Source organism: Pseudomonas cichorii, from assembly GCF_003700275.1.
GTDB lineage: Bacteria > Pseudomonadota > Gammaproteobacteria > Pseudomonadales > Pseudomonadaceae > Aquipseudomonas > Aquipseudomonas cichorii_B.
Genome location: NZ_RBRE01000085.1, coordinates 115,344 through 164,251 on the forward strand (window position 1 = coordinate 115,344; position 48,908 = coordinate 164,251).

Sequence of the window (48,908 nt, forward strand, 5' to 3'; positions counted from 1 at the left end):
CGCTCGGTATCGACACCGGGGCTGAGCAGGCGCAGGTCGCCTTGCTGGAAACCGGCCAGATCGAGCCCGGCAAAATCATCCACCAGCACCGCTTGCAGATCGGCACCGAGCACGGTTTCCACCGCCAGCTCCCAACCGGCCTCGACACTCAGCCCTTCGGCCAGACGCGGGCGCTCGGCCAGTTGCTGGTCACGCAGCCATTCGGCGGTGCCGGTGTCCGGGTCGAGGGCCGCCTGTTGCAGGGCTTCCAGCGAGGCCAGTCGGCCATTGAGACGTTGCAGTTCGCCCTGGGCCTGCTGTTGGGCCTGATTGGCCTGCTGCAATTGCTCGCGCAGTTGTTCCAGATGCTCGACCACCTGCCCTTCGTTGAGGTGCAGATCGTCGATGGTCATTTCCCGGGTGGCGAGGTCTTCGCTCAGCTCAAGAATCGCTGCGTCTTCCGGGTCGGCGGCCAGCAACTGGCGCTCTTCGCCCAAACGCCGCTGACGCTCGGCCAGGCGTTCGATGCTTTGTTCCAGTTGCTGAATGCGCGACTGCTGCACCTGAGCCTGACGCTGCGGCTCGGCCGATTGCTGGTTGAAGGCGTCCCACTTTTCCTGCCAGCCGTGCATGGCGGCTTCGGCGTCTTCCAGGGCAATCGCCGATTCCTCGGCGGCGGCGCTGGTCATTTCCTGTTCCGGTTCGAGCATTTCCAGCTCTTCGCCCAGAGTCGCCAGCAAGGTGGTGTCGTGGCCAAGGTGCGATTCGGTTTCCTGGCGGGCGCGCTCGGCTTCGCGCAGGTCGTCCTGCAACTGACGCAGGCGTTGCTGGCCATGCTGGATGCTCTGCTCGACCCGCGCAATGTCGCCGCCCACCGAATAGAAACGACCCTGCACCAGGTTGAAGCGTTCGGACAGGTCGTGATGGCCGTCGCGCAGCCGCTCGATACTCGCATCGGCACTGCGCTGATCGGCTACCAGTGCCTCGAAACCGGTTTCCTGATTGCCGATCACCGCCTCGCGCTGGCCGACCTGCTCGTTCAGCGCCTGCCAGCGCAGGGCCGACAGCTGGGCCTTGAGCTGACGTTCCTCGGCCTTGTATTCCTGATATTTCTCGGCGGCCTGAGCCTGCCGGTGCAGGCGTTCGAGCTGGCGTTCCAGCTCTTCGCGCAGGTCGGTCAGACGCGCCAGGTTTTCATGGGTGCGGCGGATGCGGTTCTCGGTTTCCCGGCGACGCTCCTTGTACTTGGAAATGCCCGCCGCCTCTTCGATGAAGTTGCGCAGGTCTTCGGGCTTGGCTTCGATCAGTTTGGAGATCATGCCCTGTTCGATGATCGAGTAGCTGCGCGGCCCAAGCCCGGTGCCGAGGAAGATGTCGGTGATGTCGCGGCGCCGGCATTTGGTGCCGTTCAGGTAATAACTGTTCTGGCTGTCGCGGGTCACCTTGCGGCGAATGGAAATCTCCGCGTAGCTGGCGTATTCGCCTACCAGCGTGCCGTCGGAGTTGTCGAACACCAGCTCGATGCTCGCCTGGCTCACCGGTTTGCGGCTGGTCGAACCGTTGAAGATGACATCGGTCATCGACTCGCCGCGCAGGTTCTTGGCCGAGCTTTCGCCCATCACCCAACGCACGGCGTCGATGATGTTGGACTTGCCGCAACCATTGGGGCCGACAACGGCCGCCATGTTACTGGGGAAGTTCACCGTGGTGGGGTCGACGAAGGATTTGAACCCCGCCAGCTTGATGCACTTCAGACGCATGAGGTCAGCCTGTAGCCAGAGCGGCCAGCACCAGCCTGCAGCTGCGTTGGCAATAATGGGTGAGAACCACGCGAATCTGTGCAATATCGCGTGCAACGACAGCTTCGAGCATCTGCGAGAACAGGGCCAGATAATCGTTCAGCTCGGCCTTGCGCTGTTCCAGGGCCAGGTAATAGCTGCGGCTCATGGACGGTTGCAGATTCTCGATGGTTTCCTGCAGATACGGGTTGTCGGCAAACGGGTAGGCCGCGCGCATGACATTGAAGCTTTCTTCAACGAACACCGTAACGTCCTCACGCTCGCAACTGGCCTGGAGGCGCTGCTGAATCTGCATGAAAGGCGCCAGGTCAGACTCGCGCTGCCAGCGCTCGGCAACCGCCGTAGCGAGCAGAATATACAGCTCGCCCATCAGCGAGCAAAGGCCGACCACGTTATGCGCATTGAGCACCGTTACCTGTGCACCACGACGGGGCAGAATGATCACCAGATGCCGACGCTCCAGAACCAGCAGCGCTTCGCGTACCGTTCCACGGCTGACTCCCAGTGCCAACGTGACCTTTTGCTCCTGGATTCGCTCTCCAGGTTTCAGCTCGCCACGGATGATCCGCTCGGCTAGGTGCTGAGCGATTTGCTCGGCGAGGCTGTCCGATGCCTTGAACGTCATGTCTTTCCTTTCTGAAGCCATTACTTAAACAAGAGAGGGAGTGTATAGCACCCAAGAGTATGGCGCAGGGCCACGATCATGAAACTGGCACGAATCAAGCTAATGATCATGTAAAACCTTGATAAGACTCACACTAAATGCTCAAAGACATGCCTGAACGACGCGCAAAGCATGCATTTCCTGACTCGATAGTCAGAAAAAAATTGACCCAATAGTCAAAGCTGATAGATTCATCGACATGTTCGATTACAAAAAAATCGAGGGCTCTGCACCGTGATCCAGTTTCTTTTAAACCAAGAGCTCAAGACCGAGCACGCGCTGGACCCGAACCTTACGGTGCTCAACTATCTGCGCGGCCATGCGCACAAGACCGGCACCAAGGAAGGCTGCGCCAGCGGTGACTGCGGCGCTTGCACGGTGGTGGTCGGCGAACTGGAAACCGACAGCCAGGGCCAGCAGCAGATTCGTTATCGCAGCCTCAATTCGTGCCTGACTTTCGTGGCCTCGCTGCACGGCAAGCAGTTGATCAGCGTCGAAGACCTGAAACATCAGGGGCAATTGCACAGCGTGCAAAAGGCCATGGTCGATTGCCATGGTTCGCAATGCGGCTTCTGCACGCCCGGGTTTGTCATGTCGCTGTTTGCCCTGCAAAAGAACAGCAGCCAGGCCGATGCCCATCAGGCCCACGAAGCACTGGCCGGCAATCTGTGTCGCTGCACAGGCTACCGACCGATTCTGGCCGCCGCCGAACAGGCGTGCAGCCAGCGCCAGCCTGACCAGTTCGATCAACGCCAGGCGCAGACCATTGCCCGCCTGAGCGCGATTACCCCCACGCAAACCGCTGAACTGTCTGACGGCGAAAAACGCAGCCTGCTGCCGCTGAGCATCGCTGACCTGGCCAATCTCTACGAAATGCATCCACAGGCCCGACTGCTGGCAGGCGGCACCGATCTGGCGCTGGAAGTCACTCAACAGCACAAGCAATTACAGGTGATGATCCATGTCGGGCACATCGCCGAGCTGAAGCGTATCGAGTCTTTCGACGACCGGCTGGAGATTGGCGCCGCCGCTTCGCTGACCGATTGCCACGCGGCGCTGAAGGCCGAATACCCGGATTTCGGCGAGCTTCTGCAACGCTTCGCCTCGCTGCAGATTCGCAATCAAGGCACGCTGGGCGGCAATATCGGCAATGCCTCGCCCATCGGCGACTCGCCGCCGCTGCTGATTGCCCTGGGCGCGCAACTGGTGCTGCGCAAGGGCGATACCCGGCGCAATCTGGCGCTGGAAGATTACTTCATCGATTACCGGGTAACGGCGCGCCAGCCCAGCGAGTTCATCGAGAAAATCGTTGTGCCCAAGGCCAGGGCGGGCCACGTGTTCCGCGCCTACAAGGTCTCGAAACGGCTGGATGACGATATTTCCGCAGTGTGCGCCGCCTTTAATCTGCTGATCGACGGCGGCCGGATTGTCGCGGCGCGCATCGCTTTCGGCGGCATGGCGGCGATTCCCAAGCGGGCCGCAGCCTGTGAGAGGGCCTTGATCGGCCAGCCGTGGACTTCAGCTTCAGTGGAACAGGCTTGCGCCGCACTGGCCGAAGACTTCACGCCGCTGTCGGACTTTCGCGCCAGCAAGGAATATCGCCTGCTCAGTGCACAGAACCTGCTGCGCAAATACTTTATCGAGTTGCAGACTCCTAACGTCCCGACTCGGGTGACTGACTATGTCTGATCACACTTCGCACAAGACTCAGGCCGAAATGGTCGAACTGTTTCAGCAGGATCTGACCACTGGCGTAGGCCGTAGCGTCAAGCATGACAGCGCCGACAAGCATGTCAGCGGCGAGGCGCTGTATATCGATGACCGCCTGGAGTTTCCCAACCAGTTGCATGTGTATGCGCGCCTGTCGGATCGCGCCCATGCGCGCATCGTCAGCATCGACACTGCGCCTTGCCTGGCTTTTGACGGGGTGCGGATCGTCATCACCCACGAAGACATTCCCGGCCTGAAGGACATCGGCCCGTTGCTGCCGGGCGATCCGCTGCTGGCCATCGACAAGGTGGAGTTCGTCGGCCAGCCGGTCCTGGCAGTCGCTGCACGCGACCTGGACACCGCACGCCAGGCGGCCATGGCGGCCGTCATTGAATACGAGGATCTGGAGCCGGTGCTGGATGTGGTCCAGGCCTTGCGCCAGAAGCATTTCGTGGTCGACAGCCACACCCATCAGCGCGGCGACTCGGCCAGCGCGCTGCAAAACGCCCCGCATCGCTTGCAGGGCAACCTGCATATCGGCGGCCAGGAACATTTCTATCTGGAAACCCAGATCTCCTCGGTGATGCCCACTGAAGATGGCGGGATGATTGTTTACTGCTCGACCCAGAACCCCACTGAAATCCAGAAGCTGGTGGCCGAGGTGCTGGGTGTGTCCATGAACCGGATCGTGGTCGACATGCGGCGCATGGGTGGCGGCTTTGGCGGCAAGGAAACCCAGGCTGCCAGCCCGGCGTGTCTGTGCGCGGTGATCGCGCACCTGACCGGGCAACCGACCAAGATGCGTTTGCCACGGGTCGAAGACATGCTGATGACAGGCAAACGCCACCCGTTCTATATCGAATACGACGTGGGCTTTGACGATGACGGGCGCCTGCACGGCATTCAGCTGGAACTGGCCGGCAACTGCGGCTATTCACCGGACCTGTCGGCATCGATTGTCGACCGCGCCATGTTCCATGCCGACAACGCGTATTACCTGGGCGATGCCACCATCAACGGCCATCGCTGCAAGACCAACACCGCTTCCAACACAGCCTATCGCGGCTTTGGCGGCCCGCAAGGCATGGTGGCCATCGAAGAAGTGATGGACTGCATCGCCCGCTATCTGGGTCAGGACCCGTTGGCGGTGCGCAAGGCCAACTATTACGGCAAGACCGAACGCAACGTCACGCACTATTACCAGACCGTCGAACATAACCTGCTGCAGGAAATGACCGCCGAGCTGGAGCAGAGCAGCCAGTATGCCGAACGGCGCGAGGCGATTCGTGCCTTCAATGCGCAGAGCCCGATCCTCAAGAAAGGCCTGGCGCTGACCCCGGTCAAGTTCGGGATTTCCTTCACCGCCAGCTTTCTCAATCAGGCTGGTGCGTTGATTCATATCTACACCGACGGCAGCATTCACCTGAACCACGGCGGCACCGAAATGGGCCAGGGTTTGAACGTCAAGGTCGCGCAGGTGGTGGCCGAGGTGTTTCAGGTCGATATCGAGCGGATTCAGATCACTGCGACCAACACCGACAAGGTGCCCAACACCTCGCCGACTGCGGCGTCCAGCGGCACCGACCTGAATGGCAAGGCTGCACAGAATGCAGCGGAAATTCTCAGGCAACGGCTGGTGGAATTCGCGGCACGGCACTATCAGGTCGCTGAATCCGAGGTGCAGTTCCGCAATGGCCATGTGCGCATCGGCGAGCGGATGCTGTCGTTTGCCGAACTGGCGCAACAGGCGTGGATGGGTCAGGTGTCGCTGTCCAGCACCGGTTATTACAAGACGCCGAAGATTTTCTACGATCGCAGCCAGGCCCGTGGCCGGCCCTTTTACTATTTTGCCTTTGGCGCAGCCTGTGCCGAGGTGATCGTCGATACGTTGACCGGTGAATACAAGATGCTGCGCACCGACATCCTGCATGATGTCGGCGCCTCGCTGAACCCGGCCATCGACATTGGTCAGGTGGAAGGCGGCTATATTCAGGGTGCGGGCTGGCTGACCACTGAAGAACTGGTGTGGAACGACAAGGGCAAACTGACGACCAGCGGACCAGCTTCCTACAAGGTTCCGGCGGTGGCAGACCTGCCACTGGACTTGCGGGTGACGCTGGTGGAAAACCGCAAGAACCCGGAAGACACGGTATTCCACTCCAAGGCCGTGGGCGAACCGCCCTTCATGCTGGGGATTGCCGCATGGTGCGCAATCAAGGATGCCGTGGCGAGCCTCGGGGATTATCGGCAACAACCAAAGATCGATGCGCCCGCAACGCCGGAGCGGGTGTTATGGGGTTGTGAACAAATGAGACAGTATTCCAGGCACCACATAATGGACGGATGTACCGCCCTCTTCGCAAATGAATTCGCTCCCACAGGCAAATAACGCAACACCCGGTAGGAGCGGATTCATCCGCGAAGACAGTGCTCCAGGCACCACATCATGAACGGATGTACCGCCCTCTTCGCGAATGAAGTTGCTCCCACAGGAAGAAACGACCATCAACCGGGAACACCTATGAACAACTGGATCAGCGCTCTGGCCGAGCTACAGGCCCAAGGTGAACCCGGCGTTCTGGTCACCATCATCGAAGAACTGGGCTCGACGCCACGCAATGCGGGCTCGAAGATGGTGGTCACGGCGCAGCGGATCCACGACACCATTGGCGGCGGACATCTGGAATACAAGGCCATGCAGATCGCCCGCGAAATGCTGGCCAGTGGCAGCCAGCAGACACGCCTGGAACGCTTCAATCTTGGTGCCAGCCTCGGCCAATGCTGCGGTGGAGTGAACGTGCTGTTGTTCGAGCCCATGGGCCAGCCGCAGGCACAGATCGCGGTGTTCGGTGCCGGTCATGTCGGGCGGGCGCTGGTGCCGTTACTGGCCAGCCTGCCCTGCCGGGTGCGCTGGGTCGATTCACGCGAACAGGAATTCCCCGAACACCTGCCCGCAGGCGTCCTGAAAATCGTCAACGACGAGCCGGTCGATGAAGTCGCACTGTTGCCCAAAGGCAGTTACTGCATCGTCATGACCCACAACCATCAACTGGATCTGGAGCTGACCGCCGCCATCCTCAAGCGCGAGGACTTTGGCTACTTCGGGTTGATCGGCTCGCGCACCAAGCGCGTCAAATTCGAGCATCGCCTGCGTGAACGCGGCTTTGCACCGGCCTTGCTCCAGCGCATGCGTTGCCCGATGGGCCTGGAACAGGTCAAAGGCAAGCTACCGGTGGAAATCGCCATTTCCATCGCCGCCGAAGTGATCGCCACCTACAACGCCAGTTTTGGCCAACATGGCGCCAGCGCCGAACCTGTCGCCAAACTGCTGCCCGCCTCGCGGCGCAGCCAGTCGCAATGAGAGATTCATGACTTCAGTTGCCCGCTACAAAAAAGCCTACCGTGCCAGCATCGTGCACAGCATCGCCGACCCCGCCACAGTGGCGGTCGAAGCGTCCTACGAATATTTCGCCGACGGCCTGTTGCTGGTCGAGAACGACAGGATAGTTGCCGTCGGCCATGCCGCCGATCTGCTGGGCACGCTCGGCAGCGATGTCGAGCTGATCGAATATCAGGATGCACTGATTACTCCCGGCTTTATCGACACTCATATCCATCTGCCCCAGACCGGCATGATCGGCGCCTATGGCGAGCAACTGCTGGACTGGCTCGACACTTACACCTTCCCTTGCGAAAGCCAGTTCGCCGACCCGGCGCATGCCGCGCAAGTGGCCGATATCTTTCTCAAGGAACTGCTGCGCAACGGCACCACGACCGCGCTGGTGTTCGGCAGCGTGCACAAGGAATCGGTGGAAGCTTTTTTCAGCGCCGCCCGGCAACTCAACCTGCGCATGATCGCCGGCAAGGTGCTGATGGACCGCAACGCGCCGGACTATCTGGTCGACACGCCGCAGTCCAGCTACGCCGACAGCAAGGCGCTGATCGAGCGCTGGCACGGCAATGGCCGCCTGAGCTATGCCGTGACCCCGCGCTTTGCGCCCACCAGCACGCCGGAGCAATTAAGCCTGGCCGGCAAGCTGCTGAGCGAATATCCCGGCCTCTATATGCAGACGCATATCAGCGAAAACCTGCAGGAAATCGAATGGGTCAAGGCGCTGTTTCCGGAGCGGAAAAACTATCTGGACGTCTACGACCATTTCAAGCTGCTGGGCGAACGCTCGGTGTTCGCCCATGGCGTGCATCTGTGCGACGAACAGTGCGCACGCCTGGCAGAAACCGGCTCGGCCATCGCCTTCTGCCCGACCTCCAACCTGTTTCTGGGCAGCGGCCTGTTCAACCTGCCGCAGGCGGAGAAGCATGGCATCCATGTCGGGCTGGGTACCGATGTCGGCGGCGGTACCAGTTTTTCGATCCTGCAGACGCTGAACGAAGCCTACAAGGTCATGCAGATGCAAGGTGCCCGGCTCAGCCCGTTCAAGTCGCTGTACCTGGCCACGCTGGGCGGCGCACGGGCACTGCGCCTGGACGACCGGATCGGCAGCCTGCAACCCGGCAACGAAGCCGACTTTGTGGTACTGGATTACAACGCCACGCCGCTGCTGGCCTATCGCTTGAAACAGGCCAGGGACATTGCCGAGATTCTGTTCGTGTTGATGACCCTCGGCGATGACCGCACGGTGCGCCAGACCTGGTCAGCCGGGCAACTGGTGCATGAGCGCGGCTGATCGGTGAAGGCTCAGGAGGCCTTGCCGGGCTTCTTCTTGCCCTGCATCAGATGGGAAAACACGGCATGCAAATCGTCGGACGCGCCGTCGTCGTCAAGGTTGAGTTTGCTGTCGATGTGGTCCATGTGATGCATCATCAGCTTCACCGCCCGTGCCGCATCGCGGGCTTCGATGGCGTCGATCAACTGGTTGTGCTCATCGTAGGAACAATGGGTGCGGTTGCCATTTTCGTATTGGGCGATGATCAGTGAAGTCTGCGATACCAGGCTGCGCTGAAAGCTGATCAGCGGAGCGTTTTTCGCCGCGACTGCCAGTTGCAGGTGAAACTCGCCGGACAGGCGAATCCCGGCGCCGCGGTCGCCTCTGGCAAAGCTGTCGCGCTCGTCACTGACCATCTGCCGCAATTGGGCCAGTTGTTCGGTCGTCGCGTGCTCGACCGCCAGTTCGGTAATGGCCTTTTCCACCATGCGGCGGGCGAAGAACACCTGGCGCGCTTCTTCGACACTGGGGCTGGCGACCACTGCACCGCGGTTGGGGCGCAGCAGCACCACGCCTTCATGGGCCAGCCGCGACAGCGCGCGACGAATGATGGTGCGACTTACGCCAAAGATCTCGCCCAGTGCTTCTTCGCTGAGTTTGGTGCCCGGCGCCAGTCGCTGCTCAAGAATGACCTCGAAGATATGCGCATAGACGATATCGTCCTGGGTCGCATTTCGGGCTGACTTGGCCGTACGCGGCTGTTTCTTGAGGGGCAGGGACTGTTCGTTCATGGGCACTCGTGCGCAAGGGGGTTACGGCCTGGGACCGGCGCATTGTACACAGTGCGCTACCACAAGGCGTGCTTCACAGCCCTGTGGCAGGCAGCTTGCTGGCGACGGATCAACTGCCACGGTAGGTCGAGTAACTGTAAGGCGAAACCAGCAGCGGCACGTGATAGTGCTCCTGAGCTGCATCAATCCCGAAGCGCAGCACCACCACATCGAGAAAGGCCGGTCCCGACAAGGTCACGCCACGCGCCCGGTAGTAATCGCCGGCCTGAAACTGCAACTGGTAGACACCCGAACGATACTCTTCGCCCTGCAACAAGGGCGCATCACAGCGGCCATCGCTGTTGGTCAGCGCTGTGGCGACCCGCTCCAGGCGCTCGCCCTCAACCCGATACAGCTCGATATGGATGCCGCTGCCGGGGCAACCGTGTGCGGCGTCCAGCACATGCGTGGTCAAGCGTCCCATGGATATCTGCGCCTTCTGGATGATGTGGATGACGGGCATGCTGCACCATCGAGGTGCCTGCCGCTGCCTGGAAGAACTCGATTAAGACACTTTTCAAAAAACTTGTACACAATAAAACCGGCAGCGATAAGGTCTGAAATATCCAGGTCGCTCCAGAACCCCATGAATGCTGAAGCAAAGGAAAGTATTGAGATTTTTCCTTTTAAGCTGACCGGTCAGGCAAGTTTATTGCATGACCCATCGCACCGAAGCACAAAATACACCAATGACAATGCACCTATTATTTTGTATACAATCCGTGCATCGCGGTTTCTGCCGAACAGGCATGCCCCGCTCCCGATTTCACGCACATAAGGAAGCTTGCTGTGAGCGCTGACTATCCACGCGACCTGATCGGTTACGGCAGCCATCCGCCCCATCCTCACTGGCCCGGCAATGCCCGCATCGCCCTGTCCTTCGTGCTCAATTACGAGGAAGGCGGCGAGCGTAACATTCTGCATGGCGACAAGGAGTCCGAAGCGTTCCTGTCCGAGATGGTCGCCGCGCAGCCGTTGCAAGGCCAGCGCAACATGAGCATGGAGTCGCTTTACGAATACGGCAGTCGCGCCGGTGTGTGGCGCATCCTCAAGCTGTTCAAGCAGTTCGATATCCCGCTGACCATCTTTGCCGTGGCCATGGCCGCCCAGCGGCATCCGGATGTGATCCGCGCCATGGTCGCCGATGGCCATGAAATCTGCAGCCACGGCTATCGCTGGATCGACTATCAGAACATGGACGAAGCCCAGGAGCGCGAACACATGCTCCAGGCGATCCGCATTCTCACCGAAATCAGCGGCGAACGTCCGCTGGGCTGGTACACCGGGCGCACCGGGCCCAACACCCGGCGTCTGGTGATGGAGGAAGGCGGCTTTCTCTATGATTGCGACACTTATGATGACGACCTGCCCTACTGGGAGCCGAACAATCCGACAGGCAAGCCGCACCTGGTGATTCCCTACACGCTGGACACCAATGACATGCGCTTCACCCAGGTGCAGGGTTTCAACAATGGCGAGCAGTTTTTCCAGTACCTCAAGGATGCCTTCGACGTGCTGTATGCCGAAGGTGCCGAGGCGCCGAAAATGCTTTCCATCGGCCTGCATTGCCGGTTGATCGGCCGCCCTGCCCGGCTGGCGGCGCTCAAGCGTTTCATCGAATACGCCAAAGGCCATGAGCAGGTCTGGTTCACGCGCCGGGTCGACATTGCCCGTCACTGGCATGCGCAACATCCATTCAGCGCCAGGGCCGAACAACAATGAGCCACTTTCAGACGCTGACGCCCTCGTCCCTGAGCCGTGATGCTTTTATTGCGGCCTTTGCCGACATCTACGAGCATTCGCCCTGGGTCGCAGAACAGGCTTATGACCAGGGTTTGAACCTTGAACTGGATCAGGTCGAAAACCTGCATGCGCGAATGAGCGAGATCCTGCTCAGCGCCAGTCATGAACGGCAACTGGCGCTGATCAATGCCCACCCGGACCTGGCTGGCAAGGCCGCGGTTGCCGGTGAGCTGACCGAAGCCAGTAGCAGCGAGCAGGCCGGCGCCGGCATTCATCAATGCAGCGCCGCAGAGTTTCAGCGTTTTACCGAGCTGAATCAGGCCTACAAGGCCAGGTTCGGCTTTCCGTTCATCATGGCGGTCAAGGGCAGCGACCGGCACAAGATCCTCGCGGCCTTCGAGCAGCGCATCCAGCATTCGGCAGAGGCCGAGTTCGCCTGCGCGCTGGCCGAAATCAACAAGATTGCCCTGTTTCGCCTGCAACCCCTGTAATCCCTCCCAAGCCCATTGAGAAAGGCAGACAAAAAGAATGAAAGTTTACGCCGCACCCTTTGAGAAGTTCGTCAATCTGGCCGATGCCCGCCTGGGAACCAAAATCCTTTGCGTTACTGATGACTGGTTCGCCGATGCCAATCGCCTGTTCCAGCCTACTCCAGCGGTGTGGAAGGAAGGCGTGTTCGATGACAACGGCAAATGGATGGACGGCTGGGAGTCGCGGCGCAAGCGTTTCGAGGGTTATGACAGCGCGGTAATCCGCCTGGGCGTGGCGGGCACCATCAAGGGCGTGGACATCGACACGTCGTTCTTTACCGGCAACTTCCCGCCTTCCGCCTCGCTGGAAGCCTGCTTCCTGGCTTCGGGCGATCCGGATGAAAACACCCAATGGGTCGAGGTGCTGCCTTCGGTCGAGCTGCAAGGCAACAGCCATCATTACCATGAAATAGGCAACGATCAGGCGTTCAGCCACCTGCGCTTCAATATCTATCCCGATGGCGGCGTGGCGCGTCTGCGCGTGCATGGCATCCCGTTTCGCGACTGGTCCGCAGTCAACGCCAGCGAGCAGATCGATCTGGCAGCGGCCCTCAATGGCGGCCGTTCGATTGCCTGTTCCGACGAGCACTACGGCAGCATGAGCAACATCCTCAATCCGGGCCGCGGCGTGAACATGGGCGACGGCTGGGAAACCGCACGCCGCCGCACGCCGGGCAATGACTGGGTGATCGTGGCGCTGGGGCATCCTGGCGAAGTGGAAAAAGTCATCGTCGATACCCTGCACTTCAAGGGCAACTACCCGGACAGTTGCTCGATCCAGGGCGCGTTCGTCAAAGGCGGCACCGACAGCCAGATCGAAACCCAGAGTTTGTTCTGGCGCGAACTGCTGCCAAGCCAGAAACTGAGCATGCACGCCGAACATGAGTTCGCCGAACAGATCAAGGCCATCGGCCCGATCACCCACATCCGCCTGAATGTTTTCCCGGATGGTGGCGTGAGCCGGTTGCGGGTCCTGGGCAAAATAACCAAATAAATACATAACCCGGTAGGAGCGGATTTATCCGCGAAGCAATGCAGCAGGCGACGCCGAGGCTGAATTTGCACCTCGTTCGCGAATGAATTCGCTGCTACTGGCCTAGAGATACTTTCATGCGCAAACTGATTATCGAGCCGTTGACCAAAGAAGCCTTTGCCCCGTTCGGTGATGTGATCGAAACCGATGGCAGCGCGCATTTCATGATCAACAACGGTTCGACACAGCGCTTTCATCGTCTGGCCGAGGTGCAAACCGCCACGCCAGACGACAAGGCAATCATCAGCATCTTCCGCGCCGAGGCGCTGGACATGCCGTTGACCATTGCCATGCTGGAGCGCCATCCGCTGGGCAGCCAGGCGTTCATACCGCTGCTCGGCAATCCTTTTCTGATCGTGGTCGCGCCACTTGGCGATGCACCGCAATCAGAGCTGACCCGCGCCTTCGTGTCCAACGGCAGGCAGGGTATCAATTACCATCGCGGCATCTGGCACCATCCGGTGCTGACGATCGAAAAGCGGGATGACTTCCTGGTGGTTGATCGCAGTGGCACAGGCAACAACTGCGATGAGCATTACTTTGAAGAGAGCCAGAAACTGGTTCTCGACCCCAACACACCAGAAAGGGCCTGAGCCCCCGTCAAGTGGTGGCCGGGAAAGGGAAATATCGTGCAGGCACATCTGATGGAATGGCTGAATCTGGGCATACGCTGGATTCACATGATTGTCGGCGTGGCGTGGATCGGTGCGTCGTTCTACTTCGTCTGGCTGGAAAACAACCTCAATCGCTCCAATCCGCGCGATGGCCTGTCGGGAGATCTGTGGGCCATTCACGGCGGCGGCATCTACCACCTGGAAAAATACAAGCTCGCGCCACCGACCATGCCCGAGAACCTGCACTGGTTCAAATGGGAAGCCTATTCAACCTGGTTGTCCGGGGTAGCGCTGCTGTGTGTGGTGTTCTACGCCAATCCGGTACTTTATCTGCTGGCGCCGGGCAGCAGCCTGTCGGGCGCTGAAGGTGTCCTGATCGGCCTCGGCTCATTGTTCGTGGGCTGGTTCGTGTACAGCTTTCTGTGCGACTCGGCACTGGGCAAACGCCCGGTGTTGCTGGGCGTCATTCTGTTCGTGCTGCTGGTGGCTGCAGCGTTTGCCTTCAGCAAGGTGTTCAGCGGTCGCGGGGCTTATCTGCATGTAGGCGCCATCATGGGCACCATCATGGTCGGCAACGTGTTCCGCATTATCATGCCGGCCCAGCGCGCACTGGTTGCGGCGATTGCCGAGAATCGCACCCCGGACCCGGCCCTGCCCGCCAAAGGCCTGCTGCGCTCGCGGCACAACAACTATTTCACCCTGCCGGTGCTGTTCATCATGATCAGCAACCATTTTCCGAGCACCTACGGCAGTCAATACAACTGGCTGATTCTGGCGGGCATCGCGTTGCTGGCGGTGCTGGTGCGGCATTACTTCAATACCCGGCATGACAACCACCGGTTCGCCTGGACCTTACCGGTCGCCGCACTGGGCATGTTGTGTCTGGCCTACGTCACTGGCCCGGCACAGCCGCACATGCCTGCGCAGGCCCAGAAAATCCAATACCAGCCGCTACCCGGCACGGCCGTGGGTGGTTACCGGGCCGATGAAAAGCGCCCCGAACCGGTTGCCGCGCCTGCACCGGCTGAACCCGCCAAGGTTGCCGGAATAGAGTTCGGCAAAGTCCATGAAGTCATCCAGCAACGCTGCACCGTTTGCCATTCGGCCAATCCCACCAGCACGCTGTTCAGTACAGCGCCTGCCGGCGTGATGTTCGACACGGCCGAGCAGATCCAGCTACTGGCCCCGCGCATCAAGGCCCAGGCCATCACCGCCCCGATCATGCCGCTGGGCAATATCACCCAGATGACCCAGCAGGAGCGGGATATGCTGGGTGCCTGGATCGACCAGGGCGCCAGTATTCGCTGATCCCGTTCGCGAATGAATTGGCTCTGTCCTCGGGGAGGCAGCTTGCTGGCGACAACGGTAAAGTCGCCAGCAAGTTGCCTCCCACAGTCCTGAACTGCCCTACTTTCGACTCTATCGCCCCGTCCTGGAGCACTTGAGCCCGTGCCCGACAGCCAGTATTCTCCGCCGCCGCTGTGAAGCAGCCGGCCTGAAAACGCTACGCCCCCGGAAAAACATCAGGAACCGATGACTCCTCATCGTTGAGGAATCACTTCGGCTTTATTTCCGTGGTTTGGCTCAGCTCTTGCTAACAACACAAAGCTGACCAGACAGACAATTTATTACAGACCGAGAAAAGGCGTCATCCACAGAACGCCTACCTCAAGAATAACGATCCAATCTCAAGGGAGCACCCACATGAACCGCACTTTCTCCAGCCTGTTACTGGCCGGCAGTCTGCTGACCGCAGGCCCGGCCATGGCCGCCGATCTGTTTCAATGGCAGACCAACAGCCTGACCTACCTCAATGGCCGGGACTTCACGGTCAACCCGGAAATCCAGCAGACCTTCACTTTTGAACATGCTGATGGCTGGAAGTACGGCGACAACTTCTTCTTCGTCGACAAGATTTTCTACAACGGCAAGAAAGATGCGAACAGCGGCCCGAACACCTATTACGGCGAGTTCTCGCCACGCCTGTCGATGGGCAAGATCTTCGGCCAGAAGTTTGAACTTGGCCCGATCTCGGACGTGCTGCTGGCCGCAACCTATGAGTTTGGCGAAGGTGATAACGAGTCGTACCTGATCGGTCCGGGCTTTGATCTGAACATTCCGGGCTTCGACTACTTCCAGCTCAACTTCTACCAGCGCCAGACCGAAGGCAATCGTCCGGGTGACGGTGTGTGGCAGATCACGCCGGTGTGGTCCTACACCATTGCTGCCGGCAAGTCCGATGTAGTGATCGACGGTTTCATCGACTGGGTCGTGGACAACGACAAGAACGCCCGCGGCACTTATCACGCCAACCTGCACATCAACCCGCAGATCAAATACGACCTGGGCAAGGCACTGGATTTCCCCGAGAAGCAGCTGTACGTCGGTATCGAGTACGACTACTGGAGCAACAAGTACGGGATCAAGGACACTTCATCCTTCGATACCGACCAGAACACTGCCAGCCTGTTGGTCAAAGTATTCTTCTGATCACACCCGCTATCGGTGAGGCAGGCAATAACGTTGCCCCTCACCCCTGCCGAACAGATGCTCTTCAACTGTTTTTTCACATAGCGCCGACAAGTCATTAACTTGTCGCGCCCTAAGCTGCGGTCCAGTTATCTCCTTTCCTCGTGAAGGCGACCCAGCGTTGAATAGCCAATCTCAATACAACTACTTGGACATTGCCAGCCACACTGGCCTTAAAAACCTCACCCGTTCCCCACGAGCGCTCTGGCTATTGCCATTTGCATTGGCTCTTTTCTGGCTGGGTACCTACCTGCTGATGCCTTCTGGCCCGCTCGACCTGTCACAAGGCAACAACCTGCGCAAAGCCCGTGTACTTGCCCACTGGGCCGAAGGTGATCTGGTGGTTCTGGTGCGCCATGCCGAACGTTGCGATCACTCGACCAATCCCTGCCTCGGGCCGCGCGACGGCATTACCCGTAAAGGCCAGCTTGTGGCACAGGGGCTGGGCGACTCCTTCCGCGCTCTTGGCCTGAACCACACCGATATCTTCAACAGCCCTCTGCAGCGCACGGCCCAGACCGCAAGCTTTGCCTTCAAGGGCGCAAGTATCGATCAGGCCTGGCTGGCCAACTGTCGCCACTCCCTGCTGGACGATGTACAGCAGCGCAAAGTCGATCAGAGAAACATGGTGCTGATCACTCACAGCGAGTGCTTCGACCAACTGGAGAAGTCACTGAAAGTATCGGCGCGCACCGTTCCCGACTATGGCAGCGCCCTGTTCGTGGCCATTGACCGCCAACACAACAGCGCTCGGGTTCTGGGCTTTCTCGATGCCCAGGACTGGAAATCCGTCATGCCGCAACACCCTTAAACCACCAGGAACCCGGTCGCGTGAATACTCCAGGAAACCGCTTCTATCTGATGAATGTCGGCATACCGTTATTGCTGGCTGCTCTGCTCTTTGTCGTCTTCGACCTTACCGAACTCGATGTCACCCTCAGCAATCTGCTGTATGACCCTGTCACTCAGGTCTTCCCGTTCCAGCACGACAGGCTTTTTGAAAACATTACCCATCGCTGGCCACGCATCATTCCGGACTGGACCGGCGAACTGGCGCTCATGGGGGCCGTGCTTTCATTTGTATGGCCCAGGCTCAGGGCCGACAGACATCGGCACTTGATTGCTCGGCTGGAAAAGCTTCGCATCGCCAAAGCACTTGAGTTTCTTGCCCGCCATCGCCGTGACTTTATCTTCGTGGTGGTCGCTTTCTCGATAACCACTGGCATGGTCCATTATTTCAAGAGCCATACCAGTGTCTATTGCCCTGTTGAAACCACCTTGTATGGCGGCACTCAGGAAAAGCGGGAATGGTTCGAGAACTTCAATCTTCTGCATGAAGCCGGCAAGGGCCGTTGCTGGCCGGGCGGGCATGCCTCAAGCGGTTTTACCCTGCTGGCGCTGTACTTCGTCGCCCGCCGCTACCGTTGGCGACATGCGCGCAAACTGCTGGCATGGACGCTGTTGCTGGGCATGGTCTATGGCACCACCCGAGTCCTGCAAGGCTGGCACTTCATGTCCCACACTTTCTGGTCTGGAATCCTGGTCTGGCTGACCATGTTGCTGACTGCCCTGGCCTTTTATGGGCGATCAGCCCTTCAGGCGTCACCTGCCAGGGTAGCGAAGCAGACCCTGGCATCGGCCAACTGATCACTCAGAAATAGCGGCCAGGGCCTGTTCAGCCCTTGGCCGACTTGAACACCTTGCCCGCCAGCGTCACCACGACCACCAGCGCTGCACCGGCGATGATGCCTGCAAGGGCATCGATGAGGGTTGGCAAGACTATCGAGAAACCACCCACAGCACTGGCCGCGCTTTCGGTTACGCCATCGACCCAGTGATGGGCAAACGGCAAGCCGTGAACCAGAATGCCGCCGCCGACCATGAACATCGCAGCGGTGCCAAGTATCGACAGCAGTTTCATCAATACCGGAGCCAGCCGCAGCAACCCGTTGCCCAGGCTTTGCATGGCTGAACTGGCGCTTTTTTTCAGGTGCAGCCCCAGGTCATCGAGTTTCACGATACCGGCCACCAGGCCATAGACGCCGACGGTAATCAGTACGGCGACAATCACCAGCACGCCGACCTGATCCAGAAACGGCCGACTTGAAACCACGCCCAGGGCCAGGACGATGATTTCCGCCGAAAGAATGAAGTCGGTACGAATCGCGCCTTTGATGCGTGCCTTCTCGAACGCCACCCTATCCGTCGTCGCGCTTGCGGCAGCCTGCTTGCGTTCTTCGTGCTCCTGCCCGGTTTCGGGGTGCAGCCATTTGTGGGCGATCTTCTCCGCGCCCTCGAAACACAGGTAGGCGCCACCAATCATCAACAACGGCAGGATTGCCCATGGCGCAAAGGCGCTGATCAGCAAGGCCGCCGGCACCAGAATCGCTTTATTGAGCAATGAGCCCTTGGCCACCGCCCACACCACCGGCAACTCGCGATCGGCCGAGACGCCGGTGACTTGTTGCGCATTGAGGGCCAGGTCATCGCCCAGAACCCCTGCGGTCTTTTTGGTGGCCAGCGCCACATCATCGAGCAGGGTTGCAATGTCATCGAGCAGAGTCAGCAAGCTTCCAGCAGCCACAATCAATATCCTTTAACAAATAGAAAAACAAAAAACGGCGCCTATTGAATCACAAGGCATGGCCCATGCACGCCGCTATCAGTCTCTGACCGACACAATTGGCGAACGTTTGAAACAGTCGCCGAAGTGCGCAATCAGCCAGGCTTGTGGCGTAAGTGTTGCATCGGAAAATCCGGTTATTGATCGCTGCACCCACCACAAGGGGCTGTTATGGACATTGATTCGCAACGAGCGCACTGGCTGAAACCCACCTCTCAGGAAACCGGCGTCATCATCATTTCCAACGCCAGCCTGCCCAGTTACCTCATCGAAACACTGCACAGCGAAATCAGCGACTGGGAACAGGTGGCTTATCTGGTCATCAAGCAGTCGAGCCAGCTGGAAGAGGAATGGCTGCATGCCGAGAGCCAGGCCTTCAGTGCGCAAAAGCCATCGAGTTGCGAAGCCGATGGCCTGTTGAGTTCAATCCCCAAGACCTGCCATTTGCTGGATGTGGAAGCCGGTGACCGGGCGCGTCTGTCGTGGCTGGGTTCGGTCTGCGGGCACAAGCTGCATTTCTTCGAGCTGGAGCAATTCGAGGAACAGGCTCCGTCCAAGGCATCGATGGACGTACAGGTAGAAGAAATCCTCGCAGCGACCCGGCATCTGGTGAAGCGCTACCTGCAGGATCACTTCATGTCGCCGTCCTGAGCCTTGCTCAAAGCGGAATCAGGGTGGTCGAAAGCACCTGGCGCAAGCCCATGAAAGAGCGGATCTGCCGCACACCCGGCAGGTACAGGAGCTGTTCGGCGTGCAGCCGGTTAAAGCTCTGGCTGTCCTTGGTGCGCAACAACATGAAGTAGTCGAACTCGCCGGTCACCACATGAAACTCCATGCAACCGGAGACCTTTTGCGCCGCTGCCTCGAACTGGGCGAATGAGTCCGGGGTGGAGCGGTCCAGCACCACGCCGATCAACACCACCATACCCGCGTCGAGCGCTTCGCCATTGAGCAGCGCAACCACACCCTTTATGACCCCGGCTTCCTTCAGGCGCTCGACACGTCGCAGGCAGGCCGGCGGGCTCAGTTTGACCTTTTCCGCCAGCGCCACGTTGGAAATCGAGGCATCCCGCTGCAGCGTCTTGAGAATTGCCCGGTCAATCCGGTCCAGCAGCAGCGTGCCGTCGGAATCCGGTTTCTTGTTGCGTTCATTTATTGCTTTCATAAGCACTTTCAAGAAATTAAATTAGTTTTAGATTGCCTGAGACTAACTTTCATTTCTTGAATAGACAATTCTTTGCAACCACGATTTTCGAGCATTTTTCTATGATAGGTCCATCGCCAGCACGCTGATAACGCGCTGGATATTCCTTCCCATGGAGACTCGATATGAACCTGAGCAAATTCAAGCGCTATCCCCTGACCTTCGGTCCCTCGCCGATTACCCCGCTCAAGCGCCTCAGCGAGCATCTGGGTGGCAAGGTCGAGTTGTATGCCAAGCGGGAAGACTGCAACAGCGGTCTGGCCTTTGGTGGCAACAAGACCCGCAAGCTTGAATACCTCGTTCCGGAAGCCATCGAAGGTGGTTACGACACGCTGGTGTCCATCGGCGGTATCCAGTCGAACCAGACCCGCCAGGTGGCCGCCGTCGCCGCTCACCTGGGCATGAAATGCGTGCTGGTTCAGGAGAACTGGGTCAACTACTCCGACGCGGTATATGACCGCGTGGGCAATATCGAGATGTCGCGGATCATGGGCGCTGACGTGCGCCTGGATTCGGCAGGCTTCGACATCGGGATCCGTCCAAGCTGGGAAAAAGCCATGGACGATGTGGTCGCCAGCGGCGGCAAGCCTTTCCCGATTCCAGCGGGTTGCTCCGAGCACCCTTACGGCGGCCTGGGTTTCGTGCGTTTTGCCGATGAAGTACGCCAGCAGGAAGAGGAACTGGGCTTCAAGTTCGATTACATCGTGGTCTGCTCGGTCACCGGCAGCACTCATGCCGGCATGCTGGTCGGCTTTGCCGCCGATGGCCGGGCGCAACGAGTGATCGGGATCGACGCTTCGGCAAAACCGGAACAGACCCGCGAACAAGTACTGCGTATCGCCAGGCACACGGCCGAACTGGTGGAGCTGGGTCGTGAAATCACTGCTGAGGATGTGGTCCTCGACACCCGTTACGCCTACCCCGAATACGGCCTGCCCAACGAAGGCACCCTTGAAGCGATTCGCATGTGCGCGCGCCTGGAAGGTGTGCTGACCGATCCGGTCTATGAAGGCAAATCCATGCACGGCATGATCGACATGGTGCGCAACGGCGAATTCCCCGAAGGCTCGAAAGTGCTCTACGCCCACCTCGGCGGCGTACCGGCCCTCAATGCCTACAGCTTCCTGTTCAAGGATGGCTGATCGCTGACCCGGGCATGATCCGCGCAAGGCCTGATTATTGAGCCTTGCGCGAGGCCGGTGCTACCATGCGCGCCCGCCGTGCAGGAATCTGGGTCATGAGCAGTATTCGCGAGCGCAACAAAGAACTGATCCTGCGCGCGGCCAGCGAAGAGTTTGCCGACAAGGGCTTCGCCGCGACCAAGACCAGCGATATCGCCGCCAAGGCCGGGCTGCCCAAGCCCAATGTCTATTACTACTTCAAGTCCAAGGACAACCTTTATCGCGAGGTGCTGGAAAGCATCATCGAGCCGATCCTGCGCGCCTCGACGCCTTTCAACCCGCAAGGGGTCCCGGCCGAAGTGCTGAGCAGCTACATCCGCTCGAAAATCCAGATTTCCCGCGACCTGCCCTTCGCCTCGAAAGTCTTCGCCAGCGAGATCATGCACGGCGCCCCGCACCTGACGCCCGAGCAGATCGAACAGCTCAATGGCCAGGCCAGGCACAATATCGAATGCATCCAGGCCTGGATCGACAGTGGCCAGATTGCGCCGCTGGACCCTCATCACCTGATGTTCACCATCTGGGCTGCAACCCAGACCTATGCCGACTTCGACTGGCAGATATCCATCGTTACCGGCAAGACCCGGCTTGAAGACGAGGATTATGAAGCGGCCACCCGGACCATACTGCGGCTGGTGCTCAAGGGCTGTGAGCTGGATTGACTTGCTGAACAAGCCAGGAGCGGATTCATCCGCGAAGGGGCCAGAACAGGCGCTACAACTGCTGCGGATCAAAGGCTTCGCGCTCGCGAATGAATTCGCTCCAACAGTTTGCGCTGAAAACAAAAAACCCGCCGAAGCGGGTCGTTTTGCACACAACACCATCCCGACATCCTGTCAGTAGCCTCCTGGCAATGGCCGATCTTCCCTTATCGCTGCATCGATCCTTCGCTGCAGTTGTTGAATTGGATCCTACATTTGTCATGATGGCGGAGCTAGAGCGGATGGCGTCTGTTCGTGTAAGCCTTTGGCTATATGCAGGCGACGTCTAAAAAAGCGTGACTGTTGTCTCAGATTTAGTCATGTTACGCCGACATCATGTAGAGAAAAGCTGAACGTCAGAGCACCGGATTGCCTGATGACTCATAAAAAAAGAAAAACAACGAATTAGGGTGAAGATCATGAATATGCGCAGTTTATCCATTAGTCGGCGGCTATGGCTGATTCTCATTGTGTCTGTGCTGATGCTCTTTGTTCTGGCAGCAGCCATGCTCAAGCAGATTCATGACGATCTTTATCTGGCCAAAGCCGAGAAAACCACTCACGTGGTGCAGGCCGCCGGCGGCGTGCTGACTTATTACCAGGGGCTGGAAGCCGCTGGCACCCTGACCCGCGAGGCCGCGCAGCAGCAGGCGCTCAATACCATCAAGGCCTTGCGTTACGGCCAGAACGACTATTTCTGGATCAACGATATGCGCCCGGTGATGATCATGCACCCGGCCAACCCCAAGCTCGATGGCCAGGATCTTTCGGGCGTGAAGGACCCGGACGGCTTTGCGCTGTTCAATGAAATGGTGGTCGTGGCCAAGAGCAAGGGCGCCGGGCTTGTTAACTACCGCTGGCCAAAACCGGGCGCCAGCGAACCGGTGAAAAAGACCTCTTATGTACAACTGTTCCAGCCTTGGGGCTGGATCATCGGTTCGGGCGTGTATGTCGATGACGTCGCCGCAGAATTCAAGCAGCAAATGTGGAATGCAGTGCTGTTCAGCGCAGGCATTGTCCTGGTTCTGGCGCTGCTGGTGACTTTGATTGTGCGCAGCATCGTCCTGCCGTTGCGCATGACCGTCAACGCCATGGCCAATATCGCCAGCGGCGAAAGCGACCTGACCCGCACCCTGGAAACCCAGGGCGACGACGAAATCACCCTGCTGGGCAAACACTTCAACGCCTTCACCGCCAAGCTGCGCAGCGTGGTCATCGAGTTGCAGTCTTCGGCCGTGGACCTGGGTCAGGCTTCCAGCGAACTGGGCAACAGCGCCGAGCAGGCACAAAGCCGCAGCCAGCAGCAATCCCAGCAGATGGACCTGGTAGCCACCGCGGTCAACGAAGTGACCTACGGCGTGCAGGACGTCGCCAAGAACGCCGAACACGCCGCCAGCGAAATGCGCGATGCCGAATCCCAGGCGCAACAGGGCCAGGTCAATATCGATAACAGCCTGCGCCAGATCGACCACTTGTCCGGCACCATCGGCCAGGCCGTCGAAGTGATGCAGACCCTGGCCAGCGAAAGCACGCAGATCGGTGGCGTTCTGGAAGTGATCAGCTCGATTGCCGAACAGACCAACCTGCTGGCACTCAACGCTGCCATCGAAGCCGCACGCGCCGGCGAGCAAGGCCGTGGCTTTGCCGTAGTGGCCGACGAAGTACGCCTGCTGGCCCAGCGGACCCAGAAGTCCACCGCCGAGATTCAGGGCATGATCGAGCGCCTGCAGCGGCACTCCGACGCGGCGGTCAAGGTGATCGGCGACAGCAGCCGTTCTTCGCAACTGACCATCGAGCAGGCCAATCAGGCCGGCCAGAGCCTGACCTCCATCAGCCAGGCCTTGCGCAACCTCAACAGCCTGAACGCCTCGATTGCCAGCGCGACTCTGCAGCAATCGCATGTGGTCGATGACATCAACCAGAACGTCACCCAGGCCGCGCAGCTGTCCCAGGGCACGGCACTGGCGGCCGAACAGTCCACCGCTGCCAGCCAGCACCTGCGGGGTTTGAGCGAGCAGTTGAATGGTTTGCTGAAACAATTCCGCGTTTAAGTCGTACCGCATGACAGGCTGCACGGAACCTCGTGCAGCCTTTGTTGCCTGAGGCCTGTCCATTTATTTGCAGGGGGTCGTATGCGCACACTGGAACTGGCAGGCAAAAGTGTCCCGGTGCTGGGTCAAGGCACCTGGCACATGGGCGAAAGCAGCGCTCAGCGCTCGGCGGAAATCGCCGCGTTGTGCATGGGCATCGAGCAAGGCATGACCTTGATCGACACGGCAGAAATGTATGCCGACGGCGGCGCCGAAGAGGTAGTCAGGCAAGCCATTGCCGGCCAGCGCGACAAGGTGTTTCTGGTCAGCAAGGTCTACCCGTTCAACGCCAGTCGCGAAGGCATCCCCAAGGCCTGCGAAGCCAGCCTGCGACGCATGAATACCGACTACATCGATCTTTACCTGCTGCACTGGCCGGGCAACTACCCGCTGGGCGAAACCGTGGAAGCGTTCGAGCGGTTGCGTGAAGCGGGCAAGATCGGCAGTTGGGGTGTCTCCAATTTCGATGTGTCGGACATGATGGAACTGGACGACCCGCGCTGTGCCACCAATCAGGTGCTGTACAACCCCGAACAGCGCGGCATCGAGTTCGACCTGCTGCCGTGGGCCAGTGACCGGCACTTGCCGATCATGGCGTACTGCCCGATCGGCCAGGCCGGCGACCTGCTCTATCACCCTGCCCTGCACGAAGTCGCCAATCGCCATAGCGCCACGCCGGCCCAGATCAGTCTGGCCTGGGTGCTGCGCCAGCCGAACATGCTGGCCATCCCCAAGGCGACCAATCCCGAGCACATCCGCCTCAATATCGAGGCCGAGAAAATCGTCCTGACTGCGCAGGACCTGAGCACTCTCGATCTGGCCTGGCCGGTGCCGACCCGTAAGCGTCCGCTGGCGATGGTCTAGCCCTTGCCGACCGGAAACAGGCAGTAACATCCAGTCACAAATATGTCATGACAGCTTGTCATGATGCGCGCTTCACCTCCCCGCTCCGGGCAGGATTGCACGTGGAAAGCCATGAACCACAGCATTGCGCAGCATCAGGATTCGGATCTGTTTGGCCTGCTGTATGGCTTTCGCTTTTGTCCGGGTGAGCGCGGTCAGGAAATCGGTTCCAGCGCGGTCATGGATTACCTGCAGAATCCCCCGGACAACGACGATTTCATCTGGCTGCACCTCAACCTCTCGCATGCAGCCTGCGAACGCTGGATGAAGACTCACCTGCAACTGCCGGAGGAGTTTTTCGAGGCGCTGAACGAAGGCTCGCGCTCGACCCGCATCGAGCACATCGACTCTGCATTGCTGGCGGTGGTCAACGATGTGGTGTTCGACTTCAACATGCTGTCGACCGACATCTCGACCTTGTGGGTCTGTACCCGCAGCCACCTGATGATCACCGCACGCCTGCAACCCTTGCGCTCGGTCGACAAGCTGCGTTCGGCGGTCAAGCGTGGCGAACAGTTCCACTCGCCTCTGGAACTGCTGGCTCACTTGCTCAGCGATCAGGGTGAAGTGCTGACCCAGTTCCTGCGCAAGACCAGTATCAGTGTCGACAGGATCGAAGACCAGTTGCTCTCCCAGCGCCTGAGCAACAACCGCTCGGAACTCGGTGCCATGCGCCGGGTGCTGGTGCGTCTGCAACGCCTGCTGGCGCTGGAGCCCGGTTCGCTGATGCGCCTGTTGCACCGTCCGCCGCACTGGCTGCGCGAAGAAGATGTGCAGGCGCTGCGCCAGTCCACCGAGGAGTCGGCGCTGGTCATCAGCGACCTGATGGCCCTGGGCGAGCGCATCAAGCTGTTGCAGGAAGAAATCGCCGCCAACCTCAACGAGCAAAGCAGCCGCACGCTGTTTACCCTGACCGTGGTCACGGTGCTGGCCTTGCCGATCAATATCGTCGCCGGTTTCTTCGGCATGAATGTCGGCGGTATTCCGCTGGCTTCAGACCCGGAAGGATTCTGGGTGCTGGTGGCACTGGTGGCGACCTTTACCCTGATTGCCGGGCGCTGGGCGTTTCGCAAGCGCGGGGATTATTGAGGGATTTCGCGGATCAATCTGCTCCCACAAGGTCTGCACACAGGCTTGATCTACGGCTCTGGCGGTACATCACCCCCTGATTGGGTATCGATGCGTACCACCACCGACATGCCGGGCCTCAGTCGCTCGACTTCTGGCTGGTCGGGATCGACGATGATGCGTACCGGAATCCGCTGGGAGATTTTCACGAAGTTGCCGGTGGCGTTGTCGGCGGGCAGCAGGCTGAACTCCGAGCCGGCAGCCGGCGAGATGCGCTGGACACGTCCGCTCAGGCGGCGGTTGTTCAAGGCGTCGACGGTAAAGCTCACCGACTGGCCAAGGCGTACATCGGCCATCTGGGTTTCCTTCAGGTTGGCGATGATCCACAAGCGGTTGGGCACCAGCGCCATGAGTTGCGCGCCCGAATTCACATAAGCGCCGAGGCGCACGCCAATCTGCCCCAGTTGCCCGTCGCGGGGCGCGAGGATGCGGGTATTGTCCAGGTCGATGCGGGCCAGTTCGATTGCCGCCTGCGCATTTTCCACCGACGCCTGCAACGAGTCGCGGTTAATGATCACGGTCTGCAAGTCTTCACGGGATATCTGCAACGCGGCCCGGGCTTCGGCCACCGCCGCAATGGCCTGGGCATCGGCAGCACGCGAGACGTCCAGTTCGCTGCGCGACACAGAGCCATCGGTGACCAGCGCCTGACTGCGACGCAGGTCGGCCGCGCTCTTGCTGCCCTGGGCGATGCTGCTCTGCAAGGCAGCCTGCCGCTGAACGATGGTGGCTTCGGCACTGCGCCGCTGTTGCAGGTTATTGGCCAGGGCGGCTTTCTGCACCGCCAGTTGCGCAACGGCCTGTTCCAGATTGCGCCGATAGATGCGGTCATCCAGGCGCACCAGCAGATCGCCGGTCTTGACGAACTGGAAGTCCTGCACTGGCACTTCATGCACATAGCCGTTCAACTGTGTACCAATGATGGTCGTCTGGCCGCGAATCTGGGCATTTTCAGTGCTCTGGATCGGGCTGGTGAACGGCGGCAACTCCCAGGCGTACAACACGATCAGCACGCCTGCCAGGGCAATCCCGGCAAAGATCGAGGTGGAGATGATGCGCTTGCGCCGGGAACGTGGCTCACTGGTGGGCGGCGTGGTCACCGGCGGTGGCGGCGGACTGTCGGGCGCCTGGATGCTATCGGCGTTGTCACGGGCATTGGAGCCTGGTTGAGTCGGTTCATTCATGAAGGGTTGGCGCCACGGCTGGGGACGGAAGGTGAAGTAACGGGCGAAGCAGGCGTCGATGCAATCGGTCGGGTGGTCATTTTCAGCCAGAGTACACGGGCCGAGATCCAGATCATCGTCAGTACGGCGATCACTGCAATCAACATGAATACATCGTTGTAGGCCAGGACGTTGGCCTCACGGGTCGCCAGGGTCGACAGCGAGCGAATGCCCTGGGTATTGCGCAACGCGGGGTCGGCAATCACCGAGGCGTAACTGCCTCCTGCGCTTTGCAAACGGGACTGCACCAACGGGTTGAGCAGGGTCAGGTGTTCGACGAGATGACTGGAGTGAAACTTCTCCCGCACGATCTGGAAAGTGCCCAGCGCCGCAGAGCCGATCAGCCCGCCAATGTTCTGGGTAATCCCGAACAGCACGGAAAAACTCACCATGTTGCGCGGGTTGGCGATCACGCCGCTGATCCCCAGTACCAGCGTCGGCCCGAGAAAGAAGGTGCCGCCGAATGCCAGCAGGAACTGGCTGAAGTACATGTTTGATTGCCGGGTCAGGCTGGTGGAACCGCTGTCCATCCAGGCACCGACGGCCATCATCGCCAGGGAAATCAGCAAGGGCTTGATCAGGTGCGCCGGATTGATGGTCAAGGCACTGACCGCCAACCCGGCAATGCTGCCCAAAAGCATGACCAGATACAGACTGTGAAGCTGCTCGCTGCCCATGTTCAGGGTCTGCAGAAAACCTACGGCGCCGACAGACTGTTCGGACAGCACGATACGAAACAGGATCACTGCCAGGCCAAGGCGCAGGATCGCCCCGCTGCCCAGCCAGCGGGTAATCAGCAAGGGGTTGCTGCGGTTGTGCTCAATGGCCAGCCCGGCGCAGATCAGGGCGATGGACGCGGCCGATGCAATACCGATCCAAGGCGCCTCCAGCCACCACTCAATGCGCCCCAGCGACAACACCGCACACAACAGGGCAAAGCCGGTGGCCAGCAGGCCAAAGGTCAGGAAATCGAGTTTCTCGAAAGCCTTGAAGCGGTCACCGGGTGGCAGCTTGAGCATCAGCACACAGCCCAGCGACAACAGCGCCATGCCCAGCTCGAACAGATACAGGCCACGCCACTCGGCGATCTGCAACAGGTCTTCGGACACCAGCCGTGCCAGTGGTGTGGCCAGCTGCGCCGTACCCAGCCCGAGCACCAGGGCCTTGAGTCGCCACTTCTGGGGGAAGGCCTGGATCATGTAATACAGCCCGAGGGTACTGAGCGCAGCCCCGACCATGCCGTGCGCGGCCCGCACCGCAACCGCCGACTCGATGTCATTGACGAACAGATGGGCCAGGGTCACCAGCGCATACAGCACCAGAAACAATTCGGTGAACGCACGCAAACCGAACTGCTGGCGAAACTTCACCAACAGCAGGTTCATCGACACGTTGGTCATGATGTAGGCCGCCGGCAACCAGGCGATGTCCGCCGAGGTCGCACCCAGTGCACCCTGCAAATATGGCAGGTTGGCCACTACCAGCGCGTTGCCCAGGCCACCGGTCAAGGCAACGATCACCCCCACCAGCGCGAAGGCCCAACGTCTGGCCGTCGGGTGCAACGGCGTGGACGGCGAGCCCGGCATTGTCGGTCGCTCGTGAGGCTCCCATTGGCGGGGGGCGTATTTGTCTTTCATGGATTCCTTTCTGCTTTCCCCGGTTTCAGGTGTAGGAGCCGATTTATTCGCGAAAAATCCACACCGTCGCTGGAAAATTGCAACGTCAGTCTATGCTTAAGCGCAATTTTGCTTTGCTCATCAGCGCTGCTAGGATCTGCCTCACGCTAAAAATAACAATTAAAAGAAGAGCAAACGAACAAGGAGTTCAGTATGAGTTCACAGGCTTCACCCGCTCCCTCGGCTCACAAGCCCAGCCAGAAACCGGTTCTGGTGGAGGTGCGCAACCATATCGGTCATCTCACTCTGAATCGCCCCGCCAGCCTGAACGCTATCGATCTGGACATGATCCGTACCCTGCAACGCCAGCTCGATGCATGGGCCGAAGATCCCATGATCTATGCCGTCGTCTTGCGCGGTGCTGGCAACAAGGCATTTTGTGCCGGTGGCGATATTCGTTCGCTGTATGACAGCTACAAGAGCGACAAGAGCCAGCACCAGACCTTCTTCGTCGAAGAGTATGCACTGGATCTGGCCATTCACCATTACCGCAAACCCGTGCTGGCCCTGATGGATGGCCTGGTGCTGGGCGGCGGCATGGGACTGGTGCAGGGCGCCGATCTGCGGGTGGTCACCGAGCGCAGCCGCTTGGGCATGCCGGAAGTGGCCATCGGTTATTTTCCGGATGTCGGCGGCAGTTATTTCCTGCCGCGCATACCTGGCGAACTGGGCACCTATCTGGGGGTCACCGGCGTCCAGATCGGCGCGGCCGATGCCTTGTACTGCGGCCTTGCCGACTGGTCGATGAACAGCACAATGCTGCCGCGACTGGACCACATGCTCGATCACCTGAAGTGGAAATCCACGCCCCTCAAGGATCTGCAGGGCGCCATGGCCAAGCTGGCCACCCAGCGCCTGCCGTCTCCGCCCCTGGAAGCTCTGCGGCCGGCCATCGACCACTTCTTCGGCTTGCCGGATTTACCGAGCATCATTGAACAGTTGCAGCAGGTTACGGTTGCCGATACCCATGACTGGGCATTGCAGACCGCCGGGCTGATGCTGGGCCACTCTCCGCTGGCAATGGCTGTAACCCTGGAAATGATGCGCCGCGGCCGGCACCTGTCGCTTCAGGATTGTTTCAGCATGGAACTGCATCTGGATCGTCAATGGTTCGAGCATGGCGACCTGATCGAAGGCGTACGCGCCCTGATCATCGACAAGGATAGAAACCCACAATGGAAGCCTTCCAGCGTGCAGGACTTGAATAGCGGGCATGTGGAGAGTTTCTTCAGCGGTCTGGAGGTGTGAGTCATGCACGATATCGAACTGAGCGAAGAACAGGTGATGATCCGCGACATGGCGCGCGACTTCGCCCGTAACGAGATCGCGCCCCACTCCCAGGCCTGGGAAAAGGCCGGCTGGATAGACGATGAGCTGGTCGACAAGCTCGGGGAACTGGGCCTGCTGGGCATGATCGTGCCCGAGCAATGGGGCGGCACTTATATCGATTACGTGGCCTACGCCCTGGCCGTCGAAGAAATCTCGGCGGCCGATGCAGCGACCGGCACCTTGATGAGTGTCCACAGTTCGGTAGGTTGCGGTCCGCTCCTCAATTACGGCAGTGAGGAGCAGAAGCAGACCTGGCTGGCGAAACTGGCCAGCGGCAAGGCCATAGGTTGTTTCTGCCTGACCGAACCGCATGCCGGTTCAGAAGCCCACAACCTGCGCACCCGGGCCGAGTTGCAGGGCGATCACTGGATCATCAACGGCGCCAAGCAGTTCGTCAGCAATGGCAAGCGTGCACAGTTGGCGATCGTGTTTGCCGTCACCGACCCCGAACTTGGCAAGAAAGGCCTGTCGGCCTTTCTGGTCCCTACCGACAATCCCGGTTTCGTGGTTGATCGCAGTGAACACAAGATGGGGATTCGCGCCTCCGACACTTGCGCCGTAACCCTCGATAACTGCCGGATTCCCGCCGCCAACCTGCTGGGCGAGCGCGGCAAGGGCCTGGCGATTGCCCTCTCCAATCTGGAAGGCGGACGTATCGGTATTGCCGCCCAGGCACTGGGCATCGCCCGCGCAGCATTCGAGGCCGCCCTGGCCTATGCACGCGAGCGGGTCCAGTTCGACAAGCCGATCATCGAGCATCAAAGCATTGCCAACATGCTCGCCGACATGCACACCCGCATCAATGCCGCACGCTTGCTGGTCCTGCATGCCGCACGCCTGCGCAGCGCCGGCCTGGCGTGTCTGTCCGAAGCCTCGCAGGCAAAACTGTTCGCCTCGGAAATGGCCGAGTGGGTCTGCTCCAAGGCAATACAGGTTCACGGCGGCTACGGCTATCTTGAAGACTACCCCGTCGAGCGCTATTACCGTGATGCGCGCATCACCCAGATCTACGAAGGCTCAAGTGAAATCCAGCGCCTGCTGATTGCCCGCGAGCTGAAAAATCACGCCCTTTAAGCCGATCACCGACTGTGTATGACGAAACGTTCCCCGAAGAGACAGGCTCTTCGGGGAACGTTAAAGAGGTCAGGCCTGAATCAAGGTACGGAAGCGAAATTCACCCGTCCCAGCAAGGTCGTCAGCAAGGCCACCGAATCGGCATTTTTCAGAATGATCTGACTGCGCACATGCGAGTTCGTATAAAAAACATCTCGCGCTTCCGGCAGGGTTCGTTTGCCGGTAATGCGCAATACAGCCGCCTTTGCCCCGCCATCGCTACGCTTCAGATCCCTGATCGCCCCATTCTCCATCTGCGAGAACAGTTTGCTGCGTTCGGTTCGCATGGAAAGGGATTCCTGCTGTGCGGCTATCACTTCATCCTTGATACGGTTTCTGTAGCCAATGGCTCCATCCAGAAGATCCACGAACGGCGCGTGGGAGTCGACATAGGCAATATCTTCCGTATCCAGGCACAGGTGAGAAAGCTCATGCAGCAGAATCGTGCCGCGGTAATGCGGACCAAGGTTGAACTCTCTGGTACGAAGCGCTGAAACCTTGAGTCGATAGTAAGGCAGGCGAAAGAACTTCTCGGTCAGAAACAGCCGCTTCAGGGGATCGTTGACGAATACGAATGCCGAAGAGTTCTGGTTGGCGAGCCGGTTGATGCCGACTACAAAACGGTTGGAATCATGGGGCGAAAGCGAAGGGTCCATGAGGCTACCGTACAACATGGCCAGGGTCTGTCGGACGAAAGCAATCAGGTTTCGATCCGGAGCAGGCTCTCCGAAAAACTCGGAGATGATGCGCTCGCTCCGTGGATCAATGCCTGCGACAGGATTCGCCTTGAGATTATCCAGGGCATTTTCCAGATATTTGCGAGCCTGATCATGCCCTTCCTTGATCAACTCGGCACGGTCGCGGAACACCTGGCGAATCTCGGAGATCCCCTTGGCCTCAACCACAATGTATCTGTCGATATCCAGATTGATAATCAAGCTTTGAAACCGGCTCAGCGCCACACCACCGCCCTTGAGGCCGGTAGAAAAATCCAGCTCCCATTGTTGCCGTTCATTGAGTTTGATTTTCGGGCCACGTCTATCACTGCCGACGATGACCCAACTGCCCTCACTCAACTCGACCTGATAAACCTTGCCGTCAATCGCCACATACTCCTTGAGGAGCTGTTCATCGCGGTAGGTATTGAGCAGGTTGTCCTTGTGCAAATCGCTCAAGGCCACATCCCGGACTTCAAGCTGGCGCAGACGCCCTTGCATCTCCGAGGAGAGCACATCGTTGCCCCAACGAAACGCCATCGGCGTCTCTACAAACTCCAGGATGTCTTCGGGCTCCTCGATCTGATCGGCGATATCCTCCTGAGAATTCTTGCGGGCGGCAATCGCCATGCTCAGCGCTGCCGTAAACTCCGAGGCAGCCTTGCCCCAGTGCTGATCTGCAACAGCGTGAAGCGAGGCCTGAAACAGGGTCCGGCTTTGCCAGACGCCCACCAGCGCGCCCAGCCGGCCCGGCATGAACGACAATATCTGCTCACTCAACAGGCCCAGCAGGTAATACCTGGCGGCCCGATCACTCTCGGCATTGCTCACGCTGTCTTCGAGAATGAGCATCTTGAAGGCCTCAAGCGTGCCCCGAAACAACAATTGCAGGGCGCTGCCCTGATAAGGCGTGATGCTGATCTGCACCGGTGCAGGCCGTGACCAGGGAACATCCATGGAAGACTCGGCGCTGAACGGCAGGTGCGGTTCCTGAAATCCGCCATTGTCGTAGACATGCCGTACATTTCGGTCAAGGCGACTGAGGATAAAGCTCTGCAGAGTGCTGGAGGTGTGGATATCGGCCAACAGGGCATCCCGGTCGGCATACTCCTTGATCGAAAACTCACTGTTGAGCATCGAATACAGCAGCCACGGACCTTGCTGGGGAACCTTGGGGGCGATGACATAGACACCAGTGACATTGTCCGGCGCCCACCCCGAATCGGCACGCAACAATTGCAAGGGGCTGATGATGATGTCCCGCCCCTTGAACGGTACGCGGGCGATACCGTCAGGCATGGTCATCACACTTTCGATGGCGTCATAACCCTCCAGAGTCAGGCGATTCATGAGTTTGAGCTGAAAAGCCCGTAACAGCTCATAAGAGGGTATCTGATCGATGTAATACTCTTGGCGCAGCGCATAATCATTCGCTTTTTCATCGAGCTTCTGCCCCACCATCAGGCGGTAGCTCGAGGCGACATCCAGCGAGCGAACCAGATTGCGGATGTACTTCTCCGTCAACGAAACATCGGGCACCTTCCCGCCTTCAAGCGAGACAGAAATGACACCATTCTGAGCGGCGAAGAGCCGGTCAATGGAAAAGTCGATCAGGTTTTCCCTGACCCGTGACGTGGCGGCAGGCAGCGCCTGCGGCACTTCGCCCGGCGCAGCCGGTACAGGTGTGTAATGGGTGAGGGTCACTATCACCTGTTCGGGCAGGAGTTTCTGTCCCGGAAAGTCAGCTTCCAGCCTCTCGGCCAACTGTTGCCGGGCATAGTCGCTAAGATCGGGAACATCAAACAGGAAATCCTTGCGCGGATCATGGATGGCATAGAAACGCTGCCATATTTCCAGCAGGGTTATCTGGTCATCAGTGGAGGCATCCTTGATCCACTTGGAAAGCAGCTCATCGCCCTGCATCATTTGCAATATGACGCCCAGCCGCCCCACGATCAGGCGTTTGTTGTCTTCACGCTCCGTCACGTCCAGAGCATTGCCAAACTGCTCGGGCTCAAGCGACCAGGTACGCGCTCGCTGGTACATGCCGATGCATTTCTGGCGCAGGCGTTCACTTTCGCCACTTTCCAGCACCTGGGTGAAGTGATAGTCGACGCGCTCCAGCTGCAGTACAACCCTGGGTGCCTCACGCGCTTCACAATAACGACGAACCCTGATTTGATCCGGCTCGCTCATCAGATCCAGCACATAGTTGCGATGGTCGATGCGCCCGAGCCAGTCATTGATCAGGACCTCCATATCCTGGCTGGAATCGAATACTCTCGCCCCGATATGCAGGGCCCACATAAGGTATTGAGGGCGGGGAGACGAATCACACAACGCAAACGTATTGGTCAGGGGAATACTCTGCAATTCGCCTTCAAGCCTGAGCGAAAGGGTATGAACGTCGACACAGCGATTTCCGAATACTTCCCGCAATCGACGCACAGGCCTGTCCAGCACCTGTTGCAACATGTCCAGAGCCTCCGAATCGAGATTGTTGCGACGGCGCTCCATGTTCAACTCAAGACGCAGCGCCCGCTCACGCACGAATTCCGACAGTAAGCCGGGGTAAATCCGGGTATCGAGCAACCTCACGGGGCGGTAGTAAAAGCGGGTGAGCTGCAAATCATACAAGGCAGCAAAATCGCGTAGCACCAGGGCGGTCACTTGTTCGAGCAGGTGAACCGGCAATAGACTGACCGTGCCTGAAACAGCTTCAACCGATGAATCATTCAGTACCCGGCCATCGGGCCAGGCACGTGAATCGGCCTTGACGAGCTTTTCAAGCACCAGGGAAAGCAGGTTTCTGGCCCCCTTGCCGGAAACATGTACCCATAATCTGCGGGCATCGAGGTCAGGATTGTCGGCAATGGCCAGATAGCGGTTCAGGGCATGACGTATGCAACTGGCCAGACCGCCGTGCAACTGTCCCAGAAAACGGACCAGATCATCCATTTCATGCAGTTGTTCGCCCCATGATGCCAGACCGTCACTGTCGAACATTCTGTCGACGAACAGGCCTTGTGGAATCCTGCTCAGGCCCAGGCTCTGCTCCTGGGCAGAAACAGCAGGACGCCAGCGTCCCGAGTCGTGAAGGTTGTACAGCCGATTATCCAGCAGACCACGAATATCCAGGGCATCGTCAATCTGGACGCTGGCCAGACGATGGGAAGCTGAAGGCAAGCCCAGGACATAAGCCAGGTTTCGCTTCTGCAGGGCAATGATCGAACCGACATGCTCGACAAACAGCGAGTGCTCGATGATATCCAGCTTTATCTGTAAACGGCCTGGCTCACTCAATAAGCCATGATCGTTCAAGGAGGAGCAATACAGAAGTTCGGCACGTCCCTCTGGCGTGGCGAAATGTTCGGCGACTGCTTGCTCACTGGCAAAGCGACGAAACCCTTTCATCACCGAAAACATGTAGAAGCCAGGCAATGAGCCGGCGATGAACCTGACCAGCAGAATCCCGACCAGCTTGACCGGACCAAGCCCATCGACACTGACCGCAATCCTGTGCACCCGCACCCACTGCCTGTCAGGAGGGGCGCTGGGCGATGGCAACAGGGTTCGCAACCGACGGCACTCGAACGCAGTCAAGGTCCCGTTCTCCTGGGCCAACACCAGTTTCTGACGATAGGCTTCGGCCAGCGCGTAGCCTGCGAACGCCTTCATCGTCCAGCCGTCTTCCTGCACGCGCTCCCAGTAATCGGCAAGCTGCTTTTCATAAGCCGCCGGTAGCGTTTGTATGCTTTGGGTCAGGGCCTGGACGTAAGGCAGAGCCTGCTGCGCAGAAAGCACCTGGCCATCGGGCGCCAGGAAACGCCGCTCCAGCGTCGAGGGCTTCTCCATAGCGTCGTACTCGCTCAACACCGCACCCGCAAGATACTGCACATCCAGAACAGGCGAATCTATCGGGCTGTTGGGCGACGGAGCAGAGACATCGATGGTCTGCACCATGTCCCTGAACACATTGACGGGGGAGTCAGGCAGTTGCGTGCGCAGGTTCTCCTGCAATGAGTGCACAAGCACACTCTGCAAGGCAGGTAATTGATACAGGCGATCGGACAAGACCGCCAGATGCTCCATCTGATGCTGAAGAATCGTCGTCATCTGCTGCTCGAACAAGGGACCTTCGATCAACTCGACATCCAGTTGCAGCGGCAGATGTTCGCTGCGGGCATAACGCTGATTCAACAGTTGCAGCAAGGTGATGCGGCTCTCGAAACGCTCAATGCCAAACAACAGCGTGCTTAGAAAGACCGGGCCATCGACATTCACCGGGTCACTGAACATCAATGCCGAGGCCAGCTCGGCGTGAAGCGAAGAGCCGTCGTCCATGACCAGCCTGTCGACCCTGGGCAACGGCTGGGTGTTCTCGATCTCGTTCGAGGTCTCGACCAGGCGTTTAAGCCATTGGCACTCATGAATACTGATCAGACTGTCGCTGACAGCTTCATTCAGGCTCTGGGCGAAGCGGCGCTTGAGCGACTCGCTGTAGAAATACGGGGCAGTTGATGCAGGCATAAGCCATTTTCCTCTTGTGATAATTCCCCACTGCAAGGGCTTGAAACAGGGAATGAAGGAAAACGAGCTTATCGATGAGCCGGTCGGCGACTGCCATATATATGGCAATGCTTTACCGCTGCGTCAGATTCATGACTATTTTTTCGCGAGCGGAAAACTCACTGTTTAATCAGCGGTCTACAGGGCTGCATTCACCAATGCAAAATCAGTGGTTTTTCAGAGGTTACAAAGCAAATGGCTTCAGTTCTCGTCGGACAGTTTCATGCAAGAGATGCGGATGGCCGTATCTATCCGGTGCATGAATTCCAGGAATCACAGCCAGATGAGGCTAACGGCAAGGAGCCAGTAATCACTTATCGCCTGGCAATCGGCGACCGGGTCAACCATTTGGGCGGGGATGATTTTGAGCTGGTGCAGACAGGCGTGAAGATGACCCGTATCCCGTAAATCAAAACCGTTTGTGGGAGGGGCTGCCCGCGACGGGAGCCAGATGATGATCTGGCTTATTCGGGAAAGATCAGATACCAGAAAATCGCTGTTTCACGGGTCTGCGGATCAATGCTGCGGTAACGCATGTGATCGAAACCGCCCACCACATAGCCGCATCGTTCATACAACCGGCAGGCTGCCAGGTTATTGTTCTGGGTTTCGAGCATGATCCCCGGCAGCTTGCGCTGTCGGCTCCAGAACTGCGCGACATCCAGCAATGAACGGGCAACCCCGCTACGCCGTGCCGACTCGTCTACCGCCAGTTCATCGATATGGGCAAAGCCGTTCCAGTGGGTACTGAGCACCACATGCCCGACTGCCTGCTCGCCCTGCCAGGCGACCAGCACCGTACTGTCGGCGGCGTCACGGTAGTCACAGAACTCCTGTGAATCGATGCCGTAGTTCTTGAGGTAAGGCTCTACGGCATCGACCTCCCAGGATTCGACACTCTGCCCCACGACAACCCGGGCATAGCCGCGCACCATGAAGGTGAATTCGCTGTTGAGGATATAGTCCTCGAAGCATTCGTCTGCGACACGAATGCTCAGGGATGGATTCGCTACAGTCATCTCAGCACTGCCTTTGGGGGGCAAACCGTTGCCCGATCAGGACGAGGCCTGAGCCTTGGCTTCCTGCAACTGAGTCCACAACGCAGGTGCTCCGGCTGCCTTGGCGATGATCGCCAGACGCGCTTCGTGCTCGGCCAGCTCGCTTTCGGTTGCGCGAATGATGCGCGATGGCTCGCGACCGGACAGGCGACGGATCTCACTGCCACGATTGGCGCTACCGCCTCCCGAGCCATCGCCATCGCTGGCATTGCCAGCCAGGGAAAGACTGGTCTGCCCACCGGTCATGGCCAGATAGACGTCGGCCAGAATCTCGGAGTCGAGCAACGCGCCGTGCAGCTCACGACCCGAGTTGTCCACGCCATAGCGCTTGCACAAGGCATCGAGGCTGTTGCGCTGGCCTGGATGACGCTCACGCGCCATCAACAGCGTATCGAGTACCGAACAATGCTGGGTGATATCGGTTTTGTCGTGCGCGCCCATCAAGGCGAATTCGTTGTTGATGAAACCAACGTCGAACGCCGCGTTATGGATGATCAGCCGCGCGCCCTTGATGAACTCGAAGAATTCATCGGCGACTTCGGCAAAGCGTGGCTTGCCGACCAGGAATTCGTTGGTGATACCGTGAACGCCAATCGCACCTTCATCACTCTCGCGATCCGGTTGCAGATAGACGTGAAAATGCCGCCCGGTCAGGCGGCGGCCGATCAACTCGACGCAACCGATCTCGATGATGCGGTGACCGTCGGTGACAGGCATACCGGTGGTTTCGGTATCGAGTACTACGGATCTGTTATCTGTGTTTTGCAATGACATTGACTGTTGCCTCTTGTCCAGGCGCAAATCTTAGCATGCTGGGCAGGATTACAACTGTGCTTGCCCTGCCGGGGCTCTGCGAACCAGCCTTCAAATGTGCTGAATACGTATTGACTACATGAGCAGCAGCTTATTTCCTCGGGGTGAAACCAACCAGGGCAGAGGACTAGCGTGGATCGCAGACAACACCATCCAGATGGCTCACATGGATCGCACCGGGAGTATATTGCTTGTAATGTTCGATCTTCCTTCCCCGGATACACGCAACAGCCTGCACCAATCTTGGATGTCCGATCTCGATATAGTTTCCCGGAAATCCCGTGGGATCATTTGGAATAGCCTTGAGCACATCGATGCCATGCTCAATATAAAGACGGCGTCCCTGACGGCACGTGGCATATTTCCTGATTCGGCGAATGTGTGGAGCTACGGCTCTATACCCTTCATGCCCCAGTATCTCCAAGAGATAATAATACGTGGCGCGAATCGCCGTTCTTACCCTCACCGCCTCGCGTTTGCGATCGGATTGCCAGTAGGCAAACAGGTTTGCCACACGCGACTTGATGCATGTGATCGGATCAATCACCGCAACTTCCACCCCGTCGACATCTACAACCGCGAGATACTTGAAGATCTCACGATTTGAAATTCCTGCTACGCCTTCCGCGCCGAGTATATCAACCACTACCTCTTTGTCGTCCGGCCCCCAATCGATATACGCAACAGCAAGGTTAGGCGTGTGATCATCAATGGAAGCCTTCTTGAACTCTATGCCCAACTGCTTTGCGCAATAATCAATCGAGGCCGGATTGCCAATGAAATCGAGATCATCACTGGCGACGAATGCCACATCCTCACCAGTCATTTCATCAATGAGGTATTGCCTTGCCCAAAGTGTGAGCGACTGTCCGCCAACAATGACCAGACCATAGTCGGTCACAGCTTTTTCCAAGGAGGGTCGATAGACGCGCCGGATCAAATCCAGCAGAAAGGCAAACAGCCTTGAACGCTCTAATACGTCGAAAGGGGGCGTGCCTTCAACTGGCACCAAGGTAGAGGACACTGATAATCAATTAGTGGCAGCAGTAAACCGTCGCGGGCGGGCAATATTTCCCGAGCCACGCAACACCGCTTTTATCATGTTGCCGGCGTTTTCAAGCGACTGCTCATCGGCTGCATAAACAGCGCTAACCTGCCGGTCACGAGCCTCGCTCTTGAGGCTCATGATTTCTGCATAGCTAAGGTTTTGTGCGCGCTGACCGTTCATAATGGCAAAAAGCTCAAAAATGAAATAGGAACTCACTGTTGCAGCTAGGCTATCACAACGAAAAAGCACTACCTAGCCATGACATTTAGCCATTAAAGACCTTTCGTCGACGCCTTTGTCCACATGGCACACTCCCCGATGAATCATTCAACTCATCGGCAGGCGTTAACCATGCTTGATCCCGCGGACCTCATCCACGCCCCGGTTGGCCAACTGGTCGGCCCGCTCGTTGCCAGGATGGCCGATATGGCCACGTACCCATTGCCACTTCACGGTATGGCGGCTGACCTGTTCGTCCAGCTGTTGCCAGAGGTCGGCATTCTTGACCGGCTCCTTGGCTGCTGTCTTCCAGCCGCGTTTCTTCCAGTTGGTCATCCACTCGGTGATGCCCTTCATGACGTATTGCGAGTCGGTCACCAGGGTCACTTCGCAGGGACGCTTGAGTTCTTCCAGGCCGCGAATGGCGCCGGTCAGTTCCATGCGGTTGTTGGTGGTATTGGCCTCGCCGCCCCACAATTCCTTTTCGACCCCCTTGTAAACGAGCAGTGCGCCCCAGCCGCCCGGGCCAGGATTGCCCTTGCAGGCACCATCAGTGAAGAGTTCAACGCTTTCGCTCATTACAACCGTTCCAGAATCAAGGGACTTGTTTGGGCGACAGGCCCGGCTCTCAGGGCTCCAGGGTGTTCCTGTTGACCTTGGCCATCGGCAGCGGGATCAGCTTGCCCATCGGCTCGCGACGAACCTGACGCAAAGGCCGCAGGCCCACCACCAGTTTGCGGGCAACCAATAGATAGAAGCCGCCACCGGGGCTTTGCCGACCCTCGCCAAGACTTTCCAGTCCTGCCAGGCGTGCCTGCCATGCCGTAGATGAAAGAGGTGGACGATAGCATCCGAAGCGTCGCTTCTCCAGCGCGAAGCCCAGCAGGTTCAGCCAGTCGGCGACCCGGGACGGTGAAATGCAGCGTGCCTTGCGCAAGGCATCGCGAGCGAAGAAATGCCGAAAACCCCAGGTACTCCAGGGGTTGATACCGATAATAAGGAGGTGCCCGCCCGGCCTGACGCTGCTGGCGGCCTCGCGCAGCAGACCATGGGGCGAGAGGCAGAAATCCAGACCATGCTGCAGGACCACCACATCGGCGGCGTGCTCGCTCAATGGCCAGGCTTCCTCTTCACAGACGATCTCAACGCCGGGCAAGGGTGCGCCGAGCCGGACATTGCGCTGCACCTGCGGCGCAACCGGCGGGTTTTCGGCAGACGGTCCGTAATGCACAAGATAGCCACCGAAGTAGCGCCCCAGTTCGTCTTCGAGAACCCGGCGTTCCTCTTCGAGCAGGAGTTGCCCCAACGGCCCGGACAGCCATGCGCGGGCGGCCTGGATCAAGGCCAGCCATTCAGGATCGGCCTGGGCGAACGCTTCATCGGTCATATACGGTCTCCTTCGAGTGTTCGCTTGCAACCAGATCACGGACTAAGATGACTCATTGTTTACTGCTATGCGAACTTCGAGATGATACAGGTCCACCCTCTTCCCGCTTTCAACGACAACTACATCTGGTTGTTACAAGACCTTTCCAGCCAGCGCTGTGCCGTGGTCGATCCGGGCGATGCCGCGCCGGTACTCGCCTGGCTGGAGCAGAACCCCGGCTGGCAACTGACCGACATCCTGATTACCCACCATCACCCCGACCATGTCGGTGGCGTGGTCCAGCTCAAGCAGGCCAGCGGTGCCAGAGTGCTCGGTCCGGCCACGGAAAACATCCCGGCCCGGGATATCGCGCTGGTGGACAACGACAGGGTATCCGTTCTGGGTCTGGATTTCGCGATCCATGCGGTACCGGGCCACACCCTGGGTCATATAGCCTTCTATCATCATGACTCCCGGGCTCCCCTGCTGTTCAGTGGTGACACTCTGTTCGCAGCGGGCTGCGGGCGTCTGTTTGAAGGTACGCCGCAACAGATGCACGAATCCCTGAGCCGTCTGGCCGCCATGCCCGACAGTACGCTGATCTACTGCGCCCATGAGTACACCCTGAGCAACCTGCGTTTCGCCCAGGCGGTGGAGCCCGATAACCGGGATATCGCCGAACGCCTTGCTCAAGTCAGTCAGTGGCGCAGCGAAAATCGCATCAGCCTGCCTTCAAATCTAGCTCTGGAAAGACGCACCAACCCCTTTCTAAGGGTCGAGGAAACATCTGTTAAAGAAAAAGCGGACGAACGGAGCGGCCGTGAAAACCGCTTGCCGAGCGAGGTTTTTGCTAGCTTGAGGGCTTGGAAAGATACGTTCTAAAGCCCGTAAAATCGGCACGAAAATTCTGAAAGGTTGACCGTTGGGGGGACGCTTTCTAGAATCGCCCGACATTTTCGCCTGGAAGTCCCCCCCAGCCAATGTCGTCATTTACACAAAAACACCTTAATTCGGACGCATTGACTCGGCTGGCTCAAGCCGTGGCCGTCGCTGTGAGCGCATTACTGGCAGGCTGCCAGACCACAAATCATGTGGAGCCCAGCAGCACTTACCGCTCGCCCAACCTGGCCACCGGTATCAAGCAGAAACCGATCTTCATCACCCAGAAGCCAAACGCGGCAGCTGCGCCCCAGGACATGTGGGAACGTATGCGCCAGGGCTTCCAGTTGCAACAGAACAACGATCAGAACCCGAGAATCGATCAGCAGCGCCTGTGGTTCGCCAACAACCCGTCCTTTCTGGAAAATGCGGGTGAGCGCGGCAGCCTGTACATGCACTACATCGTAGAGCGCCTCGAAGAGCGCAACATGCCGCTCGAACTGGCCCTGCTGCCGGTCATCGAAAGCGCCTACAACCCGATGGCCATCTCGCGCAGCCAGGCCGTCGGCCTGTGGCAGTTCATCCCGTCCACGGGGCGCTACTTCAACCTGCGCCAGACCAGCTTCTATGACGGGCGCCGCGATATCCAGGCGTCCACTGTGGCAGCCATGGATTACCTGACCCGCCTGCATGACATGTTCAACGGTGACTGGCTGCTGGCCCTGGCGGCCTACAATGCCGGCGAAGGCACGGTCAGCCGCGCCATCGAGCGCAACGAAAAGCTCGGCCTGCCCACCGATTACTGGAACCTGCCACTGCCTCAGGAAACCCGCGACTACGTGCCCAAGCTGCTGGCCCTGTCACAGGTCGTACTGTCGCCGGATGCCTATGGCGTCAACCTGAACCCGATTGCCAACGAGCCCTACTTTGAAGTCGTCGAACTCAACAAGCGCGTCGACCTGTCCAAGGTCGCGAGCCTGGCCAATATCGACGAAGACGAACTCATTCAGCTCAACCCGGCCTTCAAGAAGCGCCTGACCATCGACGGTCCCCAGCATCTGCTGGTGCCGACCTCCAAGGCGCAGCTGTTGACCGCCAGCCTGTCGGCCATGAAGCCGGAAGAGCTGACTGCCTGGCAGCCTTACCGCGTGCGCCGTGGCGATACGCTGGAAAGCATTGCCAGCCGCTATCAGGTGACGGTCAGCGCCCTCAAGAGCAACAACAATCTGGATGGCAACCGGCTCAGGGCGGGTCAATCCCTGAGCGTACCGCTGCAACCGGGCATGAAGTCTTCGCAACCGGTGTTCGAGGCGCTGGCCAGCAATGACAAGCCGGTTTCCGGTCGCAGCTACAAGGTCAGGAATGGCGACAACCTGACGACCATTGCCCAGGCGCACAAGGTTGATGTCGAAGAGTTGCAGCGCTGGAACAAGCTTTCCGGCAACAAGCTCAAGATCGGCCAGACGCTGATCGTGCAGGCTGCCAGGGCGGGCAAGACCGCCACGGCCAGTGCTGACGCTGATACCAGCGACAGAAAATCCATGCAGTACAAGATCCAGAAAGGCGACTCGATGTATCTGGTCGCCAAGCGCTTCAACGTCGAGATGAAGCACCTCAAGCGCTGGAATCCGCGCACCGGTCAGGCCCTCAAACCCGGCCAGACCCTGACTGTCTACCTGCCTCATTGATGGCGTCGGCCACTTGCCCTGTTCAATCTCGGGGCACGTGGCCAGCTCTTGCAGTGCCTGCGGTCTTTTTCCTGCCCGGACAAGCTGTTACTGTTAGCGACCCAAAAGCCCAAGCCGTCTGGATCGTGATACGTCCCTTCCTGCTGTTCATCTGTCTGGTCTTGAGCTTCTGTGCCAACGCCGCCATCAGCGAAAGCCATGGCTATGCGCAATTTGGTGTTCTCAAGTACCCGACCAGCTTCACTCATTTCGACTGGGTCAATCCCGAGGCGCCGAAGAGCGGCACCCTGCGAATGATGGCCTTCGGCACGTTCGATACCCTCAATCCTTACACGTTCAAGGGCACCAGCCCGGTTTCGACCGGCAACTTCCTGCAATACGGCGTCAACGAGCTGAACGAACCGCTGATGGTCGGCACCGGCCAGTACGACCCGTCCGGCGATGAGCCGACCTCCAGTTACGGCCTGATTGCACAGTCGGTGGAGTTCAGCGAAGACCGCAGCTGGGTGGTGTTCAACCTGCGACCGCAGGCGCGCTTTCATGATGGCAAGCCGATCACCGCCTATGACGTTGCCTTTTCCTACCGCACGCTGCTCAAGGATGGACATCCGCAATACCGCACCGCCCTGCAGGAAGTGCAGCGGGTCGACATTCTCAATCGCCACCGCATCCGCTTTGTCTTCAAGCGCTCCGGCAACCCTCTGCTGATCCTGCGCCTGGGTGAGCTGGCGGTGCTGCCACAGCATTACTGGAAAGACCGCGACTTCAAGGCCACGACCTTCGAGCCGCCACTGGGCAGCGGCCCTTATCGCATTACCCGCGTGCAACCGGGGCGCCAACTGGTCTTCGAGCGCGTCAAGGATTACTGGGGCAAGGACCTGCCGGTCAATCGCGGCAAATACAACTTCGATCGCGTCGAAGTGGAGTTCTACCGCGACAGCGACGTGGCTTTCGAGGCCTTCAAGGCCGGCGAATTCGACATCTATATAGAACACCAGGCCAAGAACTGGGCCAACGGCTACAACTTCCCGGCAGTTGCCAACGGCCAGGTCATCAAGGCGCAGATCCCGCACAAGATCCCGACCCAGACCCAGGGCCTGTTCATGAACACCCGGCGCGGCAATTTTGCCGATATCCGGGTGCGTGAGGCGCTGGGGCTGATGTTCAATTTCGAGTGGACCAACCGCACCCTGTTCAGTGATGCCTATGATCGGTCCACCAGTTACTACCCCAATAGCGAGTTTTCCGCGACGGGCCTGCCCAGCGACCGTGAGCTGGAGCTTCTGGAACCCTACCGCGACCTGTTGCCGGCCAGCCTGTTCGACGAGCCGTTCAGCCCGTCGAAGACCGATGCCCGCGGCATCCCCCGGGAAACCCTGCGCAAGGCGCTGGGCCTGCTGGCCAAGGCGGGCTGGAAGCTATCGGAACAAGGCCTGCTGAATGCCGACAAACAGCCGCTGCGGTTCGAGATCCTGCTGGTCAATCCCAACCTCGAACGGATCCTGCAGCCCTATATAGAAGACCTGCGGCGTATCGGCATCGAAGCCAGCCTGCGCACCGTGGATCGTGCCCAGTACAAACAGCGGCTGGATCATTTCGACTTCGACATGATCCTCATGACCCTGCAACAGACACTCAGCCCGGGCCTTGAGCAATGGCAGTATTTCCATTCCAGCCAGGCCGCGATCAATGGCAGCAAGAATTACGCCGGCGTCGCCAACCCGGTGGTCGACGGCCTGCTCAATAAACTGCTGGCCGCCCAGACCCATGACGAACAGGTCGCGACCGCCCGCGCCCTCGATCGCGTGCTGCTGTCACAGCATTACAGCATCCCGAACTGGTACCTGAACAATCATCGCCTGGCCTATCGCAATCGATTCGCCATGGTCACCACCCCGCCCTACACCATGGGGCTGCGTGCGTGGTGGCTCAAGACTCCGGAGAAGACCCGATGACCCCGTTGCGCTCCCTGTTCATGCAGGCTGGTGGCCTGTTGCTCGCCGGTATCGTGTGCACTGCCCAGGCGGCTCCCCAGCACGCCTTGACGCTGTATGACGAGGCCCCGAAATACCCGGCCAACTTCAAGCATTTCGATTACGTGAACCCCGACGCGCCCAAAGGCGGGATTTTCCGCCAGGCCGGCTTCGGCAGTTTCGACAGCCTCAACCCGTTCATCAACAAGGGCGTGGCCGCCGACGATATCAGTCTGATCTACGACACCCTGACCGGTCGTAGCCTGGATGAACCGTTCACCGAGTACGGGCTGATCGCCGGCAAGATCGAAAAATCCCCGGACAATGACTGGGTACGCTTCTACCTGCGACCCGAAGCGCGCTTCCACGATGGCCATCCGATACGCGCCGAAGATGTGGTGTTCAGTTTCGAGACCCTGATGAAACATGGCTCGCCCATGTACCGTGGTTACTACGCCGACGTCGATCAGGTGATTGCCGAAGATCCGCTGCGCGTGCTGTTCAAGTTCAAGCACAAGAACAACCGTGAAATGCCGTTGATCATTGGCCAGTTGCCAGTCCTGCCCAAGCATTTCTGGGCAACCCGGGACTTCAGCAAAAGCAATCTGGACGTGCCACTGGGCAGCGGCCCCTACAAGGTGGCCGAGGTCAAGGCCGGGCGCTCGGTGCGTTATGAGCGGGTCAAGGATTATTGGGCCAAAGACTTGCCGATCAACAAGGGCTTCTACAACTTCGATGTACTGGCCACCGATTACTACCGCGACAACACCGTGGCACTGGAAGCCGGCAAGGCCGGTCAGTTCGATTACTGGCTGGAAACCAGTGCCAAGAACTGGGCCACCGCCTACAACACTCCGGCAGTGCGGGACGGTCGCCTGATCAAGGAGGAGCTGCCCAACGGCAACCCGACGGGTATGCAGGGCTTTGTGTTCAACCTGCGCAAACCGGTGTTCCAGGACGTGCGGGTACGCGAAGCGCTGTCGCTGCTGCTGGATTTCGAGTGGACCAACAAGCAACTGTTCAACGGTGCCTATAGCCGTACCAAAAGCTACTTCGACAACTCCGAAATGGGCTCGACCGGCCTGCCTTCGGCGCAAGAACTGGCGATCCTGGAGCCGTTGCGCGGCAAGATCCCGGACCGGGTCTTCAGCGAGGAATTCAAACTGCCGGTCAACGATGGCAGCGGCATGATCCGCCCGCAGTTGCGCCGGGCATTTCAGCTCCTGCAGGAAGCGGGCTGGAAGATCGTCAACGACAAGATGGTGGACACTCAGGGCAACCCGGTGAAACTGGAGTTCCTGCTGGCCCAGACCGAGTTCGAGCGGGTCCTGCTGCCCTACAAGCGCAACCTGAACGACCTGGGCATCGAGCTGAACATTCGCCGTGTGGACGTCTCGGAGTACATCAATCGCCTGCGCTCGCGGGACTACGAGATGATTGTCAGCAGCTACCCGCAGTCCAGTTCGCCGGGCAACGAGCAGCGCATCTACTTCCACTCCTCCAGCGCCGACAACCCTGGCAGCCGCAACGTCATGGGCCTCAAGGACCCGGCCGTCGATACGCTGGTGGACGGCCTGATCAATGCCGACTCGCGTCAGAACCTGATCACCCATACCAAGGCCATGGACCGCGTTCTGCTGTGGGGCTTCTATGTGGTGCCCAACTGGCATATCAAGACCTGGCGCGTGGCCTACTGGGACCACATCGAGCATCCCAAGGCTCCACCACTGTCTGACATCGGCATCATGACCTGGTGGGCGAAACCGGACGCAAAACCGGCAGTTCCCGTGCAGCCTGCCAACGGGCAGCCTGAACCTGCGAGCACGGAGCAATAACATGCTGGCTTATATTTTCCGGCGCCTGCTGCTGATTATTCCGACCTTGTTCGGCATCCTGATCATCAACTTCATCATCATCCAGGCCGCGCCGGGCGGACCGGTGGAGCAGATGATCGCCAAGATCGAAGGCTTCGATGGCGCCACCAGCCGCATCGCCGGCGGTGGTTCGGAAGTCTCGGTGGCCGGCTCCAACTATCGCGGTGCCCAGGGCCTGGACCCGGCGCTGATCAAGGAAATCGAGCGCATGTACGGCTTCGACAAGTCGGCACCGGAACGCTTGTGGATCATGATCAAGAACTACGCGCAGCTGGATTTCGGCAACAGCTTCTTTCGCGACGCGCAAGTGATCGACCTGATTGTCGAGAAGATGCCGGTGTCCATATCCCTCGGGTTATGGAGCACCCTGATCATGTACCTGGTATCGATCCCGCTGGGCATCGCCAAGGCCACCCGGCATGGCAGTCAGTTCGATGTCTGGACCAGTTCGGCAATCATCGTCGGTTATGCCATCCCGGCTTTCCTGTTTGCCATTCTGCTGATCGTGGTGTTTGCCGGTGGCAGCTATTTCAACTGGTTCCCGCTGCGTGGCCTGACCTCCAACGGCTTCGACGAGATGAGCACGCTCGGCAAGATCGGCGATTATTTCTGGCATCTGGTGCTGCCGGTCACGGCGCTGGTGATCGGCAACTTCGCCACCATGACCCTGCTGACCAAGAACAGCTTTCTCGACGAGATCAGCAAGCAGTACGTGGTGACCGCCAAGGCCAAGGGCCTGAGCAATAACCGTGTGCTGTACGGCCATGTGTTCCGCAATGCCATGCTGCTGGTGATCGCCGGTTTCCCGTCAGCCTTCATGGGAATCTTCTTTACCGGCTCGCTGCTGGTGGAGGTGATCTTCTCTCTCGACGGCCTGGGCCTGATGAGCTTCGAGGCGGCCATCAACCGTGACTATCCGGTGGTGTTCGGCACCCTGTTCATCTTCACCCTGCTGGGGCTGCTGGTGAAATTGATCGGCGACCTCACCTACACCCTCGTGGATCCGCGCATCGACTTTGAAAGCAGGAAGCATTGATATGAAGCTGTCTCCTCTCAATCGCCGCCGCTTCGAGCGTTTCAAGGCCAACAGGCGTGGCTGGTGGTCGCTGTGGCTGTTCCTCATCCTGTTCGGCCTGAGCATGGGCGCCGAACTGATCGCCAACGACAAGCCTCTGGCCGTGCGCTATGACGGCGAATGGTTCTTCCCGGTCGTCAAGCGTTACCCGGAAACCACATTTGGCGGCGAATTCCCGCTGGAAGCCAACTACAAGAGCCCGTACATCAAGGAACTGCTGGCGCAAAAGGACGGCTGGACCCTGTGGGCGCCGATTCCGTTCAGCTACCAGAGCATCAACTACGACCTGAAAGTCCCCGCCCCCGCCCCACCCTCGCGCGAGAACCTGCTGGGGACCGACGACCAGGGCCGTGATGTGCTGGCC

General features: G+C 59.0%; 41 protein-coding genes and 1 pseudogene (1 of these 42 only partly in view). 27 read left to right on the forward strand and 15 right to left on the reverse strand.

The features are described from left to right. Both smc and ALQ04_RS22780 read right to left on the reverse strand, forming a co-directional pair. On the reverse strand, window positions 1-1,739 hold the 5' end (the start) of the coding sequence (gene smc, locus ALQ04_RS22775; protein WP_122317981.1) for a chromosome segregation protein SMC. It extends 1,750 nt beyond the left edge of the window; only the first 1,739 of its 3,489 coding nucleotides appear in the window; the start codon lies at window positions 1,737-1,739; the stop codon falls past the left edge of the window. Window positions 1,740-1,743: 4 nt separating this feature from the next. Beyond that, window positions 1,744-2,403 carry a GntR family transcriptional regulator gene (locus tag ALQ04_RS22780; protein ID WP_122317982.1) on the reverse strand — a complete coding sequence of 220 codons (660 nt, stop codon included), beginning with the start codon at window positions 2,401-2,403 and terminating at the stop codon, window positions 1,744-1,746. Between the two features lie 273 nt (window positions 2,404-2,676). On the opposite strand from ALQ04_RS22780, the gene xdhA reads away from it, so the two are divergent. The 4 genes from xdhA (at window position 2,677) to guaD (ending at window position 8,837) form a co-directional block, all read left to right on the forward strand. Beyond that, window positions 2,677-4,131: a xanthine dehydrogenase small subunit gene (gene xdhA / locus ALQ04_RS22785; protein WP_122317983.1), complete on the forward strand. Its 1,455-nt coding sequence runs from the start codon at window positions 2,677-2,679 to the stop codon at window positions 4,129-4,131. Next, entirely contained in the window at window positions 4,124-6,541 is a 2,418-nt protein-coding gene (xdhB, locus tag ALQ04_RS22790; protein WP_259645070.1) for a xanthine dehydrogenase molybdopterin binding subunit, read from the forward strand. The genes xdhA and xdhB overlap by 8 nt, the downstream gene beginning before the upstream one ends. A gap of 132 nt (window positions 6,542-6,673) precedes the next feature. Further along, window positions 6,674-7,513: a xanthine dehydrogenase accessory protein XdhC gene (gene xdhC, locus ALQ04_RS22795; protein ID WP_122317984.1), complete on the forward strand. Its 840-nt coding sequence runs from the start codon at window positions 6,674-6,676 to the stop codon at window positions 7,511-7,513. 7 nt (window positions 7,514-7,520) lie between these two features. Continuing rightward, entirely contained in the window at window positions 7,521-8,837 is a 1,317-nt protein-coding gene (gene guaD, locus ALQ04_RS22800; protein WP_122317985.1) for a guanine deaminase, read from the forward strand. 11 nt (window positions 8,838-8,848) lie between these two features. Here guaD and ALQ04_RS22805 read toward each other — a convergent pair whose 3' ends face one another. Both ALQ04_RS22805 and uraH read right to left on the reverse strand, forming a co-directional pair. After that, window positions 8,849-9,607: a GntR family transcriptional regulator gene (locus ALQ04_RS22805; protein WP_122317986.1), complete on the reverse strand. Its 759-nt coding sequence runs from the start codon at window positions 9,605-9,607 to the stop codon at window positions 8,849-8,851. 109 nt (window positions 9,608-9,716) lie between these two features. Further along, window positions 9,717-10,070: a hydroxyisourate hydrolase gene (uraH, locus tag ALQ04_RS22810; protein ID WP_122318028.1), complete on the reverse strand. Its 354-nt coding sequence runs from the start codon at window positions 10,068-10,070 to the stop codon at window positions 9,717-9,719. A 365-nt stretch (window positions 10,071-10,435) separates the two neighbouring features. On the opposite strand from uraH, the gene puuE reads away from it, so the two are divergent. The 8 genes from puuE (at window position 10,436) to ALQ04_RS22850 (ending at window position 17,742) form a co-directional block, all read left to right on the forward strand. Beyond that, a complete protein-coding gene (gene puuE, locus ALQ04_RS22815) occupies window positions 10,436-11,368 on the forward strand; it encodes an allantoinase PuuE (RefSeq protein ID WP_122317987.1) in 933 nt (310 codons plus the stop codon). Beyond that, entirely contained in the window at window positions 11,365-11,880 is a 516-nt protein-coding gene (gene uraD / locus ALQ04_RS22820) for a 2-oxo-4-hydroxy-4-carboxy-5-ureidoimidazoline decarboxylase (RefSeq protein WP_122317988.1), read from the forward strand. Before puuE ends, uraD begins: the two co-directional genes overlap by 4 nt. Before the next feature lie 37 nt (window positions 11,881-11,917). Then, a complete protein-coding gene (alc, locus tag ALQ04_RS22825; protein WP_122317989.1) occupies window positions 11,918-12,913 on the forward strand; it encodes an allantoicase in 996 nt (331 codons plus the stop codon). Window positions 12,914-13,029: 116 nt separating this feature from the next. Next, window positions 13,030-13,545, forward strand: coding sequence for an ureidoglycolate lyase (locus ALQ04_RS22830; RefSeq protein ID WP_122317990.1), 516 nt, complete (start codon window positions 13,030-13,032; stop codon window positions 13,543-13,545). A gap of 36 nt (window positions 13,546-13,581) precedes the next feature. After that, window positions 13,582-14,874 carry a urate hydroxylase PuuD gene (locus ALQ04_RS22835; protein ID WP_122317991.1) on the forward strand — a complete coding sequence of 431 codons (1,293 nt, stop codon included), beginning with the start codon at window positions 13,582-13,584 and terminating at the stop codon, window positions 14,872-14,874. Window positions 14,875-15,270: 396 nt separating this feature from the next. Then, complete coding sequence (locus tag ALQ04_RS22840; protein WP_122317992.1) at window positions 15,271-16,056, forward strand: outer membrane protein OmpK; 786 nt, start codon at window positions 15,271-15,273, stop codon at window positions 16,054-16,056. A gap of 160 nt (window positions 16,057-16,216) precedes the next feature. After that, window positions 16,217-16,906 (forward strand): histidine phosphatase family protein, encoded by a 690-nt coding sequence (locus ALQ04_RS22845; RefSeq protein WP_259645071.1) that lies wholly within the window; start codon window positions 16,217-16,219, stop codon window positions 16,904-16,906. A 50-nt stretch (window positions 16,907-16,956) separates the two neighbouring features. After that, a complete protein-coding gene (locus ALQ04_RS22850; RefSeq protein ID WP_409077286.1) occupies window positions 16,957-17,742 on the forward strand; it encodes a phosphatase PAP2 family protein in 786 nt (261 codons plus the stop codon). A 28-nt stretch (window positions 17,743-17,770) separates the two neighbouring features. Here ALQ04_RS22850 and ALQ04_RS22855 read toward each other — a convergent pair whose 3' ends face one another. Further along, window positions 17,771-18,679: a DUF808 domain-containing protein gene (locus tag ALQ04_RS22855; protein ID WP_122317994.1), complete on the reverse strand. Its 909-nt coding sequence runs from the start codon at window positions 18,677-18,679 to the stop codon at window positions 17,771-17,773. 210 nt (window positions 18,680-18,889) lie between these two features. On the opposite strand from ALQ04_RS22855, the gene ALQ04_RS22860 reads away from it, so the two are divergent. Next, window positions 18,890-19,369, forward strand: a complete 480-nt coding sequence (locus tag ALQ04_RS22860) for a transketolase (protein ID WP_122317995.1) — start codon at window positions 18,890-18,892, stop codon at window positions 19,367-19,369. Between the two features lie 7 nt (window positions 19,370-19,376). On the opposite strand, the gene ALQ04_RS22865 is transcribed toward ALQ04_RS22860, so the two are convergent. Beyond that, window positions 19,377-19,883 carry an Lrp/AsnC family transcriptional regulator gene (locus ALQ04_RS22865; RefSeq protein ID WP_122317996.1) on the reverse strand — a complete coding sequence of 169 codons (507 nt, stop codon included), beginning with the start codon at window positions 19,881-19,883 and terminating at the stop codon, window positions 19,377-19,379. 164 nt (window positions 19,884-20,047) lie between these two features. Between ALQ04_RS22865 and ALQ04_RS22870 the strand changes: the two genes are divergently transcribed. The 5 genes from ALQ04_RS22870 (at window position 20,048) to ALQ04_RS22890 (ending at window position 25,886) form a co-directional block, all read left to right on the forward strand. Next, a complete protein-coding gene (locus ALQ04_RS22870; protein WP_122317997.1) occupies window positions 20,048-21,064 on the forward strand; it encodes a 1-aminocyclopropane-1-carboxylate deaminase in 1,017 nt (338 codons plus the stop codon). 95 nt (window positions 21,065-21,159) lie between these two features. After that, a complete protein-coding gene (locus ALQ04_RS22875) occupies window positions 21,160-21,765 on the forward strand; it encodes a TetR/AcrR family transcriptional regulator (RefSeq protein ID WP_122317998.1) in 606 nt (201 codons plus the stop codon). 458 nt (window positions 21,766-22,223) lie between these two features. After that, the gene (locus ALQ04_RS22880; protein ID WP_122317999.1) at window positions 22,224-23,855 is read left to right on the forward strand and encodes a methyl-accepting chemotaxis protein; all 1,632 of its coding nucleotides are present in this window, start codon (window positions 22,224-22,226) and stop codon (window positions 23,853-23,855) included. Window positions 23,856-23,936: 81 nt separating this feature from the next. Further along, the gene (locus tag ALQ04_RS22885; RefSeq protein WP_122318000.1) at window positions 23,937-24,758 is read left to right on the forward strand and encodes an aldo/keto reductase; all 822 of its coding nucleotides are present in this window, start codon (window positions 23,937-23,939) and stop codon (window positions 24,756-24,758) included. A gap of 111 nt (window positions 24,759-24,869) precedes the next feature. Beyond that, entirely contained in the window at window positions 24,870-25,886 is a 1,017-nt protein-coding gene (locus ALQ04_RS22890; RefSeq protein WP_122318001.1) for a transporter, read from the forward strand. Between the two features lie 50 nt (window positions 25,887-25,936). On the opposite strand, the gene ALQ04_RS22895 is transcribed toward ALQ04_RS22890, so the two are convergent. After that, window positions 25,937-27,109: an HlyD family secretion protein gene (locus ALQ04_RS22895; protein ID WP_122318002.1), complete on the reverse strand. Its 1,173-nt coding sequence runs from the start codon at window positions 27,107-27,109 to the stop codon at window positions 25,937-25,939. Beyond that, window positions 27,106-28,785, reverse strand: coding sequence for an MFS transporter (locus ALQ04_RS22900; protein ID WP_122318003.1), 1,680 nt, complete (start codon window positions 28,783-28,785; stop codon window positions 27,106-27,108). Before ALQ04_RS22900 ends, ALQ04_RS22895 begins: the two co-directional genes overlap by 4 nt. A 192-nt stretch (window positions 28,786-28,977) precedes the next feature. Here ALQ04_RS22900 and ALQ04_RS22905 point away from each other — a divergent pair, with 192 nt between their 5' ends. Together ALQ04_RS22905 and ALQ04_RS22910 are read left to right on the forward strand one after the other, a co-directional pair. Next, complete coding sequence (locus tag ALQ04_RS22905; RefSeq protein ID WP_122318004.1) at window positions 28,978-30,072, forward strand: enoyl-CoA hydratase/isomerase family protein; 1,095 nt, start codon at window positions 28,978-28,980, stop codon at window positions 30,070-30,072. Window positions 30,073-30,075: 3 nt separating this feature from the next. Next, window positions 30,076-31,227, forward strand: coding sequence for an acyl-CoA dehydrogenase family protein (locus ALQ04_RS22910; protein WP_122318005.1), 1,152 nt, complete (start codon window positions 30,076-30,078; stop codon window positions 31,225-31,227). A gap of 80 nt (window positions 31,228-31,307) precedes the next feature. On the opposite strand, the gene ALQ04_RS22915 is transcribed toward ALQ04_RS22910, so the two are convergent. Then, window positions 31,308-36,512, reverse strand: coding sequence for a dermonecrotic toxin domain-containing protein (locus tag ALQ04_RS22915; RefSeq protein ID WP_122318006.1), 5,205 nt, complete (start codon window positions 36,510-36,512; stop codon window positions 31,308-31,310). Between the two features lie 234 nt (window positions 36,513-36,746). Between ALQ04_RS22915 and ALQ04_RS22920 the strand changes: the two genes are divergently transcribed. After that, a complete protein-coding gene (locus ALQ04_RS22920) occupies window positions 36,747-36,959 on the forward strand; it encodes a hypothetical protein (protein ID WP_122318007.1) in 213 nt (70 codons plus the stop codon). A 56-nt stretch (window positions 36,960-37,015) separates the two neighbouring features. Here the strand turns inward: ALQ04_RS22920 and ALQ04_RS22925 are convergent, their stop codons facing one another. The 6 genes from ALQ04_RS22925 to ALQ04_RS22950 form a co-directional block, all read right to left on the reverse strand. Further along, on the reverse strand, window positions 37,016-37,570 hold the full coding sequence (locus ALQ04_RS22925) for a GNAT family N-acetyltransferase (protein ID WP_122318008.1): 555 nt from the start codon (window positions 37,568-37,570) through the stop codon (window positions 37,016-37,018). Between the two features lie 36 nt (window positions 37,571-37,606). Next, entirely contained in the window at window positions 37,607-38,383 is a 777-nt protein-coding gene (gene dnaQ / locus ALQ04_RS22930) for a DNA polymerase III subunit epsilon (RefSeq protein WP_122318009.1), read from the reverse strand. A gap of 166 nt (window positions 38,384-38,549) precedes the next feature. Further along, a complete protein-coding gene (locus ALQ04_RS22935) occupies window positions 38,550-39,446 on the reverse strand; it encodes a hypothetical protein (protein WP_259645072.1) in 897 nt (298 codons plus the stop codon). Window positions 39,447-39,452: 6 nt separating this feature from the next. Next, complete coding sequence (locus ALQ04_RS22940) at window positions 39,453-39,686, reverse strand: hypothetical protein (protein ID WP_147466626.1); 234 nt, start codon at window positions 39,684-39,686, stop codon at window positions 39,453-39,455. A gap of 129 nt (window positions 39,687-39,815) precedes the next feature. After that, window positions 39,816-40,268, reverse strand: a complete 453-nt coding sequence (rnhA, locus tag ALQ04_RS22945) for a ribonuclease HI (protein WP_122318011.1) — start codon at window positions 40,266-40,268, stop codon at window positions 39,816-39,818. A gap of 49 nt (window positions 40,269-40,317) precedes the next feature. Beyond that, entirely contained in the window at window positions 40,318-41,076 is a 759-nt protein-coding gene (locus tag ALQ04_RS22950) for a class I SAM-dependent methyltransferase (RefSeq protein WP_122318012.1), read from the reverse strand. An 81-nt stretch (window positions 41,077-41,157) separates the two neighbouring features. Here ALQ04_RS22950 and gloB point away from each other — a divergent pair, with 81 nt between their 5' ends. From gloB to ALQ04_RS22980, 6 genes and pseudogenes are all read left to right on the forward strand, one after another. Beyond that, window positions 41,158-41,937 carry a hydroxyacylglutathione hydrolase gene (gene gloB, locus ALQ04_RS22955; protein ID WP_122318013.1) on the forward strand — a complete coding sequence of 260 codons (780 nt, stop codon included), beginning with the start codon at window positions 41,158-41,160 and terminating at the stop codon, window positions 41,935-41,937. A gap of 98 nt (window positions 41,938-42,035) precedes the next feature. Beyond that, a complete protein-coding gene (locus ALQ04_RS22960) occupies window positions 42,036-43,622 on the forward strand; it encodes a LysM peptidoglycan-binding domain-containing protein (protein WP_122318014.1) in 1,587 nt (528 codons plus the stop codon). Window positions 43,623-43,747: 125 nt separating this feature from the next. Further along, window positions 43,748-45,577 carry an extracellular solute-binding protein gene (locus ALQ04_RS22965; protein WP_122318015.1) on the forward strand — a complete coding sequence of 610 codons (1,830 nt, stop codon included), beginning with the start codon at window positions 43,748-43,750 and terminating at the stop codon, window positions 45,575-45,577. Next, window positions 45,574-47,430: an extracellular solute-binding protein gene (locus ALQ04_RS22970; protein WP_122318016.1), complete on the forward strand. Its 1,857-nt coding sequence runs from the start codon at window positions 45,574-45,576 to the stop codon at window positions 47,428-47,430. Before ALQ04_RS22965 ends, ALQ04_RS22970 begins: the two co-directional genes overlap by 4 nt. A gap of 1 nt (window position 47,431) precedes the next feature. Continuing rightward, window positions 47,432-48,505: a microcin C ABC transporter permease YejB gene (locus ALQ04_RS22975; protein ID WP_122318017.1), complete on the forward strand. Its 1,074-nt coding sequence runs from the start codon at window positions 47,432-47,434 to the stop codon at window positions 48,503-48,505. Between the two features lies 1 nt (window position 48,506). Further along, window positions 48,507-48,908, forward strand: a pseudogene (locus ALQ04_RS22980) (ABC transporter permease); the annotation flags it as partial.

Excerpts from the sequence above, each read along its gene's own strand:
- ALQ04_RS22975 (WP_122318017.1), top strand. The coding sequence starts at position 47,432 with ATGCTGGCTTATATTTTCCGGCGCCTGCTGCTGATTATTCCGACCTTG.
- dnaQ (WP_122318009.1), bottom strand. The coding sequence starts at position 38,383 with ATGTCATTGCAAAACACAGATAACAGATCCGTAGTACTCGATACCGAA.
- ALQ04_RS22925 (WP_122318008.1), bottom strand. The coding sequence starts at position 37,570 with ATGACTGTAGCGAATCCATCCCTGAGCATTCGTGTCGCAGACGAATGC.
- ALQ04_RS22910 (WP_122318005.1), top strand. The coding sequence starts at position 30,076 with ATGCACGATATCGAACTGAGCGAAGAACAGGTGATGATCCGCGACATG.
- alc (WP_122317989.1), top strand. The coding sequence starts at position 11,918 with ATGAAAGTTTACGCCGCACCCTTTGAGAAGTTCGTCAATCTGGCCGAT.
- guaD (WP_122317985.1), top strand. The coding sequence starts at position 7,521 with ATGACTTCAGTTGCCCGCTACAAAAAAGCCTACCGTGCCAGCATCGTG.
- ALQ04_RS22905 (WP_122318004.1), top strand. The coding sequence starts at position 28,978 with ATGAGTTCACAGGCTTCACCCGCTCCCTCGGCTCACAAGCCCAGCCAG.
- ALQ04_RS22875 (WP_122317998.1), top strand. The coding sequence starts at position 21,160 with ATGAGCAGTATTCGCGAGCGCAACAAAGAACTGATCCTGCGCGCGGCC.
- ALQ04_RS22830 (WP_122317990.1), top strand. The coding sequence starts at position 13,030 with ATGCGCAAACTGATTATCGAGCCGTTGACCAAAGAAGCCTTTGCCCCG.
- ALQ04_RS22920 (WP_122318007.1), top strand. The coding sequence starts at position 36,747 with ATGGCTTCAGTTCTCGTCGGACAGTTTCATGCAAGAGATGCGGATGGC.
- rnhA (WP_122318011.1), bottom strand. The coding sequence starts at position 40,268 with ATGAGCGAAAGCGTTGAACTCTTCACTGATGGTGCCTGCAAGGGCAAT.
- ALQ04_RS22890 (WP_122318001.1), top strand. The coding sequence starts at position 24,870 with ATGAACCACAGCATTGCGCAGCATCAGGATTCGGATCTGTTTGGCCTG.
- ALQ04_RS22780 (WP_122317982.1), bottom strand. The coding sequence starts at position 2,403 with ATGACGTTCAAGGCATCGGACAGCCTCGCCGAGCAAATCGCTCAGCAC.
- xdhC (WP_122317984.1), top strand. The coding sequence starts at position 6,674 with ATGAACAACTGGATCAGCGCTCTGGCCGAGCTACAGGCCCAAGGTGAA.
- ALQ04_RS22900 (WP_122318003.1), bottom strand. The coding sequence starts at position 28,785 with ATGAAAGACAAATACGCCCCCCGCCAATGGGAGCCTCACGAGCGACCG.
- ALQ04_RS22860 (WP_122317995.1), top strand. The coding sequence starts at position 18,890 with ATGGACATTGATTCGCAACGAGCGCACTGGCTGAAACCCACCTCTCAG.
- ALQ04_RS22895 (WP_122318002.1), bottom strand. The coding sequence starts at position 27,109 with ATGAATGAACCGACTCAACCAGGCTCCAATGCCCGTGACAACGCCGAT.
- ALQ04_RS22950 (WP_122318012.1), bottom strand. The coding sequence starts at position 41,076 with ATGACCGATGAAGCGTTCGCCCAGGCCGATCCTGAATGGCTGGCCTTG.
- ALQ04_RS22885 (WP_122318000.1), top strand. The coding sequence starts at position 23,937 with ATGCGCACACTGGAACTGGCAGGCAAAAGTGTCCCGGTGCTGGGTCAA.
- gloB (WP_122318013.1), top strand. The coding sequence starts at position 41,158 with ATGATACAGGTCCACCCTCTTCCCGCTTTCAACGACAACTACATCTGG.
- ALQ04_RS22960 (WP_122318014.1), top strand. The coding sequence starts at position 42,036 with ATGTCGTCATTTACACAAAAACACCTTAATTCGGACGCATTGACTCGG.
- ALQ04_RS22840 (WP_122317992.1), top strand. The coding sequence starts at position 15,271 with ATGAACCGCACTTTCTCCAGCCTGTTACTGGCCGGCAGTCTGCTGACC.
- ALQ04_RS22805 (WP_122317986.1), bottom strand. The coding sequence starts at position 9,607 with ATGAACGAACAGTCCCTGCCCCTCAAGAAACAGCCGCGTACGGCCAAG.
- uraD (WP_122317988.1), top strand. The coding sequence starts at position 11,365 with ATGAGCCACTTTCAGACGCTGACGCCCTCGTCCCTGAGCCGTGATGCT.
- uraH (WP_122318028.1), bottom strand. The coding sequence starts at position 10,070 with ATGGGACGCTTGACCACGCATGTGCTGGACGCCGCACACGGTTGCCCC.
- ALQ04_RS22870 (WP_122317997.1), top strand. The coding sequence starts at position 20,048 with ATGAACCTGAGCAAATTCAAGCGCTATCCCCTGACCTTCGGTCCCTCG.
- ALQ04_RS22880 (WP_122317999.1), top strand. The coding sequence starts at position 22,224 with ATGAATATGCGCAGTTTATCCATTAGTCGGCGGCTATGGCTGATTCTC.
- xdhB (WP_259645070.1), top strand. The coding sequence starts at position 4,124 with ATGTCTGATCACACTTCGCACAAGACTCAGGCCGAAATGGTCGAACTG.
- ALQ04_RS22970 (WP_122318016.1), top strand. The coding sequence starts at position 45,574 with ATGACCCCGTTGCGCTCCCTGTTCATGCAGGCTGGTGGCCTGTTGCTC.
- ALQ04_RS22850 (WP_409077286.1), top strand. The coding sequence starts at position 16,957 with ATGAATGTCGGCATACCGTTATTGCTGGCTGCTCTGCTCTTTGTCGTC.
- ALQ04_RS22915 (WP_122318006.1), bottom strand. The coding sequence starts at position 36,512 with ATGCCTGCATCAACTGCCCCGTATTTCTACAGCGAGTCGCTCAAGCGC.
- ALQ04_RS22865 (WP_122317996.1), bottom strand. The coding sequence starts at position 19,883 with ATGAAAGCAATAAATGAACGCAACAAGAAACCGGATTCCGACGGCACG.